The 47,757-nt window shown below is 58.1% G+C and carries 51 protein-coding genes (1 of these 51 cut by a window edge); 20 read left to right on the top strand and 31 right to left on the bottom strand.

Going from position 1 to position 47,757, the window contains the following annotated elements; all coding sequences use genetic code 11:
* On the bottom strand, nt 1-725 hold a 725-nt coding region (gene coaBC, locus MHZ97_RS11360), incomplete at its 3' end, for a bifunctional phosphopantothenoylcysteine decarboxylase/phosphopantothenate--cysteine ligase CoaBC (protein WP_239314591.1).
* Nucleotides 726-906: 181 nt separating this feature from the next.
* Between coaBC and radC the strand changes: the two genes are divergently transcribed.
* From radC to mutM, 4 genes are all read left to right on the top strand, one after another.
* Nucleotides 907-1,563, top strand: a complete 657-nt coding sequence (gene radC, locus MHZ97_RS11355; protein ID WP_103797306.1) for a DNA repair protein RadC — start codon at nt 907-909, stop codon at nt 1,561-1,563.
* 243 nt (nt 1,564-1,806) lie between these two features.
* On the top strand, nt 1,807-2,043 hold the full coding sequence (gene rpmB, locus MHZ97_RS11350) for a 50S ribosomal protein L28 (RefSeq protein ID WP_010616494.1): 237 nt from the start codon (nt 1,807-1,809) through the stop codon (nt 2,041-2,043).
* A gap of 11 nt (nt 2,044-2,054) precedes the next feature.
* On the top strand, nt 2,055-2,222 hold the full coding sequence (gene rpmG / locus MHZ97_RS11345) for a 50S ribosomal protein L33 (RefSeq protein ID WP_001051798.1): 168 nt from the start codon (nt 2,055-2,057) through the stop codon (nt 2,220-2,222).
* Between the two features lie 69 nt (nt 2,223-2,291).
* Nucleotides 2,292-3,101, top strand: a complete 810-nt coding sequence (gene mutM / locus MHZ97_RS11340) for a bifunctional DNA-formamidopyrimidine glycosylase/DNA-(apurinic or apyrimidinic site) lyase (protein WP_103797305.1) — start codon at nt 2,292-2,294, stop codon at nt 3,099-3,101.
* On the opposite strand, the gene coaD is transcribed toward mutM, so the two are convergent.
* The 8 genes from coaD to MHZ97_RS11300 form a co-directional block, all read right to left on the bottom strand.
* A complete protein-coding gene (gene coaD, locus MHZ97_RS11335; protein WP_239314590.1) occupies nt 3,102-3,581 on the bottom strand; it encodes a pantetheine-phosphate adenylyltransferase in 480 nt (159 codons plus the stop codon).
* The gene (locus tag MHZ97_RS11330) at nt 3,578-4,354 is read right to left on the bottom strand and encodes a glycosyltransferase family 2 protein (protein ID WP_239314589.1); all 777 of its coding nucleotides are present in this window, start codon (nt 4,352-4,354) and stop codon (nt 3,578-3,580) included. The genes coaD and MHZ97_RS11330 overlap by 4 nt, the downstream gene beginning before the upstream one ends.
* Nucleotides 4,354-5,628, bottom strand: coding sequence for a lipid IV(A) 3-deoxy-D-manno-octulosonic acid transferase (gene waaA, locus MHZ97_RS11325; RefSeq protein WP_239314588.1), 1,275 nt, complete (start codon nt 5,626-5,628; stop codon nt 4,354-4,356). Before waaA ends, MHZ97_RS11330 begins: the two co-directional genes overlap by 1 nt.
* A gap of 85 nt (nt 5,629-5,713) precedes the next feature.
* Entirely contained in the window at nt 5,714-6,847 is a 1,134-nt protein-coding gene (locus MHZ97_RS11320) for a glycosyltransferase family 4 protein (protein WP_103797301.1), read from the bottom strand.
* On the bottom strand, nt 6,840-7,916 hold the full coding sequence (gene rfaQ / locus MHZ97_RS11315) for a putative lipopolysaccharide heptosyltransferase III (RefSeq protein WP_239314587.1): 1,077 nt from the start codon (nt 7,914-7,916) through the stop codon (nt 6,840-6,842). Before rfaQ ends, MHZ97_RS11320 begins: the two co-directional genes overlap by 8 nt.
* A gap of 72 nt (nt 7,917-7,988) precedes the next feature.
* Nucleotides 7,989-8,987 (bottom strand): glycosyltransferase, encoded by a 999-nt coding sequence (locus MHZ97_RS11310; protein WP_255729518.1) that lies wholly within the window; start codon nt 8,985-8,987, stop codon nt 7,989-7,991.
* On the bottom strand, nt 8,984-10,093 hold the full coding sequence (locus MHZ97_RS11305; protein ID WP_103797298.1) for a glycosyltransferase family 9 protein: 1,110 nt from the start codon (nt 10,091-10,093) through the stop codon (nt 8,984-8,986). The genes MHZ97_RS11310 and MHZ97_RS11305 overlap by 4 nt, the downstream gene beginning before the upstream one ends.
* 41 nt (nt 10,094-10,134) lie before the next feature.
* On the bottom strand, nt 10,135-11,259 hold the full coding sequence (locus tag MHZ97_RS11300) for a glycosyltransferase (RefSeq protein ID WP_239314593.1): 1,125 nt from the start codon (nt 11,257-11,259) through the stop codon (nt 10,135-10,137).
* A gap of 330 nt (nt 11,260-11,589) precedes the next feature.
* Here MHZ97_RS11300 and MHZ97_RS11295 point away from each other — a divergent pair, with 330 nt between their 5' ends.
* Complete coding sequence (locus tag MHZ97_RS11295; RefSeq protein ID WP_103797296.1) at nt 11,590-12,567, top strand: polysaccharide deacetylase family protein; 978 nt, start codon at nt 11,590-11,592, stop codon at nt 12,565-12,567.
* On the opposite strand, the gene MHZ97_RS11290 is transcribed toward MHZ97_RS11295, so the two are convergent.
* From MHZ97_RS11290 to rfaD, 6 genes are read right to left on the bottom strand one after another with little or no spacing between them, the layout of a single operon-like run.
* A complete protein-coding gene (locus MHZ97_RS11290) occupies nt 12,550-13,557 on the bottom strand; it encodes a glycosyltransferase (protein ID WP_239314585.1) in 1,008 nt (335 codons plus the stop codon). The two genes, MHZ97_RS11295 and MHZ97_RS11290, sit on opposite strands and share 18 nt — an antisense overlap.
* The gene (locus MHZ97_RS11285; RefSeq protein WP_103797294.1) at nt 13,557-14,813 is read right to left on the bottom strand and encodes an O-antigen ligase; all 1,257 of its coding nucleotides are present in this window, start codon (nt 14,811-14,813) and stop codon (nt 13,557-13,559) included. The genes MHZ97_RS11290 and MHZ97_RS11285 overlap by 1 nt, the downstream gene beginning before the upstream one ends.
* Nucleotides 14,803-15,981, bottom strand: coding sequence for a glycosyltransferase (locus tag MHZ97_RS11280; protein ID WP_239314584.1), 1,179 nt, complete (start codon nt 15,979-15,981; stop codon nt 14,803-14,805). The genes MHZ97_RS11285 and MHZ97_RS11280 overlap by 11 nt, the downstream gene beginning before the upstream one ends.
* Complete coding sequence (gene rfaC, locus MHZ97_RS11275) at nt 15,978-16,946, bottom strand: lipopolysaccharide heptosyltransferase RfaC (protein ID WP_103797292.1); 969 nt, start codon at nt 16,944-16,946, stop codon at nt 15,978-15,980. The genes MHZ97_RS11280 and rfaC overlap by 4 nt, the downstream gene beginning before the upstream one ends.
* Nucleotides 16,934-17,992, bottom strand: a complete 1,059-nt coding sequence (gene rfaF, locus MHZ97_RS11270; RefSeq protein ID WP_103797291.1) for an ADP-heptose--LPS heptosyltransferase RfaF — start codon at nt 17,990-17,992, stop codon at nt 16,934-16,936. The genes rfaC and rfaF overlap by 13 nt, the downstream gene beginning before the upstream one ends.
* A gap of 16 nt (nt 17,993-18,008) precedes the next feature.
* Complete coding sequence (gene rfaD, locus MHZ97_RS11265; RefSeq protein ID WP_103797290.1) at nt 18,009-18,941, bottom strand: ADP-glyceromanno-heptose 6-epimerase; 933 nt, start codon at nt 18,939-18,941, stop codon at nt 18,009-18,011.
* Between the two features lie 231 nt (nt 18,942-19,172).
* Here rfaD and MHZ97_RS11260 point away from each other — a divergent pair, with 231 nt between their 5' ends.
* Nucleotides 19,173-20,366 (top strand): glycine C-acetyltransferase, encoded by a 1,194-nt coding sequence (locus MHZ97_RS11260; RefSeq protein ID WP_239314583.1) that lies wholly within the window; start codon nt 19,173-19,175, stop codon nt 20,364-20,366.
* A gap of 10 nt (nt 20,367-20,376) precedes the next feature.
* A complete protein-coding gene (tdh, locus tag MHZ97_RS11255) occupies nt 20,377-21,405 on the top strand; it encodes an L-threonine 3-dehydrogenase (RefSeq protein WP_239314582.1) in 1,029 nt (342 codons plus the stop codon).
* 25 nt (nt 21,406-21,430) lie between these two features.
* Here tdh and MHZ97_RS11250 read toward each other — a convergent pair whose 3' ends face one another.
* The 4 genes from MHZ97_RS11250 to envC all read right to left on the bottom strand — a co-directional run bounded on the left by MHZ97_RS11250 (nt 21,431) and on the right by envC (nt 25,867).
* Nucleotides 21,431-22,342 (bottom strand): hypothetical protein, encoded by a 912-nt coding sequence (locus tag MHZ97_RS11250; RefSeq protein WP_239314581.1) that lies wholly within the window; start codon nt 22,340-22,342, stop codon nt 21,431-21,433.
* Complete coding sequence (locus tag MHZ97_RS11245) at nt 22,335-23,561, bottom strand: glycosyltransferase (RefSeq protein WP_239314580.1); 1,227 nt, start codon at nt 23,559-23,561, stop codon at nt 22,335-22,337. The genes MHZ97_RS11250 and MHZ97_RS11245 overlap by 8 nt, the downstream gene beginning before the upstream one ends.
* Nucleotides 23,562-23,665: 104 nt before the next feature.
* Nucleotides 23,666-24,565, bottom strand: a complete 900-nt coding sequence (locus tag MHZ97_RS11240; protein WP_239314579.1) for a divergent polysaccharide deacetylase family protein — start codon at nt 24,563-24,565, stop codon at nt 23,666-23,668.
* Nucleotides 24,566-25,867: a murein hydrolase activator EnvC gene (gene envC / locus MHZ97_RS11235; RefSeq protein WP_239314578.1), complete on the bottom strand. Its 1,302-nt coding sequence runs from the start codon at nt 25,865-25,867 to the stop codon at nt 24,566-24,568.
* 253 nt (nt 25,868-26,120) lie between these two features.
* Here envC and MHZ97_RS11230 point away from each other — a divergent pair, with 253 nt between their 5' ends.
* From MHZ97_RS11230 to cysE, 5 genes are all read left to right on the top strand, one after another.
* Nucleotides 26,121-26,552, top strand: coding sequence for a rhodanese-like domain-containing protein (locus MHZ97_RS11230; protein ID WP_103797283.1), 432 nt, complete (start codon nt 26,121-26,123; stop codon nt 26,550-26,552).
* A gap of 20 nt (nt 26,553-26,572) precedes the next feature.
* Nucleotides 26,573-26,827 carry a glutaredoxin 3 gene (gene grxC / locus MHZ97_RS11225; RefSeq protein ID WP_103797282.1) on the top strand — a complete coding sequence of 85 codons (255 nt, stop codon included), beginning with the start codon at nt 26,573-26,575 and terminating at the stop codon, nt 26,825-26,827.
* A gap of 39 nt (nt 26,828-26,866) precedes the next feature.
* Complete coding sequence (secB, locus tag MHZ97_RS11220; protein ID WP_103797281.1) at nt 26,867-27,331, top strand: protein-export chaperone SecB; 465 nt, start codon at nt 26,867-26,869, stop codon at nt 27,329-27,331.
* On the top strand, nt 27,331-28,347 hold the full coding sequence (gene gpsA, locus MHZ97_RS11215; protein WP_199187360.1) for an NAD(P)H-dependent glycerol-3-phosphate dehydrogenase: 1,017 nt from the start codon (nt 27,331-27,333) through the stop codon (nt 28,345-28,347). Before secB ends, gpsA begins: the two co-directional genes overlap by 1 nt.
* Before the next feature lie 67 nt (nt 28,348-28,414).
* Nucleotides 28,415-29,236: a serine O-acetyltransferase gene (gene cysE, locus MHZ97_RS11210; RefSeq protein ID WP_103797279.1), complete on the top strand. Its 822-nt coding sequence runs from the start codon at nt 28,415-28,417 to the stop codon at nt 29,234-29,236.
* On the opposite strand, the gene trmL is transcribed toward cysE, so the two are convergent.
* Genes trmL through cpxR form a run of 3 tightly spaced genes read right to left on the bottom strand, consistent with a single transcriptional unit; the run spans nt 29,233 to nt 31,813 of the window.
* On the bottom strand, nt 29,233-29,703 hold the full coding sequence (gene trmL, locus MHZ97_RS11205; protein WP_239314577.1) for a tRNA (uridine(34)/cytosine(34)/5-carboxymethylaminomethyluridine(34)-2'-O)-methyltransferase TrmL: 471 nt from the start codon (nt 29,701-29,703) through the stop codon (nt 29,233-29,235). The two genes, cysE and trmL, sit on opposite strands and share 4 nt — an antisense overlap.
* A gap of 35 nt (nt 29,704-29,738) precedes the next feature.
* A complete protein-coding gene (gene cpxA / locus MHZ97_RS11200) occupies nt 29,739-31,118 on the bottom strand; it encodes an envelope stress sensor histidine kinase CpxA (RefSeq protein WP_239314576.1) in 1,380 nt (459 codons plus the stop codon).
* Nucleotides 31,115-31,813: an envelope stress response regulator transcription factor CpxR gene (gene cpxR / locus MHZ97_RS11195; RefSeq protein WP_103797276.1), complete on the bottom strand. Its 699-nt coding sequence runs from the start codon at nt 31,811-31,813 to the stop codon at nt 31,115-31,117. Before cpxR ends, cpxA begins: the two co-directional genes overlap by 4 nt.
* 149 nt (nt 31,814-31,962) lie before the next feature.
* Here cpxR and cpxP point away from each other — a divergent pair, with 149 nt between their 5' ends.
* The 6 genes from cpxP (at nt 31,963) to MHZ97_RS11165 (ending at nt 37,457) form a co-directional block, all read left to right on the top strand.
* Entirely contained in the window at nt 31,963-32,472 is a 510-nt protein-coding gene (cpxP, locus tag MHZ97_RS11190; RefSeq protein WP_103797275.1) for a cell-envelope stress modulator CpxP, read from the top strand.
* A gap of 513 nt (nt 32,473-32,985) precedes the next feature.
* Nucleotides 32,986-33,165 carry a general stress protein gene (locus tag MHZ97_RS11185; protein ID WP_081137847.1) on the top strand — a complete coding sequence of 60 codons (180 nt, stop codon included), beginning with the start codon at nt 32,986-32,988 and terminating at the stop codon, nt 33,163-33,165.
* Between the two features lie 208 nt (nt 33,166-33,373).
* Complete coding sequence (gene fieF / locus MHZ97_RS11180) at nt 33,374-34,276, top strand: CDF family cation-efflux transporter FieF (protein ID WP_103797274.1); 903 nt, start codon at nt 33,374-33,376, stop codon at nt 34,274-34,276.
* 205 nt (nt 34,277-34,481) lie between these two features.
* Nucleotides 34,482-35,444, top strand: coding sequence for a 6-phosphofructokinase (pfkA, locus tag MHZ97_RS11175; protein WP_033754393.1), 963 nt, complete (start codon nt 34,482-34,484; stop codon nt 35,442-35,444).
* A 149-nt stretch (nt 35,445-35,593) separates the two neighbouring features.
* Nucleotides 35,594-36,583: a sulfate ABC transporter substrate-binding protein gene (locus tag MHZ97_RS11170; RefSeq protein ID WP_103797273.1), complete on the top strand. Its 990-nt coding sequence runs from the start codon at nt 35,594-35,596 to the stop codon at nt 36,581-36,583.
* Nucleotides 36,584-36,698: 115 nt separating this feature from the next.
* Nucleotides 36,699-37,457 (top strand): CDP-diacylglycerol diphosphatase, encoded by a 759-nt coding sequence (locus tag MHZ97_RS11165; protein WP_239314575.1) that lies wholly within the window; start codon nt 36,699-36,701, stop codon nt 37,455-37,457.
* A 40-nt stretch (nt 37,458-37,497) separates the two neighbouring features.
* Here MHZ97_RS11165 and tpiA read toward each other — a convergent pair whose 3' ends face one another.
* From tpiA to fpr, 3 genes are all read right to left on the bottom strand, one after another.
* Entirely contained in the window at nt 37,498-38,265 is a 768-nt protein-coding gene (tpiA, locus tag MHZ97_RS11160; protein WP_033792844.1) for a triose-phosphate isomerase, read from the bottom strand.
* An 83-nt stretch (nt 38,266-38,348) separates the two neighbouring features.
* The gene (locus MHZ97_RS11155) at nt 38,349-38,975 is read right to left on the bottom strand and encodes a DUF1454 family protein (RefSeq protein WP_103797271.1); all 627 of its coding nucleotides are present in this window, start codon (nt 38,973-38,975) and stop codon (nt 38,349-38,351) included.
* Nucleotides 38,976-39,092: 117 nt separating this feature from the next.
* Complete coding sequence (gene fpr, locus MHZ97_RS11150; RefSeq protein WP_239314574.1) at nt 39,093-39,839, bottom strand: ferredoxin--NADP(+) reductase; 747 nt, start codon at nt 39,837-39,839, stop codon at nt 39,093-39,095.
* A 290-nt stretch (nt 39,840-40,129) separates the two neighbouring features.
* Here fpr and emrD point away from each other — a divergent pair, with 290 nt between their 5' ends.
* Nucleotides 40,130-41,320 (top strand): multidrug efflux MFS transporter EmrD, encoded by a 1,191-nt coding sequence (gene emrD / locus MHZ97_RS11145; RefSeq protein WP_239314573.1) that lies wholly within the window; start codon nt 40,130-40,132, stop codon nt 41,318-41,320.
* Here emrD and glpX read toward each other — a convergent pair.
* The 3 genes from glpX to MHZ97_RS11130 form a co-directional block, all read right to left on the bottom strand.
* Nucleotides 41,310-42,320, bottom strand: a complete 1,011-nt coding sequence (glpX, locus tag MHZ97_RS11140; protein WP_239314572.1) for a class II fructose-bisphosphatase — start codon at nt 42,318-42,320, stop codon at nt 41,310-41,312. The genes emrD and glpX overlap by 11 nt on opposite strands.
* A 123-nt stretch (nt 42,321-42,443) precedes the next feature.
* A complete protein-coding gene (gene glpK / locus MHZ97_RS11135; protein WP_103797269.1) occupies nt 42,444-43,961 on the bottom strand; it encodes a glycerol kinase GlpK in 1,518 nt (505 codons plus the stop codon).
* A gap of 27 nt (nt 43,962-43,988) precedes the next feature.
* The gene (locus tag MHZ97_RS11130) at nt 43,989-44,837 is read right to left on the bottom strand and encodes an MIP/aquaporin family protein (protein ID WP_103797268.1); all 849 of its coding nucleotides are present in this window, start codon (nt 44,835-44,837) and stop codon (nt 43,989-43,991) included.
* Nucleotides 44,838-45,257: 420 nt separating this feature from the next.
* Here MHZ97_RS11130 and zapB point away from each other — a divergent pair, with 420 nt between their 5' ends.
* Nucleotides 45,258-45,497, top strand: coding sequence for a cell division protein ZapB (zapB, locus tag MHZ97_RS11125; protein WP_033754422.1), 240 nt, complete (start codon nt 45,258-45,260; stop codon nt 45,495-45,497).
* A gap of 55 nt (nt 45,498-45,552) precedes the next feature.
* On the opposite strand, the gene rraA is transcribed toward zapB, so the two are convergent.
* From rraA to hslV, 3 genes are all read right to left on the bottom strand, one after another.
* Complete coding sequence (gene rraA / locus MHZ97_RS11120; RefSeq protein WP_239314571.1) at nt 45,553-46,038, bottom strand: ribonuclease E activity regulator RraA; 486 nt, start codon at nt 46,036-46,038, stop codon at nt 45,553-45,555.
* A gap of 160 nt (nt 46,039-46,198) precedes the next feature.
* Nucleotides 46,199-47,530: an HslU--HslV peptidase ATPase subunit gene (gene hslU, locus MHZ97_RS11115; RefSeq protein ID WP_033754427.1), complete on the bottom strand. Its 1,332-nt coding sequence runs from the start codon at nt 47,528-47,530 to the stop codon at nt 46,199-46,201.
* A gap of 9 nt (nt 47,531-47,539) precedes the next feature.
* A protein-coding gene (gene hslV, locus MHZ97_RS11110) for an ATP-dependent protease subunit HslV (RefSeq protein ID WP_103797267.1) crosses the window boundary here: on the bottom strand, nt 47,540-47,757 show its end. Its footprint extends 313 nt past the window's final position; the window shows 218 of its 531 coding nt (coding positions 314-531); its start codon lies beyond the right edge, outside the window — the gene reads right to left on this strand; the stop codon is at nt 47,540-47,542.

Raw genomic sequence — 47,757 nt, 5'->3', positions numbered from 1 at the left:
GGCAGCGTCACCGGACCGGTCACCAGCGTCACGCTGGCGCCGCGGCTGGCGGCAGCGGCGGCGATAGCGAAGCCCATTTTGCCGGAGCTGTGGTTGCTGATATAGCGCACCGGGTCGAGCGCTTCGCGCGTCGGACCGGCGGTGATCATAATATTGAGATGTTGCAGATCGTTGACGGGCGACGCCCACTGCGCCGCATGGTCGACAATCGCCAGCGGATCGAGCATGCGGCCGGGGCCGACGTCGCCGCACGCCTGGCTGCCGCTGTCCGGCCCCCAAATCAGCAGGCCGCGCGCCGCAAGCTGCTGCAAATTATGCTGCGTGACGGCGGCGCGATACATCTGCTGGTTCATCGCCGGCACTACGGCGACGGGCGCGGCGGTAGCAAGGCAGGCGGTGGTCACCAGATCGTTGGCCATACCGGCGTTCAGGCGGGCAATAAGGTCGGCTGACGCCGGCGCCAGCACCACCAGATCCGCCCATTTCGCCAGTTCGATATGGCCCATCGCCGCTTCGGCGGCGGGATCGAGCAGGTCTTCGAATACCGGATGGCCGGAAACAGCCTGCAGGCTGAGCGGCGTAATAAAGGCTTTGGCGGCGGGGGTCATCATAACGCGCACCTCGGCGCCGCGATCGCGCAGGCGACGCACCAGTTCGGGCGCTTTATAGGCCGCGATACCGCCGCTCACGCCAAGCAGAATTTTTTTTCCGGCTAATCCCATCATGCTGTAGGCCTCATTTCGCTGGATGCCGCGTCAGGCGCGGCTGGGTGGCAGGACTCTATCATAAAACCGGCCCCGCACCTTTTCACCTCCTGCGTTTGCGAGCCGCCTCGTAAATCCGGCAGAAGTTACTGGTTAAGTATACAGTATTTGACCATGATGTCGTCAACGGCAGGAGGCATTTATGGAGAGTATGGCACCACGGGAGAAATTGCGGCAGATGGGCGCCGAGGCGCTAAGTGACGTCGAGCTGCTGGCGATCTTTCTGCGCACCGGTACGGTCGGCGCGAACGTCATGGCGCTGGCGCAGCAGCTGCTGCAGCGGTTCGGCTCGCTTTATCACATTATGACCGCGACGCCGGCGGAGTTCGACACGATAAAAGGGGTTGGCGATGCCAAGCTGGCGCAGCTGCACGCCATTGCTGAACTGGCGCGGCGCTTTTTTGCCAGCCAGATGGCGCAGGAGGACGTTATGGCGAACCCGCAGGTAACGCGACACTATCTGCAGAGCGTGCTGGCGCATCAGGAGCGGGAGATCTTTATGGCGCTGTTTCTGGATAATCAGCACCGCGTGTTACAGGCGCAGAAGATATTTATGGGCTCTATCAACAGCGTCGAGGTGCATCCGCGCGAAATCGTGCGTGAGGCGCTGAAGCTTAACGCGGCGGCAGTTATTCTCGCGCATAATCATCCCTCCGGTATGGCGGAGCCGAGCCGCGCCGACCGCAACATTACGCATAAAATCAGCGCGGCCTGTACCCTGCTCAATATACGTCTGCTCGATCATCTGGTGATCGGTCACGGCGAATATGTCTCTTTTGCAGAGCGCGGCTGGCTGTGAAAAGCCAGACCCGGCAGGTGCGGATGGCGGGTTTTTGCACGATCTTCAGGGATCTTTATCTGTTCGGGACTTGAGCACTTGCGCTGAGCGGCGTATACTACGCCACCTTTGAGAATCTCGGGTTTGGCGTTTGGGCCAGCTTAGCGGGTTCACATGGAACTCGCCTGGCGGGCTATGAGCCTGACGAGGCGGCCAAGACCTAGTTTTTAAAGCTCGAGCTGATTTGATTTTTGGAGAATAGACATGTCACGAGTCTGCCAGGTAACTGGAAAGCGTCCGGTGACCGGTAACAACCGTTCCCACGCAATGAACGCGACGAAACGCCGTTTCCTTCCGAACCTGCACTCACACCGTTTTTGGGTTGAGAGCGAGAAGCGCTTCGTTACTCTGCGTGTATCTGCTAAAGGTATGCGTGTTATTGATAAAAAGGGCATCGATACGGTTCTGGCCGAAATCCGCGCCCGTGGTGAGAAGTACTAAGGAACTGAATCATGGCTAAAGGTATTCGTGAGAAGATCAAGCTGGTTTCCTCTGCTGGTACAGGTCACTTCTATACCACCACGAAGAACAAACGTACTAAACCTGAGAAGCTGGAACTGAAAAAGTTCGATCCGGTTGTACGTCAGCACGTGATCTACAAAGAAGCCAAAATTAAGTAATTTTGGTGTTCTGTGAAAAACCCGGCTTCGGCCGGGTTTTTTGTTTTTGCCGCTTTTTGAGGAGAGTACATGCCGGAATTACCCGAGGTCGAAACCAGCCGACGCGGCATAGAACCGCATCTGGTGGGCGAAAAAATTTTACATGCGGTGGTGCGCAATAGCCGCCTGCGCTGGCCGGTGTCGCAGGAGATCCATGCGCTCAGCGACCAGCCGGTGCTGAGCGTGCAGCGCCGCGCCAAATATCTGCTGCTGGAGCTGCCGCACGGCTGGATAATTATCCACCTCGGCATGTCCGGCAGCCTGCGCGTGCTGCCGGAAGAGCAGCCCGCCGCGAAGCATGACCATGTCGATTTAGTGATGAGCAACGGCAAAGTGCTGCGCTACACCGACCCGCGCCGCTTTGGCGCCTGGCTATGGAGCACCGATCCCGAAGGCAGCAACGTGCTGGCGCATCTGGGGCCAGAGCCGCTCGGTGACGCTTTTAGCGGCGACTATCTCTATGAGAAGTCGCGCGGCAAGCGCACGGCGGTGAAGCAGTGGCTAATGGACAACAAGGTGGTGGTGGGCGTCGGTAATATCTACGCCAGCGAATCGCTGTTCACTGCCGGGATCCTGCCCGATCGTCCGGCAATGAGCCTGAGCAATGAAGAGGCGCAGCGTCTGGCCGCGACGATTAAAGCGGTGCTGCTGCGGTCGATAGAGCAGGGCGGTACCACGCTGCGCGACTTTTTACAGAGCGACGGCAAGCCGGGCTATTTCGCGCAGGAGCTACAGGTTTACGGCCGCGCCGGCGAACCTTGTCGCGCCTGCGGCACGCCGATCGTCAGCGGCAAGCACGGGCAGCGCAGCACCTACTGGTGCCCCAACTGCCAGCATTAATCAGGCCAGCTTCGCCTGCAGCGCCTGCAGCACGTGCGGCGGCAGAAAGGCGCTGACATCGCCGCCGTGACGCGCCACCTCTTTGACCAGCGAAGAAGAGATAAAGGAGAAGCCTTCAGTCGGCATCAGGAACACGCTCTCCAGCGTTGGCAGCAGATGGCGGTTCATCTGGGCGAGCTGCATCTCATACTCGAAGTCGGAAACCGCACGCAGGCCGCGTACCAGTACGTTGGCCTGCTGCGCCCGGGCGAAGTTCGCCATTAAATCGCTAAACCCCACCACCTCAACGTTCGGCAGATGCGCCACCATCTTTTGCGCCAGCCCGACGCGCTCATCCAGCGTAAACATCGGTTTTTTGCTCGGGCTGGCGGCGACCGCCAGCACCACCCGATCGAACATCCGCGCGGCGCGCGTCACGATATCAAGATGGCCAAGGGTCACGGGATCGAAGGTGCCGGGATAAATCGCTTTTGTGCTCATAGGCGGCCTTTGTCTGCGGCATGATTCAGCGCCCACAGCGCGGAATATTTGTTGAAGGTGTACTGCGCGTTGACCACGGCCAGAATCCAGCCCTGTTTGCCGTCGAGGAAGCCCGCGCGCAGCAGAAGCGTTTTCAGAAAGGCGCCCAGCGTATGGGAAAAGAGCGAAAAGAGGCCGCAGCGCTTGCCGCGCTGATGACGCTCCTGCGCCCAGGCGGCGGCGTAGGCCAGCTGCTTCTGCTGGAATACGATCAGATCGCGGCAGGTCAGATGCTGCAGATCGCCCTGCAGCCGCACCACTGGCGCGCCCTGCGTTTCCAGCGACTCGTGCACCAGGTTGTCGTTATAGCTCAGCGCGCGCGGATAGAGGCGCATAACGCGATCGGGATACCAGCCGCTGTGGCGCATAAAGCGCCCGAGAAAGAGGTTGCTGCGGTTCAGGCTGTAGACGGTCGCGGTGGGCGGCTGCGACAGAACCGCCTCAATGCTGGCACGCAGCGTCGGCGTCACGCGCTCGTCGGCATCGATCATCAAAATCATTTCGCCGCTGGCGTAGCGCTGGGCGCGCTGGCGCTGTTTGCCGAAACCGGCCCACGCCTCGGCGTGATAGACCTTAGCGCCAGCCTGGCGGGCGATCTCAGCGGTCTCGTCGCTGCTGCCGGAATCCAGCAGGATAATCTCGTCCGCCCAGTTGACCGAGGCGAGACAGTCAGGCAGCAGCGCCGCTTCATTTTTGGCGATCATCACCACAGAAAGGCGTTGGCGAGCGGTCATCAGTGGGCCCGTGGCGGTAAATGGGGTTCAAGCAGCTGCAGCAGACGCTGCAGCGCACCCTGATTCTGGTGCAGCACCTCGACCGCGTGACGGCCGTAATAAAGACGGTAATCCTCATCCTGAAGCAAATTGGTCACCTCTTTCTCCAGCGATATCACGTCGGTCACGGTAATCAGGCCCTGCGCCTGTTGCAGCCTGGCGCAGATATCCTTGAAGTTCCAGATATGCGGGCCCATCAGCACCGGAATGGCGTGCGCGGCCGGCTCCAGCGGATTGTGTCCGCCGCGCTCAACCAGGCTGCCGCCGACGAAGGCGAGGTCGGCAATGCCATACAGCAGCATCAGCTCGCCCATGGTGTCGCCGATCACTACCTGCGTTGAGCCAGAGGGAATTTCGCCGCTGCTGCGCAGGATAAAGCTGAAGTTGCGTTTTTGCGTCAGGTTGCGCGCGTCGTTAAAGCGCTCCGGATGACGGGGCACCAGAATCAGCAGCAGATCGGGAAAGGTTTGCAGCAGGCGGCGATGCGCATCCAGCACAATCGCCTCTTCCCCTTCATGGGTGCTGGTGGCGATCCAGACTGGACGGCGCGGTGCCCACTGTCGACGCAGCGTCACCGCTCTGGCGGCCAGTTCGGGCGTGACGGAAATATCGAATTTCAGGCTGCCGGTCACCGCCAGCTGCGAGCGTTTCAGGCCCAGCGCCAGAAAGCGGTCGGCATCTTCCGCATTTTGCGCGGTGATCAGGGTAATGCGCTGCAGCAGGTCGCGCATAAAGCCGCCCAGCTTGCGATAGCCCTTAGCGGAACGCTCCGACAGGCGCGCATTGGCGATCACCAGCGGGATCTGACGCTGATGCAGGATGCGGATAATGTTAGGCCACAGCTCGGTTTCCATGATAATCACCAGGCGTGGATTGACGGTATCGAGGAAACGGTTGATGGCACCAGGCAGATCGTAGGGCAGATAAACGTGATGAACATCTTTACCGAATGCCGACTGCGCCCGCTCCGAGCCGGTCGGCGTCATGGTGGTGACGGTAATCGGCAAGGTCGGATAGCGGTGACGCAGCGCGCGCACCAGGGGGATCGCCGCCAGGGTTTCGCCGACGGAGACCGAATGCAGCACGATGCCGTCCGGCTCCACCTTCCCCGTACAGTAGCCGTAGCGCTCAGCCCAGCGTTTACGGTACGCCGGCGCTTTACGGCCGCGCAGCCAGAGGCGCAGCCAGATGAGCGGCTGAATGAGGTAGAGCAGAACGGTATAGAGGGTTGTCATAGTTATCTTTTCGACAGCCTGGCAGAAAAAATTTCACATAAATCAATCTATGTTACCAGAAAGCCCAGATACGCTCACCACTTTGTCAGCGACGCAGCAGGACCTGCTGATAAAGGGAAGTCAGCGAATGCGCCAGACGCTGAGGACCGTAAGGCTCGATTCTGCGCCTTGCAGCTTCCCCTAAACGCGAGTCAGCCGAAAGCGCCGGTATCGCCATAATCGCCTCATTCAACGCCTTGATATCTAACGCATCGCATACGAAGCCTTCCTGACCAGCGGTAATAAATTCCGCGCCGCCGCAGCCGGTGCTGGTGATCACCGGCAGGCCGCAGGCCATCGCCTCCAGTACCACATTAGGAAAGGGATCGTAGAGCGTTGGCAGCAGCAGCCCGTCGGCGGCGTGGTAAAAGGGCTGCACATCCTGCTGCACCCCGACGAACCGCAGCCGATCCAGACAGTTCAGCTGGTTGGCGAGCTGCTGATAGCGAGACAGCTGCTTGTCCTGGCCAACCACAATCAGATAGCGGTCGCTGTTCGCCAGCGCCTCGATCGCCGCCTTTAACCCTTTGCGCTCAAAGCCGGAACCAACGTAGATAAGTACCGTGGCGCTCTCCGGCAGCTGCAGCTGTTGACGCGTCGCATGGCGGCTCGCCTCGCTGGCGGGCTGGAAGCGCTGAGCGTCAATGGCGTTATGAATAACGTGGATTTTCTCTGCGCTGAGCGAAAAGCAGCGCAGAATGTCGCGTTTAACCATCTCCGAGTTGCAGATCACCGCCTTCAGAGAGGCGGCGTTGAACATTTCCGCTTCTGCACGCAGCACGTAGCGATGATAGGGGCTGAGCGCGGCGCTCAGGCGCTGCCACGGCGAGACGATGCGCGCCCGCTGCTCCAGCCAGACGCGATGCACGCCATCACCGGCGCGAAAAATATCGCAGCCTGCGATGCGCTCGTGGCTCTGAACGATATCGAAGCGCTCTTTTTCCCAGCAGGCGCGCGCCGCGCGCGCAAACCCGCGTTCGCGCGAGATCCGCCCCAGCTTAGGCGGATTGCAGATGTGCAGATGCCAGTCGGGATTCGGCGTGCCCTGCCAGCTACGCGTGATGATATTGAGATCCAGCTGCTCGCTGCCGAGCGCTTCCAGCGCACGCGAGATAAAGCGTTCGGCGCCGCCGTCAGGACGATATTTCTGGCGGACGATCGCCAGGCGTAATTTAGTCATGGAGGAAATTCCTTGCGGCCTCGACCACATCATCCACCGGAATGGCGCTGAGATAGCGCTCGCGGGTGTTGGTATCGATGGAGTCGGGATTGGGCAGCAGGCCGTAATCGCCAGCCCAGATAACGCGATTGTTTTCGCCCCACGGCCGCCAGAACTGAAGCTTGGTCGGCCCGAACAGCGCGATGCAGGGGGTGTCGAGCGCGGCGGCCATATGCATAGGCGCGGAGTCTACGCCGATAAAGAGCCGGGCGCGATCGATCAGCGCCGCCAGCTGCGGCAGCGTAAGCTGGCCCGCCAGCGACACCAGATGCGGCGTGGTACAGAGCGACTGGATGCGCGCGATCATCGCCATCTCATGCTTGTCGGGTGCGGCGGTTAGCACCACTTTACGGTTCGCCTGCGCCAGCTGGTCGATGGTTGCAGCCACCTTCTCCTCTTCCCAGCACTTAAAATTCCAGCGCGAGGTTGGCTGAAAGACGATAAACGCGGCGTCGACGCGCTGTTCAGCCAGCAGTGCATCGACTTTTTGTCCGTCGACGGCGCTGTAGTGCATCGAGGCGCGCGCCCCCTGCGGTGAAATGCCGAGCGGCGTCAGCGCCGACATATTCTGCTCCACCGTATGCAGCTGATTATGGTTGCTGGTCGGCACCAGACGGTTGTGGCAGAGCCGCCAGAAGGCGTTGTTGCGCTTATTGAATGCGAAGCCAATACGCAGCGGCGCGCGGCTGACCAGGGTGATCAGCGCGCTGCGCCACTGGTCGGCGAGATTGATGACGATGTCGTAATGAGCGGCGCGCACGGCGGCGAGCAGGTCGCGCTCGTGGCGCAGTTTGCGCCAGCTTCCTTCCTGCTTCCACTTGCGATCGATAACGTGCAGCTGGCGAATGGCCGGATGCGCCTCCAGCATTGGCCGCGTCTCTTTATAGAGCAGCACGTCGATATTAGCCTGGGGATAGCGCTGGCGCAGCGCGTTGATAACCGGCGTGGTAAGCAGCATATCGCCGTGGTGGCGCAGCTTAATCAGCAAAATATTGTGTGGGGTAACGTCTGCGTGAGTCGGGTTTGCCATACACAAATGCTCTTAATTTTCAGTGAGGCGATTGTAGGGCAAACCCTGCAGCGGTGAAACCTGCGGCGGCGGTTATTTGTCGCGCCAGCGCCAGAGGCGACTCAGCCACAGCAGCAGCTGATACCATTGCTTGAGGCCGCGCGCGTTGCGCAGCATACGCAGGTGCGTTTTGCTGGTGAAGATATCCTCGATAATCGCCTGCTTTGCGTCTGGATCGGGTTCGCGGCGCACGCAGTGGCAGACGCTCAGCGCTTCGTGAGTGATTTGCGCATGAAAAGCGGGGTAAATCGTCACGCTCTCTCTATAGCGCGCGTTGATCTCCTCCAGCATGCGGGCGATCTTCAGATAGTGACGTTGATACTCTACGTTGCGCTGGCCGGTGCGTTTGCGGTTGCTGATCGAGGCGTCGTGCAGGTAATAACGATAGAGCACCTGCTCGGTATAGCGGACGCGCCGCGCGTTGAGCATAAACTCGGTGGTCCAGGGAATATCCTGATGATGCAGACCCGGTTCGAACCAGAGTTGCTTCTGCTCGATCAGCGCCCGACGGTAGATGCCCAGCCAGACCACATGCAGGTAACGCCGCGTTTTCAGCGCGGTGTTAAGCCAGGCCGCACCGTCCAGCACCGACGTGCTGCGCAGGCGATCCAGCGGGATCATCGGTCTGGTGCGCTGGTCGCGCTGAAAATACCATTCGGCGTTGCACTGCGCGGCGTCGAGATCGTCCTGCTCCGCCATCTCTACCAGCGTCTTGTACATCTCCGGTCGCATGGTGTCGTCTGAGTCAGGAAAGGTGACATATTTGCCGCGCGCCACGCGCAGTCCGGCATTGCGCGCGCGCGATACGCCGCCGTTTTCCTGGTGAATCACCCGGATATGGGGATACTGCGCCGCCCAGGCGTCGGCGCGCGCGCCAGAATCGTCGGTAGAGCCATCGTCGACGATAATGATTTCCAGCGAGGTCAGGGTCTGCGCCAGCAGCGACTGCATAAAGGCATCGAACATCTCGCCCGCGTTGTACATGGGAGAGATGATGCTGAGCAAAGGAGAAGAATCAGGCTGTCCTGTCATATTGTCCGTTTGTTTTTCCGTCGCGCCAGCTGCTTGTCCAGCCTGGCGGAAATAAAATCGTGAATATCGTTAAGCTTGCGCGCGTCCAGCCTGTAGAGCTGTTCCGCCGGATGATGGAACTGATAGAGCGCTTCAAAGACAAACGAGGAGGGCGCGATATGATCTGGACCAATCAACAGCACGTCGCCAAGCGGGCGTTGCTCTTCAACGCTGCACGGCCCATATATCAAAATAACCGGCACCTGCTGCGCGTCGGCGATATAGACATTTCCCGAGTCCGAGGCGACATAAAAGTCCATTTCGGCAATGGCGGCCGGCAGGCTTTCCAGCGGGAGCTTACCGATAAGATTAACAATATTCTTGCGCTCGCCGGTTACCTTGAAGAGCTCCTGCAGGCGGGTCTGCTCATTCGGGGCGCCAAAAGCGTAAAAGGTGCAGGGTAAATCGTCCAGACTATCGAACAGCGTTTTCCAGATAGTGGGAGGAATGGTTTTAGCCTGGTTGCCTGCGGTGATGCTAAACCCGATCTTTGCGCCCTGACCGGAAAAAATCTCCTCCGGCAGCGTGTCCGGCTGCCAGAGCGGGCGGGTTGCGTGCGTAGGATAGCTCTCTTTGGTAAAAGAGCGATCGGCCAGCTTTAAGTAGTTCTCTACCGTTAGCGTGTTTTTTTCGTGGCTGACCACGCCGCTGGCGGTCAGGTAAAAAATGTCCTGATAGGCTTTACGCTTATAGGTGGTTAAAAATTGCTTATTGCTGGCGTTGCAGCAGGCGGCGACAAATAAGTTCAGGTTGTTGGGATGCAGCAGATAGATATTGTCGTAACGGTTAAGAAGCTGCCACACCAGCCGAAACTTCTTCATCAGGCTGCTTTTGTAATCTTCGATATACCAGAGGGTTTCCAGCGTATCGTCGCGCTCCGCCAGCGGCGCAACGCTGCGGCTGAGCAGCGCATCGCTTTTTTGCAGATGCGCCAGCAGCGGCGTGATATTCACGAAATCGCCGATTTTCGCTGTCTGAATCACCAGGTTTTTGCCCGTGCGGGGATGCAGCAGCTTCATCACCCATTTCACCGGCAGAAACAGCAGAAAAAGTAGTACGTAATTCAAAATATTTTCCCTTTAACCGGTCACGCCGAAAGGGAGACCTTTTAGCTCGTAAGCTGCGGAGCGGCAGATAATTCCGTGTGCGACCGCTGCGCAAGCTGTAAATACTGCTCGCAAATAACCGAGAGACTATAAATGCTCAGGTCGAGATGATGCAACTCGGGCGGGTTATGATAAATCTCACGCATTTTCTCCGCCAGAGAGGCGGCGTTCATCTCTGCGAGTCCACGCGCCAAATCGTGCGTCAGGATGGTTGCCGGTCCGCCGGGGCAGCGCGTGCTGACCACCGGCGTCTGGCAGATTAAGGCTTCGACCAGCACGTTGCCGAAGCCTTCGCTGTCGGAGCTAACGACCAGCAGCCGGGCATGACGTATCCAGGGATAGGGATTCGCCTGAAACCCCTGAAAGACGACGCGCTCTGCAATACCCAGGCTATCCGCCTGGCGACGCAGCTGCGCTGCGCGCTCAGGGCTGCCCTGGCCAAGCAGCACCAGCGGAGCCTGAATACCGCTTTGCGCATAGGCCGCCAGCAGCCTGTCGTGGCGTTTAGTTTCGTGGAAGCGGCCAACATGAAGAATAAAATCGGTACCGGCCAGCGGGCAGGGTTTAGCCGCCAGCTGCTTAATTTGTTCGAAATCGAACGGATTCGCGATCACCTGGGTGCGGCTCGGCCGCACGCCGACGTTTTCAGTCAGGTCTTCCAGCACGTAGGGCGAGACGGCAATCAGCTGGCGATTCTGGTAGACGTGGCGAATTTTCAGGCGCTTCAGCCACAAAGAGAAGCCTGATTTACGCGCCAGATAGGATGCTGAAAAGACGCCGTGCAGGCAATACCAGGTTTTCTGCGGATCCAGCACGCGCGAATGTTTGACGATGCGATCGGTTTTATGGAGATGCGAAAGCACCAGGTCAAAGTCGCCCTCTGCGCTTTGCGTCTGGCTAAGCGCCTGGTCGAGCAGGCGCGCGCGGCGATGGGTTTCGGTGAGTTTACGCCAGGGACTTTTACAGCGATCTTTAATCACACGGTAATCGACGCCTTCAGGTATCGGGTAATCGCATACGCTACGCAAAGAGAAGAGCGAGACGCGATGACCCAGCGCCACCAGCCCTTCCGCCAGCGTCAGCACGACTTTCTCCGCGCCTCCGCCAGGTAAGCCATCAATGATCATCAGTATGCGTTTCGACAAAATACCTACCTCAACATGCCAGCCCTTAGCGCCTGAAGCGCAAGGCTGTCTCAACCTGGCGGCAAAAAGTGTGTAAACACTAATCTCGTTATCGGCTCAATTTTAAGGGAGTCGCTACAGAAAATCCTAACCTTGTTTTTCATAACCTTAACTTAACAAAGCGTAAGAAATTACGGCCTGAATAAGTTTAGCTTAACCAAAGATGCTCTGCTTTCGGAGAAACAAAGAGAGCTGCGGTTAAAATTTTTGCGACTTATGCTCAGCCTGCGTAACATAACGCTTTATAGCGACCCTTCGTACTACGGATAAGTCATGGAAAAACCAGCATTTTTAATTACGCTTGATACTGAAGGCGATAACCTGTGGCGCAACCGTAGCGGCCAGGTCACAACGCATAACGTTCGTTTTCTGCCGCGTTTTCAGGCGCTGTGCGAAAAATATGGTTTTAAACCCACCTGGCTGACCAATTACGAGATGGCAAGCGATCCCGCCTATGTCGATTTTGCCCGCGATCTGCTGGCGCGCGGACAAGGCGAAGTGGGCATGCACCTGCACGCCTGGCACAGTCCGCCCGCGCACGCACTGACCGACGATGACTGGCGCTATCAGCCCTACCTGATTGAATATCCCGAGCAGATCCTGCGTGACAAAGTCGCCTTTATGACCGATCTGCTGGAGACAACGTTTCAGACTAAAATGCGCAGCCATCGCGCAGGACGCTGGGCGTTCAACGAAATCTATGCGCAGGCGCTGGTGGATAACGGCTATCTGGTGGACTGTTCCGTTACGCCGCGCGTTGACTGGCGCGGCTCCGCCGGCGCGCCACAGGGAAAGGGCGGCACGGATTACAGCCGTTTTCCCGACCGCGCCTATTTTCTCGATCTCAACGATATCTCGCAGCCTGGCCAGTCTGGCCTGCTGGAAGTGCCCATGAGCATTCAGTATCGGCATGGCCCTTTCGCCAGCCAGCTGAAAAAAAGCTGGGACAGGCTGCGAGGCAAACGGCGAGGCCCCTCGGTAAACTGGCTCAGGCCCGTCGGCGGCAACCTGGCACAGATGAAGCGGGTGGCCGAGCAGAGCCTGGGTCAGGGCGCTGACTATGTGGAGTTTATGCTGCACTCCTCCGAGTTTATGCCCGACGGTAGCCCGACCTTTAAAAATGAAGCGGATATTGAACGCTTATATGACGATCTGGAGCAGCTGTTTAGCTGGTTGCAAAGCCGCACGCAAGGCATGACGCTGACCGAGTTCGCCCTGCAGAAAAAGCAGCAGCTACTCCCGGCGGTATAGGGCCGCAGCGGGCTTTTTTTTGCCGATGCGGCGCAGCGAAGAGAAAAAGGTATCCAGGCCAGGATAGCGCATCTGCCAGTACTTCTTCGGCTTGCAGTAGCCTCGGCACAGCGCGGCGGCGGCCTTTAGCGCTTTCCTGGTATCGGCGGAGTAGTAGTAATAGCCATAGAGCGCCTTTGACATGCTTTTTACTTCGCTAAAACAGTTCAGCATCATGCCCGTCGCCAGCTTCTGGAAATCGGGCTCATCGCGTCTCGCTTCAGCCAGGGCGCTTATTTTTTCCAGCGCGAAAAGCATATCGTGAATATCGCTCGGGCGAACATTGCGCGTAATACCGCGACGGTTGTCGCGGTAGTAATAAAGCGTGTTGTCCAGATGGCAAATTCGCTGCGTTTTGAAGTACTGGAAGGGGGTAAAAATAACATCCTCATAGCGACGACCATCTTCAAAACGCTCATCTGCTACCAGGGTATGACGGTAGATGCGATTCCACAAGTGCCACATCGCACGTTGAAACAGCGGCTGCAAACAGGCAAGGCCCTGAGCAGAAAAATCATAGGCCGTTCGCTGCGCCGTTTCGCTCGTTGGTGCGACAGGCGGCGTTTCGTCAAAGCGCGCATAGTTGAAATCAATCAGATCGTCGCGGCCAGCGAGCAGCACCGGCTTAATGACCGCATAGTAGTTGCTGCTGACCAGGTCGTCGCCGTCCAGGAAGGTCACAAACTCGCCGCGAGCCTCCCGCAGCCCGACATTGCGCGTTGTCGCAATGCCCTGATTTTCCTGGCGAATAAAAGTGATATGGCAATGAGCGTAGCGCGCCAGCAGCGCCGTAACCTGCTGCGTTGAGCCATCGGTCGAACCATCGTCGATAATAACGATCTGCATATCGTCATCAGCCTGGCTCAGCAGCGAGGTCAGGCAGGCTGTAATAAACGCCTCGTCATTGTGAAAAGGAATAATGACGCTTAGCAGGAAGCGCTGTTCTGCCATTATCGCCGCGCCTCAGAGAGAGAGGGTTGTCTCACGATCGCCACGCTGAAGATAATCGCCAGACAATAAAGCAGCGTTCCTTCGGTACTAAAGAAAATCACGTCGCTCAGGCCATAAATGATGAGCGAGAGCCCCACAGAGAGTAAGGCCGGGTTGCGCAGCGGCCTGAACGCGCTGTAAATCAGGCTCAGGTAAAGACCGATAAGAGAAACAATGCCGAACAGACCTTTGATTGAAAAGTTTTCCAGCACTTCATTATGCATGTGCACGGTGAGATAAATCTCCGCGCCATACAGGCTGGGGTTCTGCCTGATAAGGGCCTTTGCTTTCTCGCCCCGCTCTTCAGCCGATTGCCCTGCCAGAGCGCTGGCGCCCGTTTTCATGGCGACGGTCTGCATACTGAGACGGGAGATAATCGAGTTCTCTCCCTGCGTCTCATGCATCATCGCAATATTATCTTTGAGATCCTGAATGCGCGCCTGAATTTTGCTCTGAAACACCAGCGCGCTAATCACCAGCAGTAGAGGCAGGGCGGAAAAAAGAATAATTTTATGCTTACGCTGGATCGCATCTTTAGTAAACAGCACCTGGATCAGCACCAGAATGGGATAAGCCAGCATGGCCGCGCGCGTCCCGGTCAGAATGATGGTGGTATAGGTCACCATAAACAGCAGGGCAAACAGCCAGATTTTATGCCGCGTTCTGAACAGCAGCGCTGATTTAATAAAAACCAGATTAACCGCTGTAAGAATATAGGCGGCGATGGTGGCGCGATCGTAATTCAGCTCTACCCGACCGATATTAAGATGGATACCCTGATACAGGGCATAGGCGTTTACCGCCAGGCCTGTGACAACGGCGACAATCAGCGCGGTTCGCTGGCGGATGCGCTGGTCGTTCAGCGTCACCAGCAGCAGGAATGACGCAGCGATTTGCAGCCTGCCGGTTGACTGATACTGGCGGTACAGCGTGATGTAATCGCCGGGCTGCTTATAGATCGTCGTCCAGATAATGCTGACCAGCCCCACCAGGAAAAGGGCGGCAGGCAATACCAGATGCTTTTTCTCTTGCAGGTAATACCGGGCGTAAATAATAAAACCCGCCAGCGACAGATAGCTGGTGAGGTAAAAGACATTTCTGCCAAATGAACCGCCGAAGGGCGCGGTTAAAAAGGCGAGCGCGCTGCCGGTAAAAATGAGCAGGCTAAAAAAAAGAGGCGGCGTATCCTGCCGAAAAAGAGTCAGCTTAATGTTCATTGTTACTACCCGTTATAGCGCTCAACGCGCCGTTAAATTCAGTCCTGAATACGGCGTAATCAAAATGCTCTTTTGTCCACTTTTTCGCCTCTTCGCTAAAGCGCTGATAGGTCTGCTGATGAGATAAAGTTTCTACAGCATCCGCGCAGGCGACAGGAGAAAGCAGCAGCGGTCTGGTCATAATATGCCGCACGGGATCGTAGACGTCGTAAGGAAAATCGACGCGGATGCCCGTCAGCTTTTCATGCTCTTCAATGGAGACGGAGGGGGTAAGGCCGATACCGCACACGCCGTTTTTTATCACCTCAGGCTGCCCGTCAACCAGGGGATAAATAACCGGGACGCCGAAATAGAGAGATTCCATGCAGGAGAGACCGAAAGGTTCCGTTACGGGCGTGCTCATATAGATATCGATGCGGTTAAAAAAGGGCGCAATATCCTGCTGAAAGCCGCTGAAGGTGACCTTATCTTTAATGCCCAGCCTCTCCGCCAGCGCGATAAAGGCGTCACGGTCAGGCCCTTTGCCGGCAATCTCCAGCGTCACGTTATGGCCGCGGCGCAGTAATTCCTGCAGCGTTAACAGCGTAACGCTAATCCCTTTCAGGCTAACCTGACGCGAAGCGGTGCCGATTTTGATCGGCGTCGTCAACAGGCGCGGCTCCGGGCGGATGCCGGGCGGCGTCATGATGCGGTTAATCACCACAAAGTGGGGGCAGGGCAGCTTAAAACGATGCTTCATAACCTGAGAAGAGGCTGCCGAGGCGGAGATCACGCCATCTAACATGCGCATAAAGCTCAGGGTTTTATGATTCTCCGGATAGCGCCAGGAGCAGCCATGGTCGTAATAGACCAGTCTGGCGCGTTTCGGCTTCGTCGTCAGACGCGGCACCAGATCCCAGACCACGATCACCTGCGCATCGCTGGCTTCCACCCGCTTCTGCAGCAGATACTTTCTGAGAAACTGAGGCGCCTTTAGCGTAAAACCATTAAATAAGCGGCTGGCGAAGAGGATCTTCTGCTGCGGCATCTGCCGACGGATATCTTCGTCGATCTCATTGCTGATGCAGATAACCTCATCCTTGCCCTCAGAAAAATCATTGATGTACTGAAGAAAAAGGCGCTCAACGCCGCCCATTTTGCCGAGATTGATGATGTGGAGCTTTTTCATCCTAAAAACGTCTCCAGCCTTTCGGCGACCGCTTCCGCGCTAATGTCTGACATGCTGTTGCCCTGAGGAGGGCAGAGTGCCTGCTGATTCTGCCCATAGCCCCCAATCAGCCCCGGATCCGTCGGCCCGTAAAGCGTAATATTGGGGCGATCCAGCGCTGCGGTCAGATGGCTTAGTCCGGTATCTACCGAGACCACCGCTTTTGCACCCGCCAGCTCGCGCGCTATCGCTTCCAGCGTCAGCTTCGGCAGCACCTCGACATAGTCGAAGCCTTCCGCCAGACGCTGGGCGCGCTGATGCTCGTGCTCGGCGCCCCACGGCAGCTTGATACGCAATCCTGCGGGCTGCAGCATACCGATCAGCTCGCGCCAGTGGCTTTCAGGCCAGTGCTTGTTGTCGCGCGTCGTGGCGTGGAGAAACACCAGATAGGGCGGGATATCCTGCGGCACGTCGCGCAAAAAGTGCGCGGCAATAGCGTAGTCGCCCTGGGTCTGCGGCTTTTCATAGCCGAGGCTTTTGGCAAACAGCTCGCGCGTACGCTCTACCGCATGCTGCTTTTTATCGATCTCATGACGTTGGTCGTACCACCAGCTGGCGAAAGGTTCGCGCGCGCTGCGGCTGTCCTGGCCATGCTTGACGCCTCTGGCGAGGCGGGTCACCAGCGCGGCGCTTTTGATCAGCCCCTGCGCGTCGATCACCACATCATAGTGGCGCGACTGCAGCTCGCGCTTGAAGCGCACCCGCTCTTCGCGCTGCTGGCTGCCGAACCAGTGTTTACGCCAGCGGCGAATGGCGACCGGCAGGACCTTGTCCACCGCCGGATGCCAGGAGGGGATCTGGGCGAAGTTCTCTTCCACTACCCAGTCGAAGCGAATGCCGGGGATCGCCTGCATGGCGTCGGTCAGAGCGGGAAGCGTATGAAGTACATCGCCCATCGACGAAGTTTTGACGATCAGGACGTGCATGCCGTCTCCTGCGGATGAGCCAGCAGTTCGCTCAGTTCCTGATAAACGCGCTGCGGCTGGATGTCGATCAGGCTCTGATGATAGCCCTGCACGGCATCGCCTTTGCGCACCTTATGGTAGCCGGTAATCAGGCGAATAATACGCACCTGCTTTGCCAGCGGTGGCGTGAAGTCGGGGCTGCTTGGCCCGTAAAGCGCTACCAGCGGCCGGTTGAGCGCGGCGGCGATATGCATCAGCCCGGAATCGTTGCTGACCACGGCGTCACAGCGTGCGATCAGGATAACCGCCTGCTCGAGCTGCGTCTCGCCAGCCAGGTTGCGGCAGTGGTGCCGCGCCTCGGCGGGCAGCGCCGCGATAATCTCTTCGCCGCACGCCCGATCTTTTGCCGAGCCGAACAGCACCACCTGCTTGCCTTCGGCGATCAGCTGCTGCGCCAGCGCGGCGTAGTGATAGTGCGGCCAGCGCTTCGCCGGGCCAAACTCCGCGCCGGGGCAAAAGCCGATCAGCGGCCGCTGCGCCGACAGCTGAAACTGGGCGGAGGTCTCGATTTTTTCCTGGTCCTCAACCTGAAGCTGAGGCCAGAGCAGCGGCTGCGGCAGCTGCTGCGCCGAGGCGACCGGCGTGTCGCAGGCTAACGCGATATAGCGCTCCACCATGAGCGGAAACGCCGCCTTATCCAGCACGCGTACGTCGTTCAGCAGGCCATAGCGCATTTCACCGCGCCAGCCGATGCGGCGTTTAATCCCGGCGAAAAAAGGCACCAGCGCCGATTTAAACGAGTTCGGCAGCACATAGGCACGATCGTAACCGCTGGCGCGCAGCGATTTGCCAATGCGACGACGCTCGCCGAGCGCCAGCGCGCCGTGCCCGAGGGGCATCGCCAGCGCCTGACTGACTTCCGGCATGCGCGACAGCAGCGGACGGCACCAGGCCGGCGCCATCACGTCAATTACGGCGTCCGGATGTTGAGCCTTGAGGGTGCGATAGAGGCTTTGCGACATCATCATATCGCCGACCCACGATGGGCCAATAACCAGAATTTTCATCGCCGGTACGCGTTCCTTATGCGCTGCGGTTCAGCCAGGCCATATACTCGGCCACGCCCTGCGCAACGGTTTTGAACGGCTTGTCATAGCCGGCCGCGCGCAGGCTGGTGAGGTCCGCCTGAGTATAGGCCTGATAGCGGCCTTTTAGTTTTTCCGGGAAGGGAATGTACTCAATTTGCCCTTTCTGATGGAATTTCAGCACCGCGTCCGCCACTTCCTGGAAGGATTCGGCGCGACCGGTGCCGCAGTTATAGATGCCGGAGATGTTGTTTTCCCAGCACCACAGATTTACCGCTACCACGTCGTCAACGTGGATAAAGTCGCGCTTAAAGCCGTCGCTGCCTTCAAACAGTTTTGGGTTTTCGCCGTTGGCGATCTGGGTGTTGAGATGGAACGCCACGCTCGCCATGCTGCCTTTATGACCTTCGCGCGGGCCGTAGACGTTGAAGTAGCGGAAGCCGCACACCGGCGAATCCGCTTCCGGCAGGATCTGGCGCACATAGTGGTCGAACAGCATTTTCGAGTAGCCGTAGACGTTCAGCGGCTGCTCATATTCGCGCTTCTCGATAAAGTTGTCGTTGCGGCCGCCGTAGGTCGCCGCAGAGGAGGCGTAGAGAAAGGGGATCTCACGCTCGAGGCAGTAGTGCAGCAGGTCTTTCGAGTACTGATAGTTGTTATCCATCATGTACTTGCCATCCCACTCGGTGGTGGCAGAACAGGCACCCTCATGGAATACCGCTTCGATCGGGCCGAAATCTTCGCCCGCTGCGATATAGGTCAGAAACTCCTCTTTATCCATGTAGTCGCTGATATCCAGATCGGCCAGATTGACGAACTTGGTGCCGTCTTTCAGGTTGTCGACCACCAGAATATCGCTGATGCCGCGATTGTTGAGCGCCTTGACGATATTGCTGCCAATCATTCCTGCGCCGCCAGTGACGATAATCATGTGCTCTACCTTAAACGTTGGGGCGTGAAACAGGCGGTTTCACGCGCTAATGCCTCACATCATAACATTACATCACGGAGCAGGCAGCCAGATGACTCCGACACGATGGCGGTGCCTCGCTCCCTGACGTGAACTATGCTGCAAAATTAACATTCTCCTGGTGGATTTATCGTTAGCGCACTTCTTCTTCAGTAAGATGTGCCGAAATTATGCCATCTGAGGAGAACAATGATGACAGCGCAATTTTATCAGCAGATCCGCCAGCAGCTCGATACGGCGCACCGGGAGGGGTTGTTCAAGCAGGAGCGCATCATTACGTCCGCGCAGCAGACCGATATCGACGTTGGCCAGCAGCAGGTGATTAACTTTTGCGCCAACAACTACTTAGGCCTGGCAAACCATCCCGCGCTGATTCAGGCGGCAAAAGAGGGCATGGACACGCATGGTTTCGGCATGGCCTCGGTGCGCTTTATCTGTGGCACGCAGGATACGCATAAGCAGCTGGAGAAAAAGCTGGCGGCGTTTCTCGGCATGGACGATGCCATTCTCTATTCATCCTGCTTCGACGCCAACGGCGGGCTGTTTGAAACCCTGCTCGACGCGGAAGACGCGATTATTTCCGACGCGCTAAATCATGCCTCGATTATTGACGGCGTGCGGCTCTGCAAGGCGCAGCGCTATCGCTACGCCAATAACGATATGCAGGCGCTGCGTGCCTGTCTGGTTGAGGCGCGGCAAAAAGGCGCGCGCCATCTTCTTATCGCCACCGACGGCGTCTTCTCTATGGACGGCGTTATCGCCAACCTGCGCGCCATCTGCGATCTCGCCGATGAGTTTGATGCGCTGGTGATGGTGGATGACTCGCATGCGGTGGGCTTTGTCGGCGCGACCGGTCGCGGCACGCATGAATATTGCGACGTGATGGGGCGCGTCGACATCATTACCGGCACGCTGGGCAAAGCGCTGGGCGGCGCGTCGGGCGGTTATACCGCCGCTCGTGCCGAGGTGGTCGAGTGGCTGCGCCAGCGTTCGCGGCCCTATCTCTTCTCAAATTCGCTGGCGCCGGCGATCGTTGCCGCCTCTATCCGCGTGCTCGACCTGCTGAGCGAAGGCGACGGCCTGCGGCAGCGTCTGTGGGACAACGCCCGCTTTTTCCGCGAAAAGATGACGGCGGCCGGTTTTACCCTGGCGGGGGCCGATCACGCCATTATTCCCGTGATGCTGGGCGAAGCGAGCGTGGCGCAGGAATTTGCCCGTTTGCTGCAGCAAGAGGGCATTTACGTGACCGGCTTTTTCTATCCGGTGGTGCCGCGCGGCCAGGCGCGTATCCGCACGCAGATCTCAGCGGCGCATACCCAGCAGCAGCTGGAGCGCGCGGTTGAGGCCTTTACCCGTATTGGACAACAGCTCGGCGTGATCGCCTGAGGAGCCCTGAATGAAAGCCTTAGCCAAACTTCACGCGCAGGAAGGCATCTGGATGGTAACCGATGCGCCGATCCCGGAGCCGGGCCATAACGATTTGCTTATCAGGATCCGCAAAACGGCTATCTGCGGCACCGACATCCATATCTACAACTGGGATGACTGGTCGCGCAAAACCATTCCGGTGCCGATGATCGTCGGGCATGAGTATGTTGGCGAAGTGGTGGCGATCGGCCAGGAGGTACGCGGCTTCAGCATTGGCGATCGCGTTTCAGGCGAAGGGCATATTACCTGTGGCCACTGCCGCAACTGTCGCGCCGGGCGCACCCATCTGTGCCGCAATACCATTGGCGTCGGCGTAAACCGGCAGGGCTGCTTTGCCGAATATCTGGTAATCCCCGCCTTTAACGCCTTCCGCATTCCCGACAATATTTCCGACGAGCTGGCCGCGATTTTCGATCCCTTCGGCAATGCGGTGCATACCGCGCTGTCGTTCGATTTGGTGGGAGAAGATGTGCTCATCTCCGGCGCTGGCCCTATCGGCATTATGGCCGCGGCGGTATGTAAACATGTCGGCGCGCGCAACGTGGTGATCACCGATATCAACGACTATCGCCTTGACCTGGCGCGCACCATGGGGGTAACGCGCGCGGTTAACGTGGCGCGGGAAGATCTGCGCGGGGTGATGCGCGAGCTGGGCATGACGGAGGGGTTCGACGTCGGGCTGGAAATGTCCGGCGCACCCCCGGCGTTTCGCACCCTGCTGGAGGTGATGAACCACGGCGGGCGTATTGCGCTGCTGGGCATCCCGCCGGGCGAGATGGCGATCGACTGGAATCAGGTGATTTTCAAAGGACTGTTTATTAAGGGCATCTATGGCCGCGAGATGTTTGAAACCTGGTACAAGATGGCGGCGCTGATACAGTCAGGGCTCGATCTGACGCCCGTGATCACGCACCGCTACGCGATTGACGACTTCCAGCAAGGCTTCGATGAGATGCGCTCCGGGCGCGCCGGGAAAGTGGTGCTGAGCTGGGATTAAAAAAAGCCGCGCAGGCGGCTTTCGTTTATTGCTGCTGCTTCTCTGCATCCGTCAGGTAGCGCACCTTACGGGTGTAGTCCTGACCTTTAAAGGTCAGCGGCTGACGAGGATCGGCCAGATATTTTTGCCATTCTGACAGCGGGAAGCCGCCGTGTGCGCCCACCACCTCCGGCGGGATCACGCCCGGTTTGCCGCCGATACGTTTAGAGACCGGCCAGTTCGCCCATTCGCCCAGGTTAACGGTGCGCAGGTCGAGCAGATCCAGCAGGCACGCCAGCGGCAGCTGATCGGTCGGTGGCTGGCTGTCGTTCATTAATTTCCAGGTGTCGTCGAACAGCGTCAGCCAGAGCGGACAGACGCGCTGCCAGGTCTGGCGCGTGGCCGCCAGATAGGCGCCGTTAACGTGGTCTTCAAGGTAAGGGCGCACGCTGAGTTGATAGTAGGCGGGGATCGTCTCCTGCGCCGCGCCGGCCAGTTTGGCGATCATCTTGCCCTGGCGAAAGCTGGAGTAAAAATGCCCGTTTTTCATCTGAATTTCAGGCATTTTAAGCAGATTGAGATCGGAATCGATCATCAAAACCCCTTCTCCTTGCGCATGCAGCGGCGCCTGCATTTTAATCAGCCGGCTGCGATAAATTTGCTTATAGGGATAGGCCTCTTCGCGATGCGGCACCTCAAGCGTCACAATGCGGGTTTTAGGCGGGAGTTCGCCAAATGCGGCGGCGGGCTGATCGCTGACGATAACAATCTCCTGCGCCGCGGTGGCAAAGCGCTCGGCAAACAGCGCGCTGAGCTTCGCCTCCTCAATGTAATCTTCCCCGGTGCAGGGAATAACAACAGAGGTCACGGGAATGGCGCCCTGCACGTCGGGCTGCGCGTACGGCAGATTATGGCGTGCGCGCACGCGGCGAAAACGTGGGTTAAGAAAGTTAAGCATGCTTCTTCCTTGTGACGCTTTTTAAGATGGTTTCCACGCCGTTCACGTAGGTTTCGATGGCGTATTGCGATCGAACGCGCGCCGACGCGGCATGGGTTAATCGTTGACGCAAGGCGTCATCCTGCCAGAGTGTGACGAGGTGCTGAGTTAGTTGCGCCACATCGCCATATTCGAACAGCAGGCCGGTGTCGTTATGGCTGATTAACTCCTCCGTGCCGACCACGCGGGAGCCCGTCACGGCGGTATTCACCAGCATCGCTTCCAGCACGACGCGCGGCAAACCTTCGCTGCGGGAAGCCAGGATAAAGACGTCGAACGCGGCGAGGTAATCCAGCGCGTTATTCTGAAAGCCGGTAAAGATAACCCGATCGAGAATCGCTTCCCTGGCAGCCAGCTGGCGCAGCGCAGCCGCTTCAGGCCCATCGCCAACCACAATCATTTTCCAGTTTGCCTCGGGGCAGGCCTGGTTAAACTGGCTCAGCGCCTGCAGAACATGGTGGTTTGACTTTCGCAGGATCAGGGAGCCGATAGTGCCGAAAATAAACGCCTCTGCCGGCAGGTTTAGGCGCTGGCGCACCGTCACCCGGTCGGGTAACGGCTGATGGATATCAATGGCGTTAGATACGGTAAAGCAGCGCGACGCCTCAACGCCGCTAGCGCGCAGGGTCTGATTGACGCCGTGCGAAACGGCAATAACGGCGTCGCACTCATCGTTCACCATTTTTGCCAGGCGGGCATTCATCAGCGGCTCAATGCGGCAGTGCTGTACCACGGCAATATCAAGATCGCGTGCGGCGAGATAGCCCTCGACATTGGTGCTGGGCTGATTATTCATATAGAGCGTATCGTAGCGGCCTTGCTGCAGCAGCGCGCGCAGCCTGCGGGCATTTGGCCAGACGCGCCAGCGCGCGTCGATAGCGTCGACCGCCTCTTTTTTCAGGCCACGGTTGAAGAAAAGCAGGGCGCGTGCCGCTTCCTTGGCGATCTTCGCCCAGCCGGGCTGCTTTCTCTGCGGAATAAAGACGACCGGAATAGCGATGGCGTTCAGAACTGATTCGATGGTTTCGCCGTTGCCGCGCGCGTAGTTGTGATAAAAGCAGCAGGTAATATCGAAAGCGCTGCGGTCGATGCGCTTAAGCAGCTCCAGCATGCTGTTGGTGCCGCCGCCCCACTCTCTGCCGTTATCCAGCAGCATAATTTTTTGTTTTGCCGTCCTCATCCTGACAGAAATCCTTATAACCGGTCAGCGTCGCTCGCACCGGATTATAGTGATTTCTGGTCAGAAAAGAATGTTAAGGCTGATCCACAGCGTGAAATAGCGGCTTAAAAAAGCTGTTTCAGCTCCCTTACAACAACGCTCTGGCTCGCGCTCTCCCACACCGCTTCAAACACCTTCGTTGCCGGAACCGGCTGCGGCTGCACTTTACACACCCCTGGCGGCTGGAAAGTCGGTTTTGAGGGTCGTGAAGGTGGCTTCGCGGGTGACGTCCCGCTGCGCAGCGGTTCGTTCAGCAGCTGGCTCGGACGCACCAGCGTAATATCGGCGGGCAGGGTCGGCAGCATCTGCTGCAGCACGCGCACCGTATTGGGATGTGGATGACCAATAGCGATGGCGTAGCCGTCCCGCTGCGCCAGCTTTACGGCGCGCGTAAACTGCTGGCGAATCGCGTTGATATCCTGACTATCGTCCAGAAAAACGCGGCGCTTCAGTACCTTCACATGCGTGCCCTGCGCGGCGGGGATCGACTGGCTGTTGCCGATGGTCATGCTGTCGAGAAAATAAAAATTGTACTGATTAAGCGCCTGCATCACCTTGACCATGCCGGGCAGGCTGGAGGTCATTTTGCTGCCCATATGGTTATTCAGACCGACGGCGTAGGGCACGCTGTTGACCGCGCTGCGCAGGATGCGCGCGATCTCTTCGCTGCTCATCTCCGGCGTCAGGGTATCTTTCTCCAGCGGCTGCTTGCTGAGCGGCGCCATCGGCAGATGGATCAGGACTTCATGGCCACCCTGATGCGCTTTGATGGCCATTTGACGTGCCGCGGGCGCATTGGGCAACACCGCAACAGAGATCGCGGCCGGCATCTGCAGCACTTTGTTCTCTTCAGAGGGGCGATAGCCGAAATCGTCGATAACGATGGCGAGTTTGCCCGCATGGGCGGCGCAGCTTAACAGCAGTCCGCCGATAGCGGCGGCGAGATGGCGACGTTGAAAAAACACTTACCTTCCTAACCACGGGAGTGGATTGACTGCCTGTCCCTGACGTCGGATTTCAAAATAGAGCGACGGCGTACCGCGTCCGCCGCTGGTGCCCACCAGGGCGATAGGCTGTCCTGCCTTCACCTGGGCGCCAACGCTGACCAGCGCACTCTGGTTATAGCCGTAGAGACTCATATCCCCTTTGCCGTGCTCCAGCACCACCACCAGCCCGTAACCCTGCAGCCAGTCGGCCATTAGTACGCGGCCGTCGGCGATCGCTTTGACTTCGGCACCTTCCGGCGCATCGATCACCAGCCCTTTCCAGCGCAGTTCGCCCTGAAGCTGTTCGCCGAAGCGATGTTCGATACGGCCACGCACCGGCCACAGCGCCTGGCCGCCTGCGCGGCCGAGGCCGCCGGTGCGCGCCACCAGTTCGCGCTCGCTCTGCGTCGGCTGGTAGGTCGAGCCTTTGGCTTTCGCCTGCGCCTGACGCTGGCGCACTTTTTCCGCTTCCCGCGCCTCGCGCGCCGCGCGCTCTCGCGCCTCGCGTTCGGCCCGGGCGATTTTATCCTGCAGACGGCTCTCGTTCTGCCGCATCTCCACCAGATCGGCCTGGTCTTTTTCCAGCGCGTTTTCCAGTTCGTTCAGGGTTTTCTTGCGCGCCGCGCTCGCCTGCTGCAGCTTTTCCTGCTGGCCTTGCTGCTGGGCCAGCAGCGTTTTTTGCTGCTGCTGTTTCTGCTCCAGCGACACTTTTTGCTCGCCCAGCGTCTGGCGGGTTTTTTGCAGCGCGTCGATGCTCTGCTGACGCGCGTCGTTGAGGTAGCCGAAGTAGGCGAGAATGCGTTCGCTGCGCTGGCTCTCCTCGCCGCCGAGCAAGAGCTGCACGCCGTTATGTTTGCCCTGACGGAAAGCCGCATCCAGCTGCTGAGCCAGCAGGGTTTCCTGCTGCGACTGCTGCTTTTCCAGCCGCGCGATCGAGGCGGTAAGCTGGCTTACTTCGCGATTAAGCGCGTTCAGGCTGTTGCGGGTTTCGCGCAGCTGACGGCTGGCCTGCGCAATGACCTTTTCCTGGCTCTGCAGCTGATCGAGCAGCTTGCTGCGCGCAACTTTTTGCGCCTTAACGCTTTTCTCTTTTTCGGCGATATCTTGCTGGATCGATTTCAGCTGCGATTTGCTGTCGTCGGCGCTGTGCGCGGCCGCAGGCAATAACAGAACGCCCGCGCAGAGCAGGCTGAAGGAGAGAGTGGACAGGTGTGCAGGCAACGGGCGTTTCTTTCCGCTGTGACGAGTCCTTGTGGCTAAAACAGTCGCTTTTCCCTTCATAGGCCAGTGATTATTCCACGATGAACAGCCGCTTACCAGCGCAACGCCGCGGGATTTCCTTTACCAAAGATGTCGGTGTTTACCCTGACGCTGAATAAGCGTTACGCCATTTTTGCGATACGGCAATTTTTTTTAGAAAATGACGCACAAATCGTAACTCTGGCCGCTTAGCGTCTGTACATGAGAAGTGGCGCAGGTATACTCAGAACCCTTGTTTTAGCTTAATTAGCCCGGTCTGGAGTCTTTACCCCTCATGCAAGAAATTATGCAGTTTGCAAGCAATCACACCATCCTCAGTCTGGCATGGGTCGTTTTACTGGTTCTGGTGATTGTGACCACCTTTAAAGGAATGTTTTCTAAGGTGAAAGTTATCAGCCGCGGCGAAGCGACCCGCCTGATTAACAAAGAAGAGGCGGTAGTAGTGGACGTGCGGTCGCGTGACGATTACCGCAGAGGACATATTTCGGGCGCCATGAACGTCGCGGCGGCGGATATCAAAAAAGGCAGCTTCGGCGAGCTGGAAAAGCATAAGGCTCAGCCCATAATTGTGGTGTGTGCCACCGGCCAGAGCGCGAGCGAGCCGGCTGAAAAACTGAGCGCCGCCGGCTTTAACCAGGTGACCGTTCTGAAAGACGGCATCAGCGGCTGGAGCGGAGACAACCTTCCGCTGGTGCGCGGAAAATAACATCTATCGAGGTACGCAACATGGCTAATGTCGAGATTTACACCAAGGCGACCTGTCCTTTCTGCCACCGGGCGAAGGCGCTGTTAAGTCAAAAAGGTGTGTCGTTTCAGGAGATCCCCATCGACGGGGACGCCGCGAAACGCGAAGAGATGATCAAACGCAGCGGCCGCACCACCGTGCCTCAGATTTTTATTGATGCGCAGCACATTGGCGGCTGCGACGACCTTTACGCGCTGGACAGTCGTGAAGGATTAGATCCGCTACTGCAGGCGTAAGAGCGGCGCAGGATTTTTTAACTTACAGGACTTAGTCAGATGTCAGAACAAAACACCAACGAAATGCAATTCCAGATTCAACGCGTTTACACCAAAGACGTCTCTTTTGAAGCGCCGAACGCGCCGCAGGTTTTCCAGAAAGAGTGGGAACCGGAAGTGAAGCTGGATCTGGATACTGCGTCATCACAGCTGGCTGACGAGGTTTATGAAGTAGTGCTGCGCGTGACCGTAACCGCCACCGTTGGCGAAGAAACCGCATTCCTGTGTGAAGTACAGCAGGCGGGCATCTTCACCATCAGCGGTATTGAAGGCACGCAGATGGCGCACTGCCTGGGCGCCTATTGCCCGAACATCCTGTTCCCGTACGCACGCGAATGCATTACCAGCCTGGTCTCTCGCGGCACCTTCCCGCAGCTTAACCTGGCGCCGGTAAACTTTGACGCGCTGTTTATGAACTACCTGCAGCAGCAAGGCGAAGGTGCCGAACCACATCAGGATGCCTGATGACTACACACGCTTCGATTAGCGTCATCGGTGCCGGCTCGTACGGCACCGCTCTGGCCATCACCTTAGCCCGCAACGGCAATCCCGTGCTGCTGTGGGGACACAATCCCGCGCATCTGGCGCAGCTGCAGGCCGAACGCTGCAACAGCGCTTTTCTCCCCGACGTGCCTTTTCCCGATAACCTTGAGCTTGAGCCCGACTTAGCCCATGCCATTGCGGCCAGCCGCGATCTGCTGGTAGTGGTGCCGAGCCATGTGTTTGGCGAGGTGCTGCAGCAGATTAAACCGCATCTGCGTCCTGAGTCGCGCATCGTCTGGGCGACCAAAGGGCTGGAGCGCGAAACCGGAAGACTGCTGCAGGATGTGGCGCGCGATATTCTCGGTGACGCGACGCCGCTGGCGGTGATCTCCGGGCCGACCTTCGCCAAAGAGCTGGCGGCGGGCCTGCCGACCGCGATTGCCCTGGCGGCGACCGATGCCTCTTTCGCCGAAGACTTGCAGCAAAAGCTGCACTGCGGCAAAAGCTTCCGCGTTTACAACAATCCTGACTTTATCGGCGTGCAGCTTGGCGGCGCGGTGAAAAACGTTATCGCCATCGGCGCGGGCATTTCCGACGGCATCGGCTTCGGCGCCAATGCGCGCACCGCGCTGATTACGCGCGGGCTGGCGGAAATGAGCCGTCTTGGCGCTGCGCTGGGTGCCGATCCCACGACCTTTATGGGCATGGCTGGCTTAGGCGATCTGGTGCTGACCTGTACCGACAATCAGTCGCGCAACCGCCGTTTCGGCCTGATGCTGGGCCAGGGTGAAGAGGTAGATAACGCGCAACGCATTATCGGACAAGTTGTAGAAGGCTATAAAAACACCAAAGAAGTCAAGGCGTTGGCAGAGCGCGTCGGCGTTGAAATGCCGATTACTGAGCAAATCTATCAGGTGCTCTATTGCGGAAAGTCGGCGCGAGAGGCAGCATTGAGCCTGTTAGGCCGTACAAGGAAGGACGAAAACGGCTCAGGCTGATGCGGGATGCGCAGCATGATCACCTGTAGCGCCATTCAGGCGCTTTTTTTTTCGGGAGAAAACTGCAATGTCGTCTGATGAGTTAGAACTGGTCTGGAACAACATCAAAGCGGAAGCGCGCGCGCTGGCCGATTGTGAGCCGATGCTGGCCAGCTTTTATCATGCGACTTTGTTGAAACACGAAAATCTCGGCAGCGCCCTGAGCTATATGCTGGCCAACAAGCTCGCCAATCCTATTATGCCCGCTATCGCCATTCGCGAAATCGTCGAAGAGGCCTATCGTGAAGATCCGTCGATGATCGCCTCGGCCGCGCTCGATATCCAGGCGGTGCGCCAGCGCGACCCGGCGGTGGATAAATACTCCACGCCGCTGCTCTACCTGAAAGGCTTTCACGCGCTGCAGGCCTATCGTATCGGCCACTGGCTGTGGAACGAAGGGCGCCGCGCATTAGCGGTCTACCTGCAAAATGAAATCTCCGTCTCATTCGCCGTGGATATCCATCCGGCGGCGAACATCGGCCACGGCATCATGCTTGACCACGCCACCGGCATCGTTATCGGCGAAACGGCGGTGGTGGAGAATGACGTCTCGATCCTGCAGTCGGTGACGCTCGGCGGTACCGGCAAGACCAGCGGCGATCGCCATCCGAAAATCCGCGAGGGAGTGATGATTGGCGCAGGCGCGAAGATCCTCGGCAATATTGAGGTCGGGCGCGGCGCGAAAATCGGCGCAGGCTCGGTGGTGTTGCAGCCCGTGCCGCCGCATACTACCGCCGCAGGCGTACCGGCGCGTATCGTCGGCAAGCCGGCGAGTGAAAAACCCTCAATGGATATGGATCAACACTTCAACGGCACCGTACCGGGCTTTGAGTTTGGCGACGGGATCTAACTGAGCCGCGCGCCGGCGTAATCAAGCTGGCGCCAGGCTTCATAGACCACCACCGACACCGCATTTGACAGATTCATGCTGCGGCTCTCTGCGCGCATCGGAATGCGGATCTTATGCTCTGGCGGCAGCGCGTCGAGAATGTCGGCGGGCAGCCCGCGGCTCTCCGGGCCAAACAGCAGATAGTCGCCCGCCTGATAGCTCACCGCGCTGTGCGCTGGCGTTCCCTTCGTGGTCAACGCAAACAGCCGCTGCGGTTGCTCAACGCGCAGAAACGCCTCATAGCCTGCATGCTTCTGAATGGCGGTAAATTCGTGATAGTCGAGACCGGCGCGGCGCAGCCGCTTGTCGTCCCAGGCGAAACCAAGCGGTTCAATCAGATGCAGCTGAAAGCCGGTGTTGGCGCAGAGGCGAATAATATTGCCGGTATTCGGCGGAATTTCTGGTTCAAATAAGACGATGTTAAGCATAAGGCCCCCGATAACAGGGGCCGAAGCATAGCAAATTATTGACGGCTGGAGGAGTAGAGCGGCAGCCAGAGCGTCAGGCGCAGGCCACCAAGCGGGCTGTCGTCCGCCTTGACCCAGCCGCGGTGCTGCTGGATGGCGGTTTCAACAATCGCCAGGCCGAGCCCGGTACCGCCGGATTCGCGGTCGCGTGCCTCATCGGTGCGGTAGAAGGGACGGAATATCTGCTCGCGATCTTCCGGGCTGACCCCTGGGCCGTCATCGTCGACGTGCACCGTCAGGCCGCTGATATCCACCGAAAAGCTGACGCTGATATGCGAGTGCGAGTAGCGCAGCGCATTGCGCACGATATTTTCCAGCGCGCTCTCCAGCGCATGCGGGTTGCCGTAGAGCGGCCAGGGGCCGGGCGGATAGGGCACGTCGAGCTGCTTGCCCATCTGCTCGGCTTCAAATTTCGCATCTTCCAGCACGTCGTTCCAGAGCTGATTAGCTTTCATCGCCTCGCTGACCAGCGCGTTCTTGTGCTGGGTGCGCGACAGCACCAGCAAATCGTTGATCATGCCGTCCAGACGCTGCGCCTCGGTTTCGATGCGCTCCAGCTCTTTGCCTTCGCCGTGTCGGCGGCGCAGCAGCGCCGTGGCCAGCTGCAGACGCGTCAGCGGCGTGCGCAGCTCATGGCTGATATCCGACAGCAGACGCTGCTGTGACGTCATCATGCGCTCGAGCGCGCTAACCATCTGGTTAAAGCTGGAGCCAGCGGCGAGAAACTCCTGCGGGCCCGATTCCAGTTCTGGATGCTGGCGCAAATTACCGCTGGCGACTTCATCCGCCGCATATTTAAGCTTGCGTGCCGGTCGCGCCAGGCTCCACGCCAGCCACAGCAGCAGCGGCGAGCTGATCAGCATGGTGACAATCAGCAGCAGCAGCGGCCGGTCGAACAGCAAGTTAATGAAATCGAGCTGCGAACTGGTCGCCGGACGAATCAGGTAGAGCTGATAGTTATCTTCGCCGTCGCGCACTGCGAAGGGGCCGACCATTTCGATACGGCCATACTTCTTTTTCTGCGGATGATCGGCGTTGTCGGACTGCCCGATAAAGTTGCGAATCACCTGCATTTCATTATGCTGCGCGCCTATCACGCGGCCTTCGCTGGTGACCAGCAGCAGACGCTGGCCAGGCGGCGCCCACTTGTCGATGGCGCGGGAGAGTCGGCGCCACCACATTAAATCGTTGGGCGGATCCTGCGCCAGCTCCACTTCAACATGTTGCTCAATCATCGTGCCCTGGCGCTGCTCGCTATCAAGCAGCGAGACCATCTGACGCGAATCCAGCTTGGGCACCATCAATACCAGCATCAACACCAGCGCCAGGGTTAACCAGAAAATAGCGAAGATGCGGGTGGTGAGGCTGCCAATCATGAAGCTGAAACCATCAGATAGCCGCGGCCGCGCAGGGTTTTAAACCACGGATGGCCGTCGCGGCGCTCAGGCAGTTTGCGGCGCAGGTTGGAGATATGCATATCGATGGCGCGGTCAAACGGCGTCAGACGCTTGCCAAGCACTTCCTGGCTCAGATGCTCGCGCGAGACGACCTGACCCAGATGCTGCGCCAGCAGGTAGAGCAGGGTGAACTCTGTGCCGGTGAGATCCAGCGTCTGATTGTCGAAACTCGCCTCCTGACGGCCGGGGTTCAGGCGCAGGCAGTCGACTTCCAGCGTCGGCGAGCTGCTGTCGTGCTGCTGTTGCTGTTCGCTCCAGTTGGAACGGCGCAGAATCGCGCGTATACGCGCCACCAGCTCGCGATCGTTAAACGGCTTAGGCAGATAGTCATCTGCGCCCAGTTCGAGCCCCAGCACGCGATCCAGCTCGCTTCCGCGCGCGGTTAACATAATGACGGGCGTCTGATGTTGCTGGCGTAGTTCTTTCAGCGTGTCGATACCGTTCTTTTTCGGCATCATCACGTCGAGCAAAAGTAGATCAATGGAGTTATCCAGCAGGCTCAACGCCTGTTCGCCGTCGCTGGCTACCACCACTTCAAACCCTTCCATTTCTAACAGTTCTTTAAGCAGCGAAGTTAATTCGCGGTCATCGTCAACCAACAGGATTTTATTCATTTTTTATTGCCCTCCGCAGGCAAAATACCGTGTTCCTGACTTGTCAATCCAACGCTTTACGTAGTTTTACACCCCCTGACGGATGTTTGCAGCTGTCGCCGTACACTGGCTCTCGTTGAATCGCAAAACGGAACGAACTGGAGTAAACGATGCGCACAGTAACCGCCGTCGTCATTGCCTCAGCGATGGTTCTCAATTACGCCAGCGCAGGAGTAGCAGACACGACGACGATTGACCAAATGCATCAAGGCGGATTGACGACAGGCAGTATGACGCAAAATCCGCAAAGCCACATGTTCGACGGCATCGAGTTGACGGAAGAGCAGCGTCAACAGATGCGAGACCTGATGCAGCAGGCGCGATATGAACGTTCCCCTGTCAGCATCAGCGATATCGAAAACATGCATGGTCTGATTACGGCGGACACGTTTAACGAAGCGGCTATCCGCGCCCAGGCTGAGAAAATCGCGCAGGCGCAAATCGAACAGCATGTCGAGATGGCGCGCATTCGCAACCAGATGTATCACTTGCTAACGCCGGCGCAGCAGGCCGCGTTGCAGAAGAATTACGAGCGGCGGCTTGCCGAGCTGCGCAAGCTCTCGAATTTGCAGTCAGCATCATCACTGCAAGCAGTGAGTAGTACCAGCAGTAACCAGTAACATAGTATCCCTGTTTTCCTTGCCATAGACACCATCCCTGTCTTCCCCGCCATGATGGCGGGGTTTTTTTTGCCTTTTTTGCGCGTTCCCAGCTGCAGGGTCAATCCTGGTGGGCTGGCACCCGCCCGGCATCAACGCTTTATTTAACAAAGTCATTAACCGCATAGATCTTCTGGTAATTAATAACCCCACTTCTTTCTCGTCTCGTTTATTTTTTTAGCGCTATAAGTTATGCCGTAAAAATATAGCGATAAGCGAAACGAAATTAAATAAATAAAGCGAAGCGAAGCGATGAATTGTTTAAATATATGATAAGAAGATAATAAGTTTTTCATCATTGAGTAAAGTTGATTTAAATCAATATGTTATATAATTTATTAATTTCTTGAATTCTTATGGCTTACTTCTACACTTAATCCTGTCGCAGCAAGGAAGGCGGACATCCCGGGAATATAAATGGAGTGCATTAACCACATTACGTAAATCAATCTGAATATATTAACGGAGTAAGTTATGGCAGAACATCGTGGTGGTTCAGGCAATTTCGCAGACAACCCGCAGAAAGCCTCTGAAGCTGGTAAAAAAGGCGGACAAAACAGCGGCGGTAACTTCAAAAATGACCGTGAGAAAGCCTCTGAAGCAGGCAAAAAAGGCGGTCAGAACAGCCACGGCGGCGGCCGCAGCTCTTCCTGATATTTAACGAGCTCAGCTGTACTCGTGCGTTTCCCCAGGTGGGAAACGGTACCCCGTCCTCTTTGAGGGCGGGGTTTGTTTTTTCTGGCATTCTGCCAGCCTTTATTTCCTGAGTACGCAGGGTTTATGCGCAGCGACAATCTGGATGTTAAACTTTAGCCATTCCTTTATTTCGGGTGCATGCCTGTAATGGCTGAGGGAGCACACTATGCAACCCACCTACGCTCGTCTGGTAAAGCGCGCGGCGCTTGCGGCGACCATCCTGGCGACCTGTCTACTGTTCGTGAAAATTTTCGCCTGGTGGTATACCGGCTCCGTCAGCCTGCTGGCCGGCCTGGTCGACTCGCTGGTAGACATCGCCGCCTCGCTGACCAATCTTTTGGTGGTGCGCTATGCGCTACAGCCCGCTGACGCCAACCATACTTTTGGTCACGGCAAAGCGGAGTCGCTGGCGGCGCTGGCGCAAAGCATGTTTATCTCCGGTTCGGCGCTGTTCTTGTTTCTGACCGGGATTCAGCATCTGGCTTCGCCGAATACGCTACGCGCGCCGCTGGTCGGGGTGGTGGTTACCGTGGTAGCGCTCTGTTCCACTCTGCTGCTGGTGGCGTTTCAGCGCTGGGTGGTGCGCCACACCCACAGCCAGGCGATTCGCGCCGATATGCTGCACTACCAGTCCGATGTGGTGATGAACGGCGCTATTCTGATTGCGCTGGCCTTAAGCAGCTACGGCTTCGCCCGCGCAGACGCGCTGTTCGCGTTAGGCATCGGTGCCTATATTCTCTACAGCGCGCTGCGTATGGGTTACGACGCCGTGCAGTCGCTGCTGGACCGCGCGCTGCCCGAAGAGGAGCACAACATTATTCTCAATCTGGCGCTGAACTGGCCGGGCGTAGAGGGCGTGCACGACGTGCGAACGCGCCAGTCAGGGCCGACGAAATTTATACAGCTGCATCTGGAGCTGGACGACGATTTACCGCTGGTGCAGGCGCATCGCGTAGCGGATCAGGTAGAGAAAGCGCTGCGTCAGCGTTTCCCTGGTTCGGACGTCATTATTCACCAGGATCCCTGTTCGGTCGTACCGATTGAACAGCAGAACTCACCCGGCTTTTAACCTGATTGAATCAGTTCCATCTATTTAAAATGACGAAGCGCTAACATTACTGCAAAAAATTTAGTGAAAACTTGTCTGACCTGAATCAATTCAGCTGCAAGCCTTTGATATACTATCTGCCATCACGGGTCGCGCATAGGGTAAGCCGTTTGACGGCGCACGACAGGCAGGATTAACTTTTCGTTTTAACAATCCAGAGGTTGTCATGATCAAAAAAATTGGTGTATTGACCAGCGGCGGCGACGCCCCCGGCATGAACGCAGCCATTCGCGGCGTTGTGCGCTCAGCGCTGAGCGAAGGACTGGAAGTTTTTGGTATCTATGACGGCTATCTGGGATTGTACGAAGACCGGATGATCAACCTCGACCGCTACAGCGTGTCGGATATGATTAACCGCGGCGGTACCTTCCTGGGCTCGGCGCGTTTTCCCGAGTTCCGCAATGACGAAGTACGTCAGGTCGCCATTGAGAATATGAAAAAGCGCGGCATCGACGCGCTGGTGGTTATCGGCGGTGACGGCTCCTATATGGGCGCGAAGCGTCTGACCGAAATGGGCTTCCCCTGCATTGGTCTGCCGGGCACCATCGATAACGACGTAGCGGGCACTGACTACACCATCGGCTACTTCACCGCGCTGGAAACCGTGGTGGAGGCGATCGACCGCCTGCGCGACACCTCTTCTTCGCACCAGCGCATCTCTATTGTCGAGGTGATGGGCCGCTACTGCGGTGACCTGACCCTGGCGGCGGCGATTGCCGGCGGTTGCGAATTTATCGTGCTGCCGGAAATCCCCTATACCCGCGAAGAGCTGGTGATGGAGATTAAAGCGGGCATCGCGAAAGGCAAAAAGCACGCGATCGTGGCGATTACCGAGCATATCTGTGATATCGACGATCTGGCGAAGTACATCGAAGCGGAAACCAAACGCGAAACGCGCGCGACCGTGCTTGGTCATATTCAGCGCGGCGGTGCGCCTTGCGCTTACGACCGTATCCTCGCTTCACGCATGGGTGCCTATGCGATTGAGCTGCTGCTGCAGGGCTACGGCGGCCGCTGCGTCGGCATCCAGAACGAGAAGATGGTGCATCACGACATCATCGACGCTATCGAAAACATGAAGCGTCCGTTTAAGCGCGACTGGCTGGAAACCGCAAAAAAACTCTATTGATCCACTTCGGTAATCAGGCGCGTCCGTCGGGCGCGCCTTTGTTATAACCATCTATATTCCTGCCAGTTATAAATGCTTATTTTTAATTCTTTTAGCTCTAAAATGGTTTATGTCACGCTACCGGCCTGATGACATCGGGAGCGTGCATAATGAACAAGTGGAGTATCGGTATTACCCTTCTGCTGGCCTCTGCCAGCGTTCTGGCAAAGGATTACCAGCTGTTAAACGTCTCTTACGATCCGACGCGCGAGCTGTACGAGCAGTACAATAAAGCCTTTGCAGCCCACTATAAGCAGGAAACTGGCGATAACGTGGTGATCCGCCAGTCGCACGGCGGCTCAGGCAAACAGGCTACCTCCGTGATCAACGGCATTCGCGCCGATGTCGTGACCCTGGCGCTGCAATCCGATGTCGATGCCATTGCCGAACGCGGCCGCATTGACAAGAACTGGCTCAAGCGTCTGCCCGACAACTCCGCGCCTTATACCTCCACCATTGTTTTCCTGGTGCGAAAAGGCAACCCGAAAGGCATACACGACTGGCCAGATTTAGTTAAGCCAGGAGTTTCTGTTATCACCCCGAATCCAAAGACCTCAGGCGGCGCGCGCTGGAACTATCTGGCGGCATGGGGCTGGGCGCTGGATCAGAACAACGGCGACCAGGCGAAGGCGCTGGCCTACGTAAAAGCGCTGTTTAAAAACGTCGAAGTTCAGGACTCCGGCGCACGCGGTGCAACCAATACCTTTGTTGAACGCGGTATCGGCGACGTGCTGATCGCCTGGGAAAATGAAGCCTACCTGGCGGTCGATAAGCTGGGTAAAGACAAGTTTGAAATCGTAACGCCGAGCGAATCCATTCTGGCGGAGCCGACCGTTTCCGTCGTGGATAAAGTGGTGGACGGCCAGGGCACGCGTAAAGTTGCGGACGCCTATCTGAAATATCTCTACTCGCCGGAAGGCCAGACTATCGCCGCGCAAAACTACTACCGCCCACGCGATGCGGAAGTGGCGAAGAAATTCGCCAGCACCTTCGCGCCGGTGAAGCTGTTTACCGTCGATAATAAGTTTGGTGGCTGGACGCAGGCGCAGAAAACGCACTTTGCCGACGGCGGCACCTACGATCAGGTGATGAAACCTTAATCGCGCAAGCGCAGTGAAGACGGTCAGCTACCATGCTGGCCGTTTTTATTTGTGCGTGACATTGCGTGGTCGCCAGGCGAGGATGCAAAAAAAAATCGGAAAGAGGGGCTTTGCTATGCAGGAACGTCGCCGTGCGCTGGGCCTGATTGCGCTGCTGCTGTTGATCCTGATAAGCGGTTTAGTCGTTGCCGCCCTCCACCTGCATAAAAACAGCGATGCGCTGTGGCACATCGTCAGCGGAAAGTGCGAGCCGAATCAGCGCGCAACGGGCGCGCCCGCCCCCTGTCAGCGCGTCGAGCTTGAGCAGGGCTATGCGCTGCTCAAAGATCTCAACGGGCCGCTGCAGTATCTGCTGATCCCGCTGGCGAAAATCAGCGGTATGGAAAGCCCGGCGCTGCTCGACCCCGCGACGCCCAATTTCTTTGCCTTCGCCTGGCAGGCACGTGCGCAGCTGGCGGCAAAGCGCGGCGCGCCCATTCCCGACAGCGCGCTGTCGCTGGCGATCAACGCCGAGTATGGCCGCACCCAGAATCAGCTGCATATCCATATCTCCTGCCTGCGTCCCGACGTACGCCGCTCGCTGGACCGTCTCGCGCCCGCGCTTTCAGACCGCTGGCAGGAGGAGAAGCTGCTTCAGCACCCTTACCAGATACGCGCGCTCACGCTGCCCGAGCTGACGCAGCAGAGCCTGTTTATCCGCGTGGCGAACGAGATCCCCAACGCGCGCAGCGAAATGGGCAAATATGGCCTGGCGCTGGCGGCGCTGCCGGATGGACGCCTGGCAATAATGGCGCTGGCGCGCAACTGGCTGTTGCTAAACCGGGGATCGGCAGAGGAGCTGCAGGACCACAGCTGCGGGATATTGCGGCAATAAAAAAGGCGGCCTGAAGGCCGCCTTTTCTGCGTATTGAAGGTTACGCTTTTTTCGCTTCTGCCGCTGCCTTAACGATAACGGCGAAGGCGTCAGCCTTCAGTGAGGCACCGCCAACCAGCGCGCCGTCGATGTCCGGCTGGGTGAAGAGTTCAGCCGCGTTCTTGTCGTTAACGGAGCCGCCGTACTGAATGATCACCTGCTCGGCGACCGCAGCGTCTTTTTTCGCGATGTGCTGGCGAATAAATTTGTGCACCGCCTGCGCCTGCGCCGGGGTCGCTGATTTGCCGGTGCCGATAGCCCAGACCGGCTCATAGGCGATAACCGCGCCGTTAAAGGCTTCCGCGCCCTGAGTTTCCAGCACCGCGTCGATCTGGCGTGCGCAGACTTCTTCCGTCTGGCCCGCTTCGTTTTCCGCTTCGGTTTCACCAATGCACAGCACCGGCACCAGGCCTGCCGCTTTCAGCACGGCGAATTTCTTCGCGATGAACTCGTCGCTCTCTTTGTGGTAGGTACGACGTTCAGAGTGACCGATAATGATATATTTCGCGCCGATATCTTTCAGCATGTCCGCGGAGGTTTCGCCGGTAAAAGCGCCGGAGAGGTTGACGTCGACGTTCTGCGCGCCCAAGGCGATATGGCTGCCGGAGATGGCGTGTTTCGCCTGGTCGAGGTAGATAGCCGGCGGGGCGATCGCCACGCCGCAGCCGTCAACGCCGGAGAGCGCTTTGCGCAGGCCTTCGATCAGCTCGCCTGTCATCTGCTTGCTGCCATTCAGTTTCCAGTTACCCATAACCAATGGATGTCGCATTCTATCCTCCGCGTTACGCGATTCATTAAATTGCACTGCCAGCAGGCAGCGTAGACTGCCAGACAGTATAGAGATCTATCAGGTTAATGGCTTTGCTTTTCGTCATTTTTGCCGCCCTGATCGGCAGGCGGCAGCGCCAGTTTTATTGGCTCGATAGCGAAGGTCAGACCCTTGTCGCCGTTGTCCGCCACCACGAAGCGCAGCGCGCCTTCTGTGCGGGAAAAATAGCGCGCGCCTTTGCCTTCGCTCAGCAGCGCGTTGAGCTTTTTCCGCGCTTCGTCCGGCGTAAGGCCGGGTACGAAAAAGCGCAGCAGCGCTGTCATATAGGCCATCGCCTTCTCCTGCGACGCTTTCTGATCCGGGCCCGGCACCGGCAGCCAGGTAAGCTGCAGCGTTTTCACTTTTCCGGTTCCCTGCTCCAGCGCGGTAGAGGCGTAGAGGGTTTCGCTGATTTTGCTCGCCGCGCGCGTCAGGCGACTGCTGTCGTTCCTGTTATCGATGGCACGATACTCCATCAGCGGCAGGTCGGCGTTGGCGGCGTTATACCGTTCGCGGAACTGGCCGATGGTCATATCAAAGGTAGGCGCGCCCGCCAGCAGGTAGGGTGCGGCAGGCACGGATTCACTGCGCTCGCGCAGCGGGGGATCGGCGGCAAATGCCGGGGCCGTTAGCGCAAGGCTCAGCAGCAGCGCGCCAGGCAAATTCTTCATTTCGTTGGCTCGACCAGTAAACTCTGCGCCAAATTAGAACGGGTTTTACCTGTGAAAGTCAAAAGCGCGACGGGCAAAATTCGTCCCCGACATAAGAATTAACGCATCGCAGCCAGCTTACCAGTAGTGCTCGCTGGTGATATGCCCCGGTTTACGCTTCAGATGCTTACGCATATCGCGCGTCTCTTTCAGCATCTGCTGGGTATCGCGCACCATCTGCGGGTTGCCGCACAGCATAATATGGCCCGACTCCGCCTCTATCGGCAGGCCGACCGCGCGCTCCAGTTCGCCGCTTTCGATCAGCACCGGTACGCGGCCGGTGAGCGAGCCCGCTGCGTTTTCACGGCTCACCACCGTCTGAATGCGCAACTTGCCGTTGTAGATCTGCTGCAGCGACTGCATCAGCGGCAGGTAGCTGAGATCCGCGGCGTAGCGCACCGCGTGTACCAGCACGATATGGTCGAAGCGATCCAGCCCTTCGCCCTGTTGCAGAATAGAGAGGTAAGGCCCAATCGCCGTGCCGGTCGCCAGCATCCACAGGGTTTTGCACGGTGGGATCTCATCCAGCACAAAAAAACCGGCGGCCTCTTTGGTTACCATCAGGGTGTCGCCTGGTCTGAGCGCGTGCAGACGCGGGCTCAGTTTGCCTTCTGGCACCGTGACCAGATAGAACTCCAGCAGCGGATCGCTGGGGGCGTTAACGTAAGAGTAGGCGCGCTGCACGCGTTCGCCGTCGATCTCCAGCGCCAGCTTGGCGAACTGACCGGCGGTAAACGCATCGATCGGCGCATGCACCCGCAGACTGAACAGCGCGTCCGTCCAGTTCTTCACTTCCTTTACTTGCGCATTGACCCATTCAGCCATCATTACTCTCCTGGTCGTTGATTTTTCAGGCACAGTGTTATCATCGCGGCTGCGCGGCGCTTTTTCCACCCGCGCGCCGGTTTTTTGGCTCTAATCGACAAATGCGCCGCACGTCTCAACACGCCGTTGCCCGCGGTTGACAAGGTGGTACGAAAACTTGACGCCCTTCACGTCGACCTCTTTACGTCCCTCTCTCGATTTGTCACGTAATCCTGATATTTTTCCCGCCATAAACCCGATGCAGCGCCTTTTGCTGCTGAATTCATTTTATTTCCCAGACTGAGATGTCGATGAAGAAGATAGAAAATCGGCCGCTGCTGCTGATGTTGATTTTAATGCTGGCGGTTGGACAGATGGCGCAGACGATCTATGTCCCGGCGATGGCCGAGATGGCTGACGCCCTTGGCGTGCACGACGGCACGCTGCAGCGCGTGATGGCGGCCTATCTGATGACCTATGGCGGATCGCAGCTGATCTACGGCCCGCTCTCTGACAGCATCGGTCGTCGTCCGGTGATCCTCTCCGGCATGACGATCTTTATGATCGGCGCCGTCACCGCGATGCTGGCGCCGTCGCTGAACATACTGGTGCTGGGCAGCGCCATTCAGGGGCTGGGCACCGGCGTTGCGGGCGTGATGGCGCGCACCATGCCGCGCGACCTCTATTCGGGCGTCGCGCTGCGTCAGGCCAATAGCCTGCTCAATATGGGGCTGCTGGTCAGCCCGCTGCTGGCACCGGTGATCGGCGCGCTGCTGACGAAGCTGTTTGGCTGGCACGCCTGTTTCGCCTTTCTGCTGCTGCTCTGCTTCTCAGTGACCGGCGCGATGATGCGCTGGCTGCCGGAGACGCGCCCGCAAGGCGGCGAAGTCACGCCTTTTTTCCGCCGCTATCAGCGGCTGCTGCGCGACGCCAGCTTTGTGCGTTTTATTGTGCTGCTGATCGGCGCGCTGGCGGGGATTGCGGTATTCGAGGCGAGCTGCGGCGTGCTGCTGGGCGGGGTGCTGGGACTGGATGCCGTGACCGTCAGCATTCTGTTTATTCTGCCGATCCCCGCCGCCTTTTTCGGCGCCTGGTTTGCCGGACGCGAGGCGCGCTCCTGGCATAGCCTGATGTGGATCGGCATCAACAGCTGCCTGCTGGCGGGCGCGCTGATGTGGCTCCCGGCGTGGTTCGGCATGATGAATATCTGGACGCTGCTGGTGCCTGCCGTGCTCTTTTTCTTCGGCGCGGGCATGCTGTTTCCGCTGGCGACCTCCGGCGCGATGGAGCCCTACGCGTGGCTGGCCGGCAGCGCCGGTGCGCTGATTGGGGGATTGCAAAATCTGGGATCGGGCGTGGTGGCCTGGGCGTCGGCACTGCTGCCGCAGCGCGACCAGTTCAGCCTGGGCATGCTGATGTTCGCTACCGCGCTGGTGATGCTGCTGTGCTGGCTGCCGCTGTCGCGACAGCCAGAAGGTCAGAGCGACACGGTTACAGGATAAAGGGATGCAGCGCCGCGTCTTTGCGGTCCAGATAGTGGATCGACTGGATGCGGCGGATAGTGCGCGATTTGCCGCGTATCAGCAGGGTTTCGCTGGTGGCGATATTGCCCTGGCGCGTAATTCCCTTCAGCAGGTCGCCGCTGGTAATGCCGGTGGCGGCGAAGATCACGTTGTCGTTGCGCGCCATACGCGCCAGCGGTAACACCTCGCCCGCTTTAATACCCATCTCGTCGCAGCGCGCCAGCTCCTGCTCGCCGATGCGGCGATTCTCTTCGCTCTCGCCTTTAACCTCATGACGCGGCAGCAGACGGCCTTGCATATCGCCATCCAGCGCGCGGATCACCGCCGCCGACACCACGCCTTCCGGCGCGCCGCCAATGCCGTAGAGCACGTCCACCTCGCTGTCAGGCATACAGGTAAGAATAGAGGCCGCCACGTCGCCGTCGGGGAAGGCGAAGACGCGCACGCCAAGCTGCTGCAGCTGGGTGATAACGGCGTCGTGGCGCGGTTTCGCCAGAATGGAGACCGTCAGCTGCGCCAGCGGCTTATCCAGCGCCGCGGCGATATTGCGCAGATTGGTTTCCAGCGGAAGGTTGAGATCGATATGGCCGCGCGCTGCCGGACCGACAATCAGCTTCTCCATATACATATCAGGCGCGTGCAGAAAGCTGCCCTTGTCCCCGACCGCCAGCACCGCCAGCGCGTTGGCCTGGCCCATTGCGGTCATGCGCGTGCCTTCGATGGGATCGACGGCGATATCAACCGCGTCACCGCGTCCGCTACCGACCTTCTCGCCGATATAGAGCATCGGCGCTTCGTCAATCTCGCCTTCGCCAATCACAATCTGGCCGTCGATATCGATGGTGTTCAGGACGTGTCGCATCGCGTGGACGGCAGCGCCGTCGGCGCTGTTTTTGTCGCCGCGTCCCAGCCAGCGATAGCCAGCTAACGCCGCCGCTTCGGTCACGCGGGAAAATTCTATGGCAAGTTCTCGTTTCATGGCCTGCACCTGCTGAAAAAAGGGCAGTGTAGCATAGCGCGGAAGGGCAAAAAAAAGCCCGCGACAGCGTCGCGGGCCCGGAAGGCTGAGAGGGGTGCCGGCAGTGGCTGGCACGCTCTCCTGTTACTCGTCGTGCTCTTCCCACGCCTGCGCTCGCGCCACGGCTTTTTTCCAGCCAGCGTAGCGGACGTTGCGTTCGGTGGTTTCGATGCTCGGACGGAATTCGCGCTCGATAACCGCTTTGGCGCGCACCTCTTCGAGGTCGTTCCAGAAACCTACCGCCAGACCGGCCAGATAGGCCGCGCCCAGCGCGGTCACTTCGCGCACTTCCGGACGCTCAACCCGCGTGCCGAGAATGTCCGACTGGAACTGCATCAGGAAGTTGTTCGCTACCGCGCCGCCATCCACGCGCAGCGACTGCAGGCGGGTGTCGGCGTCGTTCTGCATCGCTTCCAGCACGTCGCGCGTCTGGTAGGCGATTGACTCCAGGGTGGCGCGAATAATGTGGTTGGCGTTAGCGCCGCGCGTCAGGCCGAAAATTGCTCCGCGCGCATAGGGGTCCCAGTAGGGCGCGCCCAGGCCGGTGAAGGCCGGCACCATATAAACGCCGTTGGTATCTTTTACCTTAAGCGCAAAGTACTCGGAGTCGGTGGAGTCGCTGATCAGCTTCATCTCGTCGCGCAGCCACTGAATAGAGGCGCCGCCGATAAACACGGCGCCTTCCAGCGCGTAGTTCACTTCGCCGCGCGGGCCGCAGGCGATGGTGGTCAGCAGGCCGTGCGAAGAGGTCACTGCTTCGGTGCCGGTGTTCATCAGCATAAAGCAGCCGGTGCCGTAGGTGTTTTTCGCCATGCCCGGCTGAACGCAAAGCTGGCCGTAGAGCGCCGCCTGCTGGTCGCCTGCGATACCGGCGATCGGAATACGCGTGCCGCCTTTACCGCCGATGTTGGTCTGGCCGTAAACCTCTGAAGAGCCTTTAACTTCCGGCAGCATTTCACGCGGAATGTCGAGGATCTCCAGCATGCGCTGATCCCATTCCAGCTTGTGAATGTTGTACATCATGGTACGAGAGGCGTTGGTATGATCGGTAATATGCACGCGTCCCTGGGTCATTTTCCATACCAGCCAGGTATCGACGGTGCCGAACAGCAGCTCGCCACGCTTCGCGCGTTCGCGCGCCCCTTCGACATGGTCGAGGATCCACTTTACCTTGGTGCCGGAGAAGTAGGGGTTAATCACCAGGCCGGTGGTGTGCTGGATATACTCTTCCAGACCCTCTTTTTTCAGTTTGTTGCAGTAGTCCGCGGTGCGCGGATCCTGCCACACGATGGCGTTATAGATCGGCTTGCCGGTCTCTTTGTCCCAGACAATAGCGGTTTCGCGCTGGTTGGTGATGCCGATTGCGGCAATCTCATCGGAACGGATGTCGGCGTGCGCCAGCACCTCTACCAGCGTAGAGCTCTGCGAAGCCCAGATATCCATCGGGTCATGTTCAACCCAGCCAGCCTTCGGGTAGATCTGGGTAAATTCACGCTGCGATACCGCAACGATATTGGCGTCGTGATCCAGCACGACGGCACGTGAGCTGGTAGTGCCCTGGTCGAGCGCAACAATATATTTTTTATCAGTGGTAGTTGTCATAATGCATTCCCGATGAAAAGGTGAAACTTACGCTTTACGCTGCTCAGCGCGTGCGACCGGTTTTTCTGTTTTGCTGGTGACCAGTACGGCGCCAGGCAGGTGGCGGCCAATCAGTGCGCGATAACCGAAGGCGCCCAGGCAGGCTCCCACTAACGGGCCAAAGATCGGTACCAGGAAGTAGGGGATATCTTTACCGCCCGTGAAGGCCACGTTACCCCAACCCGCAAAGAAGGCGAACAGCTTGGGTCCGAAATCACGCGCCGGGTTCAGGGCGAAGCCGGTCAGCGGACCCATCGCGCCACCGATAACGGCGACCAGCAGGCCGATTAACAGCGGCGCCAGCGGACCACGGGGTACGCCGTTGCCATCGTCAGTCAGCGCCATGATGACCGCCATCAGCACTGCGGTGATCACCATTTCAACCAGGAACGCCTGGCCCACGCTGATATGCGGGTTAGGATAGGTAGAGAAGATACCGGCGAGATCCAGGCTCTGAACCGTGCCGCGCACCATCTGGTGGCTTTGCTCGTAATCGAAGAACAGATTGTAATAAAGGCCATAAACCAGCGCGGCAGCGCAGAACGCGCCCGCGACCTGCGCCAGGATATAAGGCACCACCTTGCGCCCTTCAAAGTTGGCGAACAGACAAAGCGCCACCGTGACGGCAGGGTTAAGATGGGCGCCCGAAACGCCAGCGGTAAGGTAGACGGCCATGGAGACGGCCAGTCCCCAGATAATACAGATTTCCCATTGTCCGAATGCGGCTCCGGCGACCTTCAGCGCGGCCACGCAGCCTGCGCCAAAAAAGATAATCAAGCCGGTACCGATGAATTCGGCGATGCATTGCCCTTTCAGTGTGTTCGATGTCTGACTCATAATGGTATTCCTGAAGCGAGGTTAAATTTTATCAGTTTTTGTTCTCAATCCATGAGTCACCCAGCTTTATTGTAGGGTTGATGTGAATTTATCGTTAACGAGCATAAACGAGAAATAGCGAAATCTAAATCTGTGTGCTGAGTCATAAAAATGCGCGTTTTCGCGCCTTTTCACTTTCATGAAACATCATTTCAACTTTTTGGCCGCCTCGGTTTTTCGCGGCGTACATGCGCAGCGGCAGCAGGCCAGGTATAAGCCGAAAAGTGTTACAGACTGCGCCCGCAGTGCCCGCGTCGCTGGACTTGCGCTATCAGGCTACATACAATCGGAAACATTGTTGCTGGCCTGGCTGATACAGGGCGTCACGCGCTAAGGCTGGCATCATCAACGCCCTGCGAGAATTTAGGAGAGGTCAGAAAGATGTCATTTGAAGTATTTGAGAAACTGGAAGCGAAAGTTCAGCAGGCGATTGATACCATCACCCTGCTGCAGATGGAAATCGAAGAGCTGAAAGAGCAGAACAACGCGCTGAAAAACGAAGCGCAACAGGCGGCGGGCAATCATGACTCGCTGGTGCGTGAAAATCAGCAGCTAAAGGAAGAGCAGCATCTGTGGCAGGATCGCCTGCGTGCACTGCTGGGAAAAATGGAAGAGGTGTAAGCGCCTCATTACTATGAAAAACGGGAGCGCATCGCTCCCGTTTTCGTTTTCGGCGTTACTCGATATCGAGCGGATCTTCTGAGAGGATAATGCCGGTATTGTCGGCGTAGAGATGGTCGCCGGAAAAGAAGGTGACGCCGCCGAAATTAACGCGCACGTCGCTCTCGCCGATGCCTTCACCCGCCGCGCCTGCCGGCACTGCGGCAATCGCCTGAATGCCGATCTCCAGCTCCTCCAGGTCGTCTACCTGACGCACGGAGCCGTAAACCACTAAGCCTTCCCATTCGCTTTCCATCGCCAGACGCGCCAGCTGCGCATCCACCAGCGCGCGACGCACCGAACCGCCGCCGTCAATCACCAGCACGCGGCCCCGGCCGTTCTCTTCCAGCAGATCGTAGAGCAGGCCGTTGTCTTCGAAACATTTCACTGTGGTTATCTGACCACCAAATGAGGTGCGGCCACCGAAGTTTGAAAAAAGCGGCTCAACAACGTTCACTTCTTCATGGTAGATGTCGCAGAGTTCAGAGGTATCGTATTTCATGGTGGTTCCATCTGTTTGCCACAGGAGCGGTAAGTATACCGCCAGTTGCGGATTGTTGGCAAAATCATCAGCGGAAAAAAAAGGCGCTGCATCAGCAGCATGCAGAAAAAAAAGCCCGGCGCAGTGGCCGGGCTTTGCGCAAGCGCATGGAAAAATAGAATTACAGGATAAAGCGGCTGAGATCTTCGTCCGCCACCAGTTCATCCAGGTGCTTGCTGACATATTCCGCGTCGATGGTGACAGAGTCGCCGTGACGATCGCTGGCGTCATAGGAGATATCTTCCATCAGACGCTCCAGCACGGTGTGCAAACGACGTGCGCCGATATTCTCGGTGGTCTCGTTAACCTGCCATGCCGCTTCGGCGATGCGGCGAATACCATCTTCGGTGAACTCGACGTTCACCCCTTCGGTGCCCATCAGCGCTTTGTACTGTACGGTCACAGAGGCGTTCGGCTCGGTGAGGATGCGCTCGAAATCGTTCACGGTCAGCGCCTGCAGCTCGACGCGAATCGGCAGGCGGCCCTGCAGTTCCGGGATCAGATCTGACGGGCTGGCGACCTGGAACGCGCCTGACGCGATAAACAGAATGTGATCGGTTTTCACCATGCCGTGCTTGGTCGATACGGTGCAGCCTTCTACCAGCGGCAGCAGATCGCGCTGTACGCCTTCGCGCGACACGTCCGGGCCGGACGACTGGCCGCGCTTACAGATTTTGTCGATCTCGTCGATAAACACGATGCCGTGCTGCTCGACCGCTTCGATCGCATCCTGCTTCAGCTCTTCCGGATTAACCAGCTTGGCCGCTTCTTCTTCAATCAGCAGCTTCATCGCATCTTTGATTTTCAGCTTGCGTGGCTTCTGCTTCTGGCCGCCCAGATTCTGGAACATCGACTGAAGCTGGTTGGTCATCTCTTCCATGCCCGGAGGCGCCATGATTTCGACGCCAGCCGGCGCGGCCGCGAGGTCGATCTCAATCTCTTTATCGTCCAGCTGGCCTTCGCGCAGCTTCTTGCGGAACGACTGGCGCGCGGCGGAGGGTTCGCTGCTCTGCTCCGGCTGGCCCCAGTTGTTCTTGGCAGGCGGGATCAGCACGTCGAGGATGCGCTCTTCCGCCATCTCTTCGGCACGGTATTTGTTCTTTTCAATCGCCTGGCTGCGCACCATTTTCACGGCGGCGTCGGTCAGGTCGCGAATAATTGAGTCGACTTCTTTACCGACGTAGCCCACTTCGGTGAACTTAGTCGCCTCTACCTTAATAAACGGCGCGTTGGCGAGCTTCGCCAGGCGACGGGCGATTTCGGTTTTACCGACGCCGGTCGGGCCGATCATCAGAATGTTTTTCGGCGTCACCTCGTGGCGCAGCTCTTCGTCGAGCTGCATACGACGCCAGCGGTTACGCAGCGCGATGGCCACAGCTTTTTTTGCGCCGTCCTGGCCGATAATAAAGCGATTCAGTTCGCTGACGATTTCGCGGGGAGTCATCTCAGACATCTTTAATCCTTACGCCCTGGACGGCAGTTCTTCGAAGTTAACATTGTGGTTAGTGTAGATGCAGATGTCGCCTGCGATATCTAAGGATTTCGCGACGATCTCATGCGCGCCCAGCTCGGTATTCTCCAGCAGCGCACGCGCTGCCGCCTGAGCGAAGGGGCCACCGGAACCAATGGCGATCAGATCGTTTTCGGGCTGGATAACGTCGCCGTTGCCGCTGATGATCA

It is taken from the genome of Pantoea sp. ACRSC (assembly GCF_022346785.1).
GTDB lineage: Bacteria > Pseudomonadota > Gammaproteobacteria > Enterobacterales > Enterobacteriaceae > Pantoea > Pantoea alvi.
This window is presented reverse-complemented; position numbering and strand designations above follow the sequence as displayed.

What these genes read in the sequence shown, in the direction of transcription:
- radC (WP_103797306.1), top strand. Translation starts at nt 907, where the DNA reads ATGGAGAGTATGGCACCACGGGAGAAATTGCGGCAGATGGGCGCCGAG.
- rpmB (WP_010616494.1), top strand. Translation starts at nt 1,807, where the DNA reads ATGTCACGAGTCTGCCAGGTAACTGGAAAGCGTCCGGTGACCGGTAAC.
- rpmG (WP_001051798.1), top strand. Translation starts at nt 2,055, where the DNA reads ATGGCTAAAGGTATTCGTGAGAAGATCAAGCTGGTTTCCTCTGCTGGT.
- mutM (WP_103797305.1), top strand. Translation starts at nt 2,292, where the DNA reads ATGCCGGAATTACCCGAGGTCGAAACCAGCCGACGCGGCATAGAACCG.
- coaD (WP_239314590.1), bottom strand. Translation starts at nt 3,581, where the DNA reads ATGAGCACAAAAGCGATTTATCCCGGCACCTTCGATCCCGTGACCCTT.
- MHZ97_RS11330 (WP_239314589.1), bottom strand. Translation starts at nt 4,354, where the DNA reads ATGACCGCTCGCCAACGCCTTTCTGTGGTGATGATCGCCAAAAATGAA.
- waaA (WP_239314588.1), bottom strand. Translation starts at nt 5,628, where the DNA reads ATGACAACCCTCTATACCGTTCTGCTCTACCTCATTCAGCCGCTCATC.
- MHZ97_RS11320 (WP_103797301.1), bottom strand. Translation starts at nt 6,847, where the DNA reads ATGACTAAATTACGCCTGGCGATCGTCCGCCAGAAATATCGTCCTGAC.
- rfaQ (WP_239314587.1), bottom strand. Translation starts at nt 7,916, where the DNA reads ATGGCAAACCCGACTCACGCAGACGTTACCCCACACAATATTTTGCTG.
- MHZ97_RS11310 (WP_255729518.1), bottom strand. Translation starts at nt 8,987, where the DNA reads ATGACAGGACAGCCTGATTCTTCTCCTTTGCTCAGCATCATCTCTCCC.
- MHZ97_RS11300 (WP_239314593.1), bottom strand. Translation starts at nt 11,259, where the DNA reads ATGATCATTGATGGCTTACCTGGCGGAGGCGCGGAGAAAGTCGTGCTG.
- MHZ97_RS11295 (WP_103797296.1), top strand. Translation starts at nt 11,590, where the DNA reads ATGGAAAAACCAGCATTTTTAATTACGCTTGATACTGAAGGCGATAAC.
- MHZ97_RS11290 (WP_239314585.1), bottom strand. Translation starts at nt 13,557, where the DNA reads ATGGCAGAACAGCGCTTCCTGCTAAGCGTCATTATTCCTTTTCACAAT.
- MHZ97_RS11285 (WP_103797294.1), bottom strand. Translation starts at nt 14,813, where the DNA reads ATGAACATTAAGCTGACTCTTTTTCGGCAGGATACGCCGCCTCTTTTT.
- MHZ97_RS11280 (WP_239314584.1), bottom strand. Translation starts at nt 15,981, where the DNA reads ATGAAAAAGCTCCACATCATCAATCTCGGCAAAATGGGCGGCGTTGAG.
- rfaC (WP_103797292.1), bottom strand. Translation starts at nt 16,946, where the DNA reads ATGCACGTCCTGATCGTCAAAACTTCGTCGATGGGCGATGTACTTCAT.
- rfaF (WP_103797291.1), bottom strand. Translation starts at nt 17,992, where the DNA reads ATGAAAATTCTGGTTATTGGCCCATCGTGGGTCGGCGATATGATGATG.
- rfaD (WP_103797290.1), bottom strand. Translation starts at nt 18,941, where the DNA reads ATGATTATCGTCACTGGCGGCGCAGGAATGATTGGCAGCAATATCGTC.
- MHZ97_RS11260 (WP_239314583.1), top strand. Translation starts at nt 19,173, where the DNA reads ATGACAGCGCAATTTTATCAGCAGATCCGCCAGCAGCTCGATACGGCG.
- tdh (WP_239314582.1), top strand. Translation starts at nt 20,377, where the DNA reads ATGAAAGCCTTAGCCAAACTTCACGCGCAGGAAGGCATCTGGATGGTA.
- MHZ97_RS11250 (WP_239314581.1), bottom strand. Translation starts at nt 22,342, where the DNA reads ATGCTTAACTTTCTTAACCCACGTTTTCGCCGCGTGCGCGCACGCCAT.
- MHZ97_RS11245 (WP_239314580.1), bottom strand. Translation starts at nt 23,561, where the DNA reads ATGAGGACGGCAAAACAAAAAATTATGCTGCTGGATAACGGCAGAGAG.
- envC (WP_239314578.1), bottom strand. Translation starts at nt 25,867, where the DNA reads ATGAAGGGAAAAGCGACTGTTTTAGCCACAAGGACTCGTCACAGCGGA.
- MHZ97_RS11230 (WP_103797283.1), top strand. Translation starts at nt 26,121, where the DNA reads ATGCAAGAAATTATGCAGTTTGCAAGCAATCACACCATCCTCAGTCTG.
- grxC (WP_103797282.1), top strand. Translation starts at nt 26,573, where the DNA reads ATGGCTAATGTCGAGATTTACACCAAGGCGACCTGTCCTTTCTGCCAC.
- secB (WP_103797281.1), top strand. Translation starts at nt 26,867, where the DNA reads ATGTCAGAACAAAACACCAACGAAATGCAATTCCAGATTCAACGCGTT.
- gpsA (WP_199187360.1), top strand. Translation starts at nt 27,331, where the DNA reads ATGACTACACACGCTTCGATTAGCGTCATCGGTGCCGGCTCGTACGGC.
- cysE (WP_103797279.1), top strand. Translation starts at nt 28,415, where the DNA reads ATGTCGTCTGATGAGTTAGAACTGGTCTGGAACAACATCAAAGCGGAA.
- trmL (WP_239314577.1), bottom strand. Translation starts at nt 29,703, where the DNA reads ATGCTTAACATCGTCTTATTTGAACCAGAAATTCCGCCGAATACCGGC.
- cpxA (WP_239314576.1), bottom strand. Translation starts at nt 31,118, where the DNA reads ATGATTGGCAGCCTCACCACCCGCATCTTCGCTATTTTCTGGTTAACC.
- cpxR (WP_103797276.1), bottom strand. Translation starts at nt 31,813, where the DNA reads ATGAATAAAATCCTGTTGGTTGACGATGACCGCGAATTAACTTCGCTG.
- cpxP (WP_103797275.1), top strand. Translation starts at nt 31,963, where the DNA reads ATGCGCACAGTAACCGCCGTCGTCATTGCCTCAGCGATGGTTCTCAAT.
- MHZ97_RS11185 (WP_081137847.1), top strand. Translation starts at nt 32,986, where the DNA reads ATGGCAGAACATCGTGGTGGTTCAGGCAATTTCGCAGACAACCCGCAG.
- fieF (WP_103797274.1), top strand. Translation starts at nt 33,374, where the DNA reads ATGCAACCCACCTACGCTCGTCTGGTAAAGCGCGCGGCGCTTGCGGCG.
- pfkA (WP_033754393.1), top strand. Translation starts at nt 34,482, where the DNA reads ATGATCAAAAAAATTGGTGTATTGACCAGCGGCGGCGACGCCCCCGGC.
- MHZ97_RS11170 (WP_103797273.1), top strand. Translation starts at nt 35,594, where the DNA reads ATGAACAAGTGGAGTATCGGTATTACCCTTCTGCTGGCCTCTGCCAGC.
- MHZ97_RS11165 (WP_239314575.1), top strand. Translation starts at nt 36,699, where the DNA reads ATGCAGGAACGTCGCCGTGCGCTGGGCCTGATTGCGCTGCTGCTGTTG.
- tpiA (WP_033792844.1), bottom strand. Translation starts at nt 38,265, where the DNA reads ATGCGACATCCATTGGTTATGGGTAACTGGAAACTGAATGGCAGCAAG.
- MHZ97_RS11155 (WP_103797271.1), bottom strand. Translation starts at nt 38,975, where the DNA reads ATGAAGAATTTGCCTGGCGCGCTGCTGCTGAGCCTTGCGCTAACGGCC.
- fpr (WP_239314574.1), bottom strand. Translation starts at nt 39,839, where the DNA reads ATGGCTGAATGGGTCAATGCGCAAGTAAAGGAAGTGAAGAACTGGACG.
- emrD (WP_239314573.1), top strand. Translation starts at nt 40,130, where the DNA reads ATGAAGAAGATAGAAAATCGGCCGCTGCTGCTGATGTTGATTTTAATG.
- glpX (WP_239314572.1), bottom strand. Translation starts at nt 42,320, where the DNA reads ATGAAACGAGAACTTGCCATAGAATTTTCCCGCGTGACCGAAGCGGCG.
- glpK (WP_103797269.1), bottom strand. Translation starts at nt 43,961, where the DNA reads ATGACAACTACCACTGATAAAAAATATATTGTTGCGCTCGACCAGGGC.
- MHZ97_RS11130 (WP_103797268.1), bottom strand. Translation starts at nt 44,837, where the DNA reads ATGAGTCAGACATCGAACACACTGAAAGGGCAATGCATCGCCGAATTC.
- zapB (WP_033754422.1), top strand. Translation starts at nt 45,258, where the DNA reads ATGTCATTTGAAGTATTTGAGAAACTGGAAGCGAAAGTTCAGCAGGCG.
- rraA (WP_239314571.1), bottom strand. Translation starts at nt 46,038, where the DNA reads ATGAAATACGATACCTCTGAACTCTGCGACATCTACCATGAAGAAGTG.
- hslU (WP_033754427.1), bottom strand. Translation starts at nt 47,530, where the DNA reads ATGTCTGAGATGACTCCCCGCGAAATCGTCAGCGAACTGAATCGCTTT.